Source organism: Pseudomonas koreensis (assembly GCF_036668835.1).
GTDB classification, from domain to species: Bacteria; Pseudomonadota; Gammaproteobacteria; order Pseudomonadales; family Pseudomonadaceae; genus Aquipseudomonas; species Aquipseudomonas koreensis_I.
In genome coordinates, this window is the sequence record NZ_JAZEVW010000006.1 from 230,686 (window position 1) to 287,574 (window position 56,889).

Annotated in this window: 52 protein-coding genes (2 of these 52 cut by a window edge); 29 read left to right on the plus strand and 23 right to left on the minus strand. The window is 61.3% G+C overall.

The window, feature by feature from the left end:
- The 5 genes from V6F91_RS19105 to V6F91_RS19125 all read left to right on the plus strand — a co-directional run.
- Positions 1-499 carry the end of a tetratricopeptide repeat protein gene (locus V6F91_RS19105; RefSeq protein WP_332767118.1) on the plus strand. It extends 1,241 nt beyond the left edge of the window, so 499 of the gene's 1,740 nt are visible here — the last part of the coding sequence; its start codon lies off the left edge, out of view; its stop codon occupies positions 497-499.
- Complete coding sequence (locus V6F91_RS19110; RefSeq protein WP_332767120.1) at positions 496-2,133, plus strand: BatD family protein; 1,638 nt, start codon at positions 496-498, stop codon at positions 2,131-2,133. The genes V6F91_RS19105 and V6F91_RS19110 overlap by 4 nt, the downstream gene beginning before the upstream one ends.
- 175 nt (positions 2,134-2,308) lie before the next feature.
- A complete protein-coding gene (locus V6F91_RS19115) occupies positions 2,309-3,553 on the plus strand; it encodes an exonuclease SbcCD subunit D C-terminal domain-containing protein (RefSeq protein WP_332767122.1) in 1,245 nt (414 codons plus the stop codon).
- Positions 3,550-7,191 carry an SbcC/MukB-like Walker B domain-containing protein gene (locus tag V6F91_RS19120; RefSeq protein ID WP_332767124.1) on the plus strand — a complete coding sequence of 1,214 codons (3,642 nt, stop codon included), beginning with the start codon at positions 3,550-3,552 and terminating at the stop codon, positions 7,189-7,191. Before V6F91_RS19115 ends, V6F91_RS19120 begins: the two co-directional genes overlap by 4 nt.
- The gene (locus tag V6F91_RS19125; protein WP_332767126.1) at positions 7,188-7,784 is read left to right on the plus strand and encodes a glutathione S-transferase; all 597 of its coding nucleotides are present in this window, start codon (positions 7,188-7,190) and stop codon (positions 7,782-7,784) included. The genes V6F91_RS19120 and V6F91_RS19125 overlap by 4 nt, the downstream gene beginning before the upstream one ends.
- Positions 7,785-7,855: 71 nt before the next feature.
- Here the strand turns inward: V6F91_RS19125 and V6F91_RS19130 are convergent, their stop codons facing one another.
- From V6F91_RS19130 to V6F91_RS19165, 8 genes are all read right to left on the minus strand, one after another.
- Positions 7,856-8,113 carry a hypothetical protein gene (locus V6F91_RS19130; RefSeq protein WP_332767128.1) on the minus strand — a complete coding sequence of 86 codons (258 nt, stop codon included), beginning with the start codon at positions 8,111-8,113 and terminating at the stop codon, positions 7,856-7,858.
- A complete protein-coding gene (locus tag V6F91_RS19135) occupies positions 8,110-8,322 on the minus strand; it encodes a hypothetical protein (protein WP_332767130.1) in 213 nt (70 codons plus the stop codon). The genes V6F91_RS19130 and V6F91_RS19135 overlap by 4 nt, the downstream gene beginning before the upstream one ends.
- Before the next feature lie 281 nt (positions 8,323-8,603).
- Positions 8,604-8,783 (minus strand): hypothetical protein, encoded by a 180-nt coding sequence (locus V6F91_RS19140; protein WP_090282941.1) that lies wholly within the window; start codon positions 8,781-8,783, stop codon positions 8,604-8,606.
- A gap of 155 nt (positions 8,784-8,938) precedes the next feature.
- Positions 8,939-10,114 (minus strand): lactonase family protein, encoded by a 1,176-nt coding sequence (locus V6F91_RS19145; protein WP_332767133.1) that lies wholly within the window; start codon positions 10,112-10,114, stop codon positions 8,939-8,941.
- Entirely contained in the window at positions 10,114-10,413 is a 300-nt protein-coding gene (locus V6F91_RS19150; RefSeq protein WP_332767135.1) for a DUF5629 family protein, read from the minus strand. Before V6F91_RS19150 ends, V6F91_RS19145 begins: the two co-directional genes overlap by 1 nt.
- Positions 10,414-10,574: 161 nt before the next feature.
- Positions 10,575-12,155 carry an aldehyde dehydrogenase (NADP(+)) gene (locus tag V6F91_RS19155; protein ID WP_332767137.1) on the minus strand — a complete coding sequence of 527 codons (1,581 nt, stop codon included), beginning with the start codon at positions 12,153-12,155 and terminating at the stop codon, positions 10,575-10,577.
- Between the two features lie 9 nt (positions 12,156-12,164).
- Positions 12,165-13,157, minus strand: a complete 993-nt coding sequence (araD1, locus tag V6F91_RS19160; protein ID WP_332767139.1) for an AraD1 family protein — start codon at positions 13,155-13,157, stop codon at positions 12,165-12,167.
- Positions 13,158-13,293: 136 nt separating this feature from the next.
- A complete protein-coding gene (locus V6F91_RS19165; RefSeq protein ID WP_332767140.1) occupies positions 13,294-14,616 on the minus strand; it encodes an MFS transporter in 1,323 nt (440 codons plus the stop codon).
- A gap of 194 nt (positions 14,617-14,810) precedes the next feature.
- Here V6F91_RS19165 and V6F91_RS19170 point away from each other — a divergent pair, with 194 nt between their 5' ends.
- Positions 14,811-16,547, plus strand: coding sequence for an IlvD/Edd family dehydratase (locus tag V6F91_RS19170; RefSeq protein WP_093102198.1), 1,737 nt, complete (start codon positions 14,811-14,813; stop codon positions 16,545-16,547).
- A 180-nt stretch (positions 16,548-16,727) separates the two neighbouring features.
- Positions 16,728-17,447, plus strand: coding sequence for a FadR/GntR family transcriptional regulator (locus tag V6F91_RS19175; RefSeq protein WP_042606776.1), 720 nt, complete (start codon positions 16,728-16,730; stop codon positions 17,445-17,447).
- Positions 17,448-17,717: 270 nt separating this feature from the next.
- Here the strand turns inward: V6F91_RS19175 and V6F91_RS19180 are convergent, their stop codons facing one another.
- Both V6F91_RS19180 and V6F91_RS19185 read right to left on the minus strand, forming a co-directional pair.
- Complete coding sequence (locus V6F91_RS19180) at positions 17,718-20,102, minus strand: efflux RND transporter permease subunit (RefSeq protein WP_090282934.1); 2,385 nt, start codon at positions 20,100-20,102, stop codon at positions 17,718-17,720.
- On the minus strand, positions 20,099-21,142 hold the full coding sequence (locus tag V6F91_RS19185; protein WP_332767146.1) for a WD40/YVTN/BNR-like repeat-containing protein: 1,044 nt from the start codon (positions 21,140-21,142) through the stop codon (positions 20,099-20,101). Before V6F91_RS19185 ends, V6F91_RS19180 begins: the two co-directional genes overlap by 4 nt.
- Positions 21,143-21,592: 450 nt before the next feature.
- Here V6F91_RS19185 and V6F91_RS19195 point away from each other — a divergent pair, with 450 nt between their 5' ends.
- The 7 genes from V6F91_RS19195 to V6F91_RS19225 all read left to right on the plus strand — a co-directional run bounded on the left by V6F91_RS19195 (position 21,593) and on the right by V6F91_RS19225 (position 26,924).
- Positions 21,593-22,183 (plus strand): amino acid synthesis family protein, encoded by a 591-nt coding sequence (locus tag V6F91_RS19195; RefSeq protein WP_007917992.1) that lies wholly within the window; start codon positions 21,593-21,595, stop codon positions 22,181-22,183.
- A 31-nt stretch (positions 22,184-22,214) separates the two neighbouring features.
- Positions 22,215-23,048, plus strand: coding sequence for an alpha/beta fold hydrolase (locus V6F91_RS19200; protein WP_332767149.1), 834 nt, complete (start codon positions 22,215-22,217; stop codon positions 23,046-23,048).
- Entirely contained in the window at positions 23,045-24,526 is a 1,482-nt protein-coding gene (locus V6F91_RS19205) for an aldehyde dehydrogenase (protein ID WP_332767151.1), read from the plus strand. The genes V6F91_RS19200 and V6F91_RS19205 overlap by 4 nt, the downstream gene beginning before the upstream one ends.
- A gap of 12 nt (positions 24,527-24,538) precedes the next feature.
- Positions 24,539-25,024 carry a flavin reductase family protein gene (locus V6F91_RS19210; RefSeq protein WP_101155079.1) on the plus strand — a complete coding sequence of 162 codons (486 nt, stop codon included), beginning with the start codon at positions 24,539-24,541 and terminating at the stop codon, positions 25,022-25,024.
- Between the two features lie 134 nt (positions 25,025-25,158).
- Entirely contained in the window at positions 25,159-25,548 is a 390-nt protein-coding gene (locus tag V6F91_RS19215; protein WP_332767156.1) for a carboxymuconolactone decarboxylase family protein, read from the plus strand.
- 58 nt (positions 25,549-25,606) lie between these two features.
- The gene (locus V6F91_RS19220) at positions 25,607-26,359 is read left to right on the plus strand and encodes a GntR family transcriptional regulator (RefSeq protein WP_090282928.1); all 753 of its coding nucleotides are present in this window, start codon (positions 25,607-25,609) and stop codon (positions 26,357-26,359) included.
- Position 26,360: 1 nt separating this feature from the next.
- Positions 26,361-26,924, plus strand: a complete 564-nt coding sequence (locus V6F91_RS19225; protein ID WP_332767159.1) for an NUDIX hydrolase — start codon at positions 26,361-26,363, stop codon at positions 26,922-26,924.
- Positions 26,925-27,052: 128 nt separating this feature from the next.
- On the opposite strand, the gene V6F91_RS19230 is transcribed toward V6F91_RS19225, so the two are convergent.
- Positions 27,053-27,349, minus strand: a complete 297-nt coding sequence (locus V6F91_RS19230; RefSeq protein ID WP_332767161.1) for a DUF1330 domain-containing protein — start codon at positions 27,347-27,349, stop codon at positions 27,053-27,055.
- A gap of 68 nt (positions 27,350-27,417) precedes the next feature.
- Here V6F91_RS19230 and ribBA point away from each other — a divergent pair, with 68 nt between their 5' ends.
- The 5 genes from ribBA (at position 27,418) to V6F91_RS19255 (ending at position 32,800) form a co-directional block, all read left to right on the plus strand.
- Positions 27,418-28,527, plus strand: a complete 1,110-nt coding sequence (gene ribBA / locus V6F91_RS19235) for a bifunctional 3,4-dihydroxy-2-butanone-4-phosphate synthase/GTP cyclohydrolase II (RefSeq protein WP_332767162.1) — start codon at positions 27,418-27,420, stop codon at positions 28,525-28,527.
- 315 nt (positions 28,528-28,842) lie between these two features.
- Positions 28,843-29,868 (plus strand): ABC transporter substrate-binding protein, encoded by a 1,026-nt coding sequence (locus V6F91_RS19240; RefSeq protein ID WP_332767164.1) that lies wholly within the window; start codon positions 28,843-28,845, stop codon positions 29,866-29,868.
- Positions 29,865-30,812 carry an ABC transporter permease gene (locus V6F91_RS19245; RefSeq protein WP_332767246.1) on the plus strand — a complete coding sequence of 316 codons (948 nt, stop codon included), beginning with the start codon at positions 29,865-29,867 and terminating at the stop codon, positions 30,810-30,812. Before V6F91_RS19240 ends, V6F91_RS19245 begins: the two co-directional genes overlap by 4 nt.
- A 6-nt stretch (positions 30,813-30,818) precedes the next feature.
- The gene (locus V6F91_RS19250) at positions 30,819-31,628 is read left to right on the plus strand and encodes an ABC transporter permease (protein ID WP_008088090.1); all 810 of its coding nucleotides are present in this window, start codon (positions 30,819-30,821) and stop codon (positions 31,626-31,628) included.
- A gap of 17 nt (positions 31,629-31,645) precedes the next feature.
- Positions 31,646-32,800 carry an ABC transporter ATP-binding protein gene (locus V6F91_RS19255; protein ID WP_332767169.1) on the plus strand — a complete coding sequence of 385 codons (1,155 nt, stop codon included), beginning with the start codon at positions 31,646-31,648 and terminating at the stop codon, positions 32,798-32,800.
- A gap of 200 nt (positions 32,801-33,000) precedes the next feature.
- Here V6F91_RS19255 and pepN read toward each other — a convergent pair whose 3' ends face one another.
- From pepN to V6F91_RS19285, 6 genes are read right to left on the minus strand one after another with little or no spacing between them, the layout of a single operon-like run.
- Positions 33,001-35,658, minus strand: coding sequence for an aminopeptidase N (gene pepN / locus V6F91_RS19260; RefSeq protein WP_332767171.1), 2,658 nt, complete (start codon positions 35,656-35,658; stop codon positions 33,001-33,003).
- Between the two features lie 10 nt (positions 35,659-35,668).
- Entirely contained in the window at positions 35,669-36,499 is an 831-nt protein-coding gene (locus V6F91_RS19265; RefSeq protein ID WP_332767173.1) for a DUF2797 domain-containing protein, read from the minus strand.
- Positions 36,496-36,756, minus strand: a complete 261-nt coding sequence (locus V6F91_RS19270) for a YeaC family protein (protein ID WP_042609561.1) — start codon at positions 36,754-36,756, stop codon at positions 36,496-36,498. The genes V6F91_RS19265 and V6F91_RS19270 overlap by 4 nt, the downstream gene beginning before the upstream one ends.
- A 34-nt stretch (positions 36,757-36,790) precedes the next feature.
- On the minus strand, positions 36,791-37,660 hold the full coding sequence (locus tag V6F91_RS19275) for a rhomboid family intramembrane serine protease (protein ID WP_332767180.1): 870 nt from the start codon (positions 37,658-37,660) through the stop codon (positions 36,791-36,793).
- The gene (locus tag V6F91_RS19280) at positions 37,657-38,631 is read right to left on the minus strand and encodes a metallophosphoesterase (RefSeq protein ID WP_332767248.1); all 975 of its coding nucleotides are present in this window, start codon (positions 38,629-38,631) and stop codon (positions 37,657-37,659) included. The genes V6F91_RS19275 and V6F91_RS19280 overlap by 4 nt, the downstream gene beginning before the upstream one ends.
- Positions 38,628-39,518, minus strand: a complete 891-nt coding sequence (locus tag V6F91_RS19285; RefSeq protein WP_011333623.1) for an NAD(+) kinase — start codon at positions 39,516-39,518, stop codon at positions 38,628-38,630. The genes V6F91_RS19280 and V6F91_RS19285 overlap by 4 nt, the downstream gene beginning before the upstream one ends.
- 112 nt (positions 39,519-39,630) lie before the next feature.
- Here V6F91_RS19285 and V6F91_RS19290 point away from each other — a divergent pair, with 112 nt between their 5' ends.
- Positions 39,631-40,581 (plus strand): DUF1853 family protein, encoded by a 951-nt coding sequence (locus V6F91_RS19290; RefSeq protein WP_332767183.1) that lies wholly within the window; start codon positions 39,631-39,633, stop codon positions 40,579-40,581.
- A 116-nt stretch (positions 40,582-40,697) separates the two neighbouring features.
- Here V6F91_RS19290 and V6F91_RS19295 read toward each other — a convergent pair whose 3' ends face one another.
- Entirely contained in the window at positions 40,698-41,981 is a 1,284-nt protein-coding gene (locus V6F91_RS19295; RefSeq protein ID WP_332767185.1) for an arsenic transporter, read from the minus strand.
- A 145-nt stretch (positions 41,982-42,126) separates the two neighbouring features.
- Complete coding sequence (locus V6F91_RS19300; protein ID WP_208940789.1) at positions 42,127-42,684, minus strand: NADPH-dependent FMN reductase; 558 nt, start codon at positions 42,682-42,684, stop codon at positions 42,127-42,129.
- A 183-nt stretch (positions 42,685-42,867) separates the two neighbouring features.
- Here V6F91_RS19300 and V6F91_RS19305 point away from each other — a divergent pair, with 183 nt between their 5' ends.
- Both V6F91_RS19305 and V6F91_RS19310 read left to right on the plus strand, forming a co-directional pair.
- On the plus strand, positions 42,868-43,104 hold the full coding sequence (locus V6F91_RS19305) for a hypothetical protein (RefSeq protein ID WP_203421736.1): 237 nt from the start codon (positions 42,868-42,870) through the stop codon (positions 43,102-43,104).
- 84 nt (positions 43,105-43,188) lie between these two features.
- Complete coding sequence (locus V6F91_RS19310) at positions 43,189-44,082, plus strand: LysR family transcriptional regulator (protein WP_332767188.1); 894 nt, start codon at positions 43,189-43,191, stop codon at positions 44,080-44,082.
- Here the strand turns inward: V6F91_RS19310 and V6F91_RS19315 are convergent.
- From V6F91_RS19315 to V6F91_RS19330, 4 genes are all read right to left on the minus strand, one after another.
- Positions 44,048-44,662 carry a GNAT family N-acetyltransferase gene (locus tag V6F91_RS19315; protein WP_203421734.1) on the minus strand — a complete coding sequence of 205 codons (615 nt, stop codon included), beginning with the start codon at positions 44,660-44,662 and terminating at the stop codon, positions 44,048-44,050. The genes V6F91_RS19310 and V6F91_RS19315 overlap by 35 nt on opposite strands.
- Positions 44,663-44,767: 105 nt before the next feature.
- Positions 44,768-45,526 (minus strand): DNA polymerase III subunit epsilon, encoded by a 759-nt coding sequence (dnaQ, locus tag V6F91_RS19320; protein WP_332767191.1) that lies wholly within the window; start codon positions 45,524-45,526, stop codon positions 44,768-44,770.
- A gap of 124 nt (positions 45,527-45,650) precedes the next feature.
- The gene (gene rnhA / locus V6F91_RS19325; protein ID WP_203421732.1) at positions 45,651-46,121 is read right to left on the minus strand and encodes a ribonuclease HI; all 471 of its coding nucleotides are present in this window, start codon (positions 46,119-46,121) and stop codon (positions 45,651-45,653) included.
- Positions 46,122-46,211: 90 nt separating this feature from the next.
- A complete protein-coding gene (locus V6F91_RS19330) occupies positions 46,212-46,970 on the minus strand; it encodes a class I SAM-dependent methyltransferase (protein ID WP_090282909.1) in 759 nt (252 codons plus the stop codon).
- Positions 46,971-47,035: 65 nt separating this feature from the next.
- Between V6F91_RS19330 and gloB the strand changes: the two genes are divergently transcribed.
- From gloB to V6F91_RS19365, 7 genes are all read left to right on the plus strand, one after another.
- A complete protein-coding gene (gloB, locus tag V6F91_RS19335) occupies positions 47,036-47,803 on the plus strand; it encodes a hydroxyacylglutathione hydrolase (RefSeq protein ID WP_332767195.1) in 768 nt (255 codons plus the stop codon).
- 99 nt (positions 47,804-47,902) lie between these two features.
- On the plus strand, positions 47,903-49,366 hold the full coding sequence (locus tag V6F91_RS19340) for a transglycosylase SLT domain-containing protein (protein WP_332767197.1): 1,464 nt from the start codon (positions 47,903-47,905) through the stop codon (positions 49,364-49,366).
- A 386-nt stretch (positions 49,367-49,752) separates the two neighbouring features.
- Positions 49,753-51,585: an extracellular solute-binding protein gene (locus V6F91_RS19345; RefSeq protein WP_332767199.1), complete on the plus strand. Its 1,833-nt coding sequence runs from the start codon at positions 49,753-49,755 to the stop codon at positions 51,583-51,585.
- Positions 51,582-53,423: an extracellular solute-binding protein gene (locus V6F91_RS19350; protein ID WP_332767202.1), complete on the plus strand. Its 1,842-nt coding sequence runs from the start codon at positions 51,582-51,584 to the stop codon at positions 53,421-53,423. Before V6F91_RS19345 ends, V6F91_RS19350 begins: the two co-directional genes overlap by 4 nt.
- A gap of 4 nt (positions 53,424-53,427) precedes the next feature.
- Positions 53,428-54,501, plus strand: coding sequence for a microcin C ABC transporter permease YejB (locus tag V6F91_RS19355; protein WP_332767204.1), 1,074 nt, complete (start codon positions 53,428-53,430; stop codon positions 54,499-54,501).
- A gap of 1 nt (position 54,502) precedes the next feature.
- Positions 54,503-55,522 (plus strand): ABC transporter permease, encoded by a 1,020-nt coding sequence (locus V6F91_RS19360; RefSeq protein ID WP_332767205.1) that lies wholly within the window; start codon positions 54,503-54,505, stop codon positions 55,520-55,522.
- Position 55,523: 1 nt separating this feature from the next.
- A protein-coding gene (locus V6F91_RS19365) for an ABC transporter ATP-binding protein (protein WP_332767206.1) crosses the window boundary here: on the plus strand, positions 55,524-56,889 show its 5' portion. It continues 245 nt past the right edge of the window; only the first 1,366 of its 1,611 coding nucleotides appear in the window; its start codon is at positions 55,524-55,526; the stop codon falls past the right edge of the window.

Below are 56,889 nucleotides of genomic sequence, written 5' to 3' on the forward strand. Positions count from 1 at the left end.
GAAAAGCGGTGAGCTGGAAGCGGCGATCGATGCCTATGAACAGGCGTTGGAACTGCAAGCGGATCTGCGTCCGGCGCAAACCAACAAGGCGCTGGTGGAAAATCTGCTCAAGCAGAAAAACACCCCACCGCCGGTTGAACCTGAGAACAAGCCGAGCGAACAGCCAAGCCTGCCCGGCGACGAATCTCCGCCCGCCAGCGCACCGCCGCCAGCGGTCAGCAGCGAAAGCCCGAGTGAAGCGCAAACGGCCGAGTTGCCCAGCGAGCCGCCGCCGACCACGCCGCCGCAGCCCGGCCCCAACGAAGTGCCGGGCAGTAACGAGGCCGAGGAAACGGACACCGTGCCAACCCTGCGCCCGAGCGAGAACAATCTCGAAGGTGAGCAGCGTCAGGCGCTGGAACAATGGCTGGGCAAGATCCCGGACGATCCGGGGGAATTGCTGCGGCGCAAATTCTGGTACGAACAGCAACAACATCAGGATCAGGAAAACACTCGATGACCCGCTTCACCGCTCTCTTGCTGCCCCTGCTGCTCTGCACGGCCACCGCCCAGGCGACCGAGCTGACCGCCAGTGTGGATCGCAGTCGCCTGAACTCCGGCGAGACGGTCGAGCTCACCCTCGAAACGGATGACGTCACGCAGTTCGGCAAACCCGACCTGACTGCGCTGGAACCGCTGTTCGAGGTGCGCGGCACACGCCAGGTCAACCAGTTGAATACCCTCAACGGTGCCAACCGCGCGACCACACGCTGGATCATTACCCTGCTGCCGAAAGAAAACGGCAGCGTGGTGATTCCGCCGCTGCAACTGGGCGAGGCGCAGAGCCAGCCGATCACTGTGCAAGTCATCGAAAGCGACACCCGCGAGAGCCAGAACAGCCTCGACCCGGTGTTCATCGAAGCCAGCCTCGATCAGTCCAGCGTCTATGTGCAGGCGCAGGCGATTCTGACGCTGCGCATCTATCATTCTGTGTCGCTGTACGACGACAGCAGCCTGACTCCGCTGCACATCGCCGATGCACGCATCGAGCCACTGGGCGACACGCGCACCTACGAAAAAGACCTCAACGGTGTGCGCCATGGCGTGATCGAGATGCGCTATGCGATTTATCCGCAGCACAGTGGCTTGCTGACCATCGCCCCGCAGACGTTCAGCGCCACGCTGGTCGACACGCAGCCGTCTCAGGACGCAAGTGCTCAGGGGCCGAAGCCGGGCAAACTGATGCGCGTCAGCTCCGCGGAAATTCCGCTGACGGTAAAACCCAAACCGTTGACCTACCCGGTCGACGCGCCCTGGCTGCCCGCGCGCAGCCTGAGCCTGAGCGAAAGCTGGAATCCCGAGCCCGAACACACCCAGGTCGGCGACTCACTGACGCGCAGCCTGACCCTGAAAGTCGAAGGCCTGGCCAGCTCGCAACTCCCCGCGCTGCCCGCCACCGATGTCGCCGGCCTGCGTCGCTACCCCGACCAACCGGTGCTCAGCAACCAGAGCAGCGAACGCGGCCTCATCGGCAGCCGCGAAGAGCGCGAAGCGCTGGTGCCCAATCGCAGCGGCGCGATCGACCTGCCAACCGTCGACGTGGTCTGGTGGAACACTTTCGAAGACCACCTGGAACACAGCAGCCTGCCCGCGCGCACCCTGCAAATAGCGAACAACCCGAGCCTGCAAATCGACACCCCGGCCGGCACCCTGCAACCGAGCAGCGTGGATAACGATGTGCTGTGGTGGTGGAAACTCAGCACCCTGATCCTCGCCTGCACCACCCTCCTCGGCTTCGGCCTGTGGTGGCGCGCCCGCTGGCAACCGGCAATCCACCGCGCCGCCCAGACCGGCCCAAGCCCGCGCACCCTGATGGACGACATCAAACGCGCCAGCCAGGCCAATGACCCGCAAGCCACGCGTCAGGCACTGGATGCCTGGGCGCGGCAGCAGCCGGAAACGCTGGCGGACATGGCCGCACGGTTTGTGCCGCTGTCGGATGCGCTGGATGGGTTGAATGGTGCGCTGTACAGCGAAACGGGGCAGCATTGGCAGGGTGAGGATTTGTGGCGGGCAATCCGCACGATACCGCCGGCGGAGCGGGTGCAAGACCCAGTGGGTGATAGTGGGTTGCCGCCGCTTTATCCGAAGTGACTGCGCTCGCTGTATGTCGTGGCGATGTGATGAGCCTGGAAGTATCCGCCCCGGACAATGGCTGCAGCGCTGATCGGCGCGACAAGCCCTGCCCCAAGAATTATCTGTAAACTCTCCCTTCTTTTGCCGCCGTCATTTTCCAGCGGCCTTTACCTGATTTTTAGCGGAGTCCACCTTGCGTCTGTTCCACACTTCCGACTGGCACCTTGGGCAAAACCTGCACGGCCAGGAGCGCGATTTCGAGCATGCGTGCTTTCTCGAATGGCTGCTGCGCCAATTGCAACTGGCGCAGCCGGATGTGCTGCTGATTGCCGGGGACATCTTCGACACGGTCAACCCGCCGGTCAAAGCCCAGGAACGCCTCTACGATTTCATCGTCAGCGCCCACGAGCAGCAGCCCTTGCTGACCATCGTGATGATCGCCGGCAACCACGATTCCGGCTCGAGGATCGAACTGCCCGCACCATTGATGCGGCGTTTGCGCACCCATGCGCTGGGTCGGGTGTTGTGGCTGGATGACGGGCAACTGGACGCCGAACGGCTGCTGCTGCCGTTGCCGGATAAAACCGGTGATATTGCTGCATGGTGCCTGGCGCTGCCGTTCCTGCGCCCGGCGGAAGTGACGGGCGCGCATTTGGGCGACAACTATTTGCGCGGTATCGGTCAGGTGCATGAATGGCTGATCGAGGCGGCCAACGCCAAGCGCCAGCCGGGTCAGGCGCTGATCGCCATCAGCCACGCGCACATGGCCGGCGGTTCGGTGTCGGAGGACTCCGAGCGCAGCCTGATCATCGGCAACGCCGAGGCCCTGCCCGCCAGCCTGTTCGGCGCGAGCATCAGCTACGTCGCCCTCGGCCATTTGCACAAACCGCAGAAGGTCAACGGCGAGGAGCGCATTCGCTACAGCGGCTCGCCGATTCCATTGTCGTTTTCGGAAATTGGTTATCAGCACCAGATTCTTGATGTCATTCTCGACGGTGAAACGTTGGTCAGTGTCGAGCCGAAACTGATCCCGCGCTCGGTCAATCTGCAGCGCATCGGCCCGGCACCGCTGGCCGAGATTCTGCTGCAACTGGCGGATCTGCCGAATATCGATCTGCTCGCCGAAACCCAGCGCCAGCCGTGGCTGGAAGTGCGCGTGCGCCTCGACGAGCCGCAGCCGGATCTGCGCCATCAAGTGGAAACCGCGCTGCAAGGCAAAGCCGTGCGGCTGGTGCGCATCGCCGCTGAATACGCCGGTAACCGAGGCGCTGACGGCGCCGAGGATGGCAGCGCGCTGATCGAGCTCGACCAGCTCACCCCGCAGGAATTGTTCAGCCGCGCCTGGCTCGACAACTATGGCAGCGAGGTCGACGAACAGACCCTCAAGGACTTTGCCGAACTGCTGCAAGACGTACAGATGGAGGGCGAGCAGCCATGAAGATTCTCGCCATTCGTTTGAAGAACCTGGCCTCGCTGGCCGGTCCGTTCGAAATCGATTTCACCGCCGAACCGCTGGCCAGCGCTGGCTTGTTTGCGATCACCGGCCCGACCGGCGCCGGCAAAAGCACGCTGCTCGATGCCTTGTGCCTGGCGCTGTTCGGAGCGGTGCCGCGACTCAACAATACTGGCCGCGACGCTAAAGTCCCTGACGCCGACGGTGAAATCGCCACCGGCGACCCACGGACCCTGTTACGTCGTGGCACCGGTGAAGGCTATGCCGAAGTGGATTTTGTCGGTGTCGACGGTCGACGTTATCGCGCGCGCTGGGAAGCCAACCGTGCTCGCGAAAAGGCCGGCGGCAAGTTGCAGGCCAGTCGGCAGAGCCTGCGCGACATCGATCAGGATCAGTTGCTCGCCAGCCAGAAGGGCGAATACAAAACCCAGCTCGAAGCCGCGCTGGGCCTGAACTTCGAGCAGTTCACCCGCGCCGTGTTGCTGGCGCAGAGTGAGTTCAGCGCGTTCCTCAAAGCCGACGACAACGATCGCAGCGAGCTGCTGGAAAAACTCACCGACACCGCGCTGTACACGCGCCTGGGTCGCCGCGCCTTTGACAAGACCAAAGAGGCCCGCGAAGCGCACAAGCTGTTGCAGGATCAGGCCAGCGGCGTCACCCCGCTCGCCCCCGAAGCCCGTGCCGAACTGGACGAGCGTTGCAGCGCTGCGCAGCAGCAGATGAAGCAGCAACAGGCGCAGCTCAAACAACTTGAGCAGCAGCATGGCTGGCTCAAGGATTTGCGCCTGCTGCAGGACTCGCAGCAAGCCGCCACCGAGCAATTGCACAGCGCGCAGCAGCAATGGCAAGCGCTGGCGGGTGAGCGGGTCAAGCTGAGCCAACTGGAGCAACTGGCCCCGCAACGGCACCAGTTCGCCCGCAAGACCGAACTCGATGCACTGCTCACACCGTTAGCCGCGCAGATCGCCGCGCACACCCAACAACACGCCGAACTGAGCGAGCGCCAGACGCAACTGGAGCAAACGCTTGAGGCCGCGAAAGGCGCCCTGAGCCAGGCGCAACAACGGCAAAGCGAGAACGCGCCACTGTTGCGTCAGGCCTTCGAAGAACACAGCACCCTCGCCCGCCTGGTCAAGGAAGTCGCACAGAGCACAGAGGCCAAACTCGCGGCGCAGCAGGCCAGCAGCGACGGCCAGCATGCCATTCAGGCCTTGCAGGAAAATCAGGCCGAGGCCACCGAACGCTTGCAGCGCATCGCCAGCGAGCTGGAACAAAGCGCCCATCTGGCGCCGCTGAGCGACGCCTGGAATGCCTACCGCGATCGCCTGCAACAATTGATGCTGATCGGCAATCGCTTGAACAAGGGCCAGACGGAACTGGCGAGCCTCGAAGACAACGCCGCCCGCAGCGCTGATGCCCTGACCGCACAAAAACAGCAACTGGAAGTGCTGTTCAAGGAGGCCGGCGCCGAGCCCGATGCCGTCGCCGAACAGATCGGCCTCCTCGGTACGTTGCTACAGGACAACCGCAAACAGTTGCGCGCCTTCGAAGATCTGGCGCGTCTGTGGGCCAGCCAACAGGACCTCGACCAGCGCGCCAACGAACTGCAACAACGCCTCCTCAGCGCCCAGCAGCAACGCGAGCAACTGACTCAGGACGGGGTGAAAAGCAAAGCCGAGCTGACCATCGCCGAGCAAACTCTCAACGTCACCCGAGAGTTGCTCGAGCGCCAGCGTCTGGCGCGCAGTGCCAGTGTCGAAGAGTTGCGCGCGCAGTTGCAGGACGATCAGCCCTGCCCGGTCTGCGGCAGCAACGAGCATCCGTATCACCAGCCTGAAGCACTGCTGCAAAGCCTCGGTCGTCACGACGAAAGCGAGCAGGCCAACGCCCAGCGGGTGGTCGATCAGCTCAAGGAAAAACTGATCGAGTTGCGCGCCGAAGTCGGCGGAGTTATCGCGCAACAGAAAGAACTGCTGCAACAGCAGGAACAACTGGCAGCGCAGCAACAGGCCTTGGCGCCAAGCCTCGAAGCGCATCCGCTGGCAGCGCAACTGCTTAATCAGGACGTGGCCAAGCGCGACGCCTGGCTGACCCGGCAAAACGAGCAACTGAACCAGAGCATCAGCCAGGACGAACAGCGCCAGAGCGCTCTGGTCACTCTGCAACAGGACGCCGCGCGCCTGACTCAGCAACTGCGTCAGGCAGAAACCGCGCATCAGCAAGCCGCGCAGCAATTGAGCAACCAGCAGCGCGAACTGAGCAGCGACCGTCAGCGTCTCGACGAAGAACTCGCGGCGTTCGCCAGCCTGCTACCCGCTGACACGCTCGAAGCCTTGCGCCAGGAGCCGGCCGCGACCTTCATGCTGCTCGACCGACAGATCGCTGAGCGTCTGGCTCAGCTCGATCAGCACAAGGAAGAACAGACCGAACAGCTGCAGCGCCAGCAGACGCTGGAGAAGGAACAGGACCGTCAGCAGACGCGCGCCCAGCAATTGCACAGCGTCGAGGCGCAACTCAACGGCTTGACCGAACAGCAGCAGACTTGCCAGCAGAAACTCGCGCAACTGCTCGGCGAACACGGCAGCGCCGAGCAATGGCAGCAGCAGCTCGAACACGCAGTCGAGCAGGCGCGCAACAGCGAAGCCAGTACCGCGCAGGAGTTGCAGAACGTGCGCACGCAACTTGTGCAGATCGCCGCTGAACTCAAGGCGCAGCAGGAACGCCTGCACGCGCTGGAAACTGAAGATAAGGCCTTGCGCGGCAAGCTTGGCGACTGGCGTGGCCGTCATCCGGAACTGGATGACCAAGGTCTCGAAGCACTGTTGCAGATCGATGACACGCAACTCAACGAACTGCGCCAGCGTTTGCAGCACAACGAGAAAGCCATCGAACAGGCGCAGGTGCTGTTGCAGGAGCGCGACCAGCGTCTGCTCGATCATCAGGCACAACACAACGGCAACCTTGATGCCGAACAATTGGCCAGCGCCCTCGCCGACCTGCAAAACCAGTTCGCCGTCAGTGAGCAGCAATGCGCCGAACTGCGCGCCGAGCAGGTTGAAGACCAGCGCCGGCAGAACGCCAATCAGGCACTGGCGCAGCAGATCGCCGGCGCTTACGCCGAATATCAGCGCTGGGCGCGGCTCAGCGCGCTGATCGGCTCGGCCACCGGCGACACTTTCCGCAAGATCGCCCAGGCCTACAACCTTGATTTGCTGGTGCATCACGCCAACGTGCAGTTGCGCCAACTGGTCAAACGCTATCGCCTCAAACGCGGCGGCAGCATGCTCGGCCTGCTGGTGCTGGACACGGAAATGGGCGATGAATTGCGCTCGGTGCATTCGCTGTCCGGTGGCGAAACCTTCCTGGTATCGCTGGCGCTGGCATTGGGGCTCGCGTCGATGGCCTCAAGCACGTTGAAAATCGAATCGCTGTTTATCGACGAAGGCTTTGGCAGCCTCGATCCGGAATCCCTGCAACTGGCGATGGACGCCCTCGACGGCTTGCAGGCGCAGGGCCGCAAGGTCGCGGTGATCTCCCATGTGCAGGAAATGCATGAGCGCATCCCGGTGCAGATTCAGGTACAGCGCCAAGGCAATGGTTTGAGCACACTGGAGGTGAAATGAACACGTTGTATTCCTTCCGCCGCTGCCCGTATGCGATGCGTGCGCGGATGGCCTTGCACTACTCAGGCGTGCCGGTGGAAATCGTTGAGGTCAGCCTCAAGGACAAACCGGCCGAGATGCTCGCGCTGTCGCCCAAAGGCACGGTGCCGGTGCTCAATGCCAATGGCCGGGTGATCGATGAAAGCCTGGCGATCATGCGCTGGGCCTTGAAGCAGCATGATCCGGATAACTGGCGCCTGAAGAACGATCCCGGCGCGGAGCTCGTCACCAATACGCTGATCGAGATTAACGACACGCAGTTCAAGACTTCGCTTAATCACTACAAGTACGCCGAGCGTTACCCGGAAAAACCGATGGAGGTCTATCGCATGGAATGCGAAATGATCGCCCACTCGCTGGATCTGATGCTGGCGGATCAGGACTACTTGCTGGGTGATCAGCTCAGCCTCGCCGACGTCGCCCTGCTGCCGTTCATTCGCCAGTTCGCCCACGTCGATCGCGAGTGGTTCGCACAGACGCCGTATGTGGCGTTGCAGGAATGGTTGCAGCGGTTGCTTGAGTCCGAGCTGTTCACTTCGATCATGAAGAAGTAGCTCGAGGTTAGATCGGACGCCGAGCTCCGGGGCTGCATTCCTTTGCTGCGCGTGGGAACGATCATCACCGATCAGGCCAGCACCTGGCACATGCCCAGCGCCATGCAATCGACTTCGAACGGCCCGAGGAAGTCCACTGCGACCTTGGCCGGAGGATTGCCAGCCATCAGCCCCAGCGTGTTGGCGCGTTCAATGTTGTGAGCGATGCTGTGATTGGCCTCGATGGCCCGGGCCAGCGCGCCGACCGAGCCTTGGCCGATACCCAATAACGAAGTGCCGTTGGTGAAGAACGCCAGACCGGCGATCACCCAGAGTCTGTAGCCTTTCATGCGCCGCCGACTCCTGCGAGTTCGGCCCGATCGACCATCACGCTCTGCGAGCGCACGTCGAACTGGACACCGGGATGGGCGACGTCAATAGGGGCGTCGAAGCTGTGCTCCATTTGCGAGGCGATGCTGACGAACAGCACCACGGCCAAGTACACACAAATGGCCAGGTAGGCGCCGCGTTTGGCGGAATGAAGAATTGCGCTGGCCATGGTGTTCTCCCGTAGGCAGGTTTCGATGCCCACAGAATCGATCAAAAAAGCCGTGGCAACCACTCAGGGTTTGCCATAGTAAACATCAGCTTCGTTGATTATTTAGCCGCTCTATTTGCCAGCAAGAGCAATGCTATGAGCGCAGAACGCCGAGTACCGATCGTTCCCACGCTCTGCTGGGAACGATCAGTGGTGTTGAGCGCGCAAAAAAGGGCCGTCGAAGGCTGCGATCTTTGACGTAGATCGCAGCCTTCGACAGCCCCTACAGGGTGACGGGAATTTCAGGCTTGGGTTTTGTGATCCAGCGCGGCGTAGAAGTTGGCGCTCTGTTGCAGGTATTTCTGGGTGTAGCTCTGGGTGTGGGATTTTTTCTCGGCGATCTCAACGTTGGCACCGGCAGGCAATACCACGGTGGCGGAGATGGCGGAAGCGGCGATAACGGAGAAAAGATTGAAGTTCATGGCGGTAACCCTCGTGTTCGTTTGCTTGGTTTGCCCGGTCGGGCTGTGAAACAAACCTAACGCTGCAGGGTTGCCGCTTGAAATCTTTTGTAGCATTAGCCGTTATCAGCGTAATTAATACAAAGATGCAGGCCCCGCAGAACGGGGCCTGTGGCTTATTGTCGCACTAGAAACTTGAGGTCGCTGGGCGCGTCAATTGGCAGTTTCTGCACGGTTTTGCCGAGCAGGCCGGTCTGGCCATCGCGCTCGACGACGACAATCTCATTGCTCTTCTGGTTGGCGATCAACACGAATTTACCGCTCGGATCGAGGGCGAATTCGCGCGGATGGTCGCCTTCCACCGAGCGCTTTTGCAGTTCTTTCAACTGACCGCTGGCCTGATCGATGGCAAACACCACCAGTTGATTGGCGGTGCCCCGGTTGCTGACATAGAGAAACTTGCCGTCCGCCGAGGCATGCAACGCAGCGCCGGCCTTGTCCGAGGTGGGCTGGCCGGCGGCCAGGTCGACCAATTGCGTCTGGGTCAGTACGCCATCCTTGTAGTCGAACACCGCGACCTGCGCGCTCATTTCCATGGTCAGCCAGGCGTGCTTGCCATCGGCGCTGAACAGCAGATGGCGCGGGCCGCTGCCGGCCGGCAACGCCACGGACGGCGTCTTGGCAGGCGTCAGCGGCAAGTGCGGATTGGCTTTCGGGTCGAATTGATAGATGAAGATCTTGTCCGCGCCCAGGTCGTTGGAGAACACGTAGCGGCCATCCGGCGAGGACACCGTCGAGTGCACGTGGTTGGACGCCTGACGCTCAGGATTGACCCCGCTGGCCGGGTGCGCGCTCATCTGCACTACCGGCTGGAGCTTGCCGTCGGCGCCGACCGGCAACACCGCCAGGGTGCCGCCCGGATCTTCCACCACCGAATAGTTGCTGACGAACAAATGGCTGGCGTCAGCGCTGAGGCTCGAATGGGTCGGCTCGTTGCCCAGGCTCTGTACCTGATTGATCAGGCTTAGGGCGTGGGTTTTCGGATCGATGGCGAAGCTGCTGACGCGGCCGACCGGGTCCTGCTGGCCCGGACCGTTTTCGTTGACCACGAACAAGCGTTTCTGGTCCTTGGACAGAGTCAACCACGACGGGTTTTCGGTCTTGACCACTTGCAGCGGCTTGGCGGCGATCTGGCCGGTGGCGCTGTCGAAGTTCATCCGATAAATGCCTTCGCTGCTGCCGGCGGTGTAGGAGCCGACCAGCAACTGGAAGTTTTCCGCGTAGGCGCTGGAAAAGCCCATCGCACCGACGCTGCCGGCCATCAGCAGCGGCCAGAAATTACGCATTTTCATTATTGTTCATCCTCATCGTCGCTGCTGCTGACTACATCGCCGAGGCAGACCAGGCGGTGTTCGCCCGTGGTTTTGGTGTGGCTGGCGTAACCGATGATCAGCCAGTTCTGACGCTCGTCATCGAAGGTTGCGGCCTCGACTTGTGCCGGGGTGAATTCCCAATGTTTGGCCGCTCGACCATCGATGCATTCGATGTGCAAGTTATTGTCTTCGTCGAGGGCGAATTCGAAGGCGTGCAGGCCCTCGATTTCGACCATGCCGCAGTGTTCGAGGGCGTTGAGAAGGGTTTGGGCAGTCATGGCAAACAGTCTTTCTTGGGGGGGAAAGGGCCAATGATAGCTTAATGTCGCGCCGAAACCCCTTGTAGGAGTGAGCCTGCTCGCGATTGCGGTGGTCAGGCCGTAAAAGGCTGTTGATCGTTCCCACGCTCTGCGTGGGAACGATCATTAGCTGGTGGGCTTTAGATCGCCTCACGCGATGGCTTGCCATCCACCAGACGCTGAATGCGCAGCGGGTTGGCGTTCTTCAGCGGCTCGGGCAGCAAGCTGTCCGGGTAGTTCTGGAAGCACACCGGGCGCAGGAAACGATCGATTGCCAATGTGCCCACCGAAGTGCCGCGCGCATCGGACGTCGCCGGATACGGCCCGCCGTGAACCATCGAATCACACACCTCGACACCGGTCGGGTAACCGTTGAGCAGGATGCGCCCGACTTTCTGTTCGAGCAGTGGCGTCAGTTCGGCGAACTGTTCGAAGTCGGCCGGCTCGCCGATGATCGTCGCGGTGAGCTGACCGTGCAGGCCGTGCAGCGCAGCGCTGAGTTGCGCCTGGTCGGCCACTTCAACGATCACCGTGGTCGGGCCGAACACTTCTTCCTGCAGCACTTCATCGCCGTTGATCAACAGGCTGACATCCGCTTTGAACAGCTGCGGTTGCGCTTGATTGCCCTGCTGCGAATTGCCGGCCAGATGCTCGATGCCGCTGTGCGCCAGGAGTTTTTCCAGGCCCTTGCCATAGCTGCCGAGGGTGCCGGCGTTGAGCATGGTTTGCGCCGGCTGATCGCCAATGGCTGCAGCGACCTGCTGCACAAACGCGCTGAACTGCGGCGAGCGGATGCCGATGACCAGACCCGGGTTGGTGCAGAACTGACCGCAGCCCTGGACCACCGAGGCAGTCAGATCGCGGGCGACGGTCTCCGAACGTGTCGCCAGCGCTTGCGGCAGCACGATCACCGGGTTGATGCTCGACATTTCGGCGAACACCGGAATCGGTTGCGCACGCGCCGCGGCCATGTCGCACAGCGCGCGGCCGCCCTTGAGCGAACCGGTGAAACCGACAGCCTGAATCGCCGGGTGCTTGACCAGCCACTCGCCGACGCCACCGCCGTAGATCATGTTGAACACGCCTACCGGCATGGCGGTTTTTTCCGCTGCGCGGATGATCGCGTCGGCGACCAGCTCAGCGGTGGCCATGTGGCCGCTGTGGGCCTTGAACACCACCGGGCAACCGGCGGCCAGCGCCGCTGCGGTGTCACCACCGGCAGTGGAGAATGCCAGCGGAAAGTTGCTCGCGCCAAACACGGCGACCGGGCCGAGGCCGATGCGATATTGACGCAGGTCCGGGCGTGGCAATGGCTGACGATCGGGCAACGCCTGATCGATGCGTGCGCCGTAAAAATCACCGCGACGCAGGACCTTGGCAAACAGACGCATCTGCCCGCTGGTGCGACCGCGTTCGCCCTGAATGCGCCCGGCCGGCAGTGCGGTTTCGCGGCAGACCACGGCGACGAAATCATCGCCGAGGGCGTCCAGCTCATCGGCAATCGCATCGAGAAACTGTGCGCGACGTTCAGCGCTGAGGCTCCGATAGGCCGGGTGTGCGGCGGCGGCTGCCTTGGCGGCGGCGTCGACTTCTTCAGCGGTGGCCTGGATGAAGTTGTGCGGCAGTGCTTCGCCGGTGCTGGCGTCGACCGATTGCAGTTTGACGCTGCCAGCGGCGCTGCGCTGACCGCCGATGTAGTTGTGACCGAGAATCTGAGTCATGGGATCTCCTTAAAGGGTGCCAATGCTGTCGGGGGCAAACACTGCGTCGATCGGCACGATACCATTGACCAGCGGTGCGCCGAACTCAGCCTGACTGATTTCAAATACGTCGCCCGGTTGGGTGCGAATGCCGTCGGCGAACGACAGCGTCGCGGTGCCGAAGAAATGAATGTGCACGTCGCCCGGACGCAGGAACTGCCGGTACTTGAAGTGGTGGTATTCGAGGTTCGCCAGGCTGTGGCACATGTTGGCCTCGCCGCTGAGGAATTCGTTCTGCCACAGCACTTCACCGTCACGCAGGATACGACTGGCGCCTGCAAGGTGTTGAGGCAATTCACCGGTGCGAAGTTCCGGACCATAGCTGCAGCTGCGCAATTTCGAATGCGCCAGGTACAGATAATTCTTGCGCTCCATGACGTGATCGGAGAACTCGTTACCCACCGCAAAGCCGAGGCGATACGGCTTGCCGTCGTGACCGATCACGTAGAGGCCGGCCATTTCCGGCTCCTCGCCGGCGTCTTCGGCGAACGGCGGCAACGGGAATGGTTGGCCCGGCCGCACGACGATACTGCCGTCACCTTTGTAGAACCACTCCGGTTGCACACCGGCCTGCCCTGCCGCTGGTTTGCCGCCCTCCAGACCCCATTTGAATATACGCATGGTGTCGGTCATCGCCGCTTCGTCGCCGGCCTGCTGGTGCATTTTGTCCCGCGCCGAGGCGCTGCCCAAATGAGTCAGACCGGTGCCGCTGACCAGCATGTGCGCCGGGTCCGGGTGATCGAGTGGCGGCAGGATGCGCAGCTCGGCGAGCAGCTCGGCGTAATCGTGATCGACACCGAAGCCGAGGGTTTGTACGTGCTGCTCCAGCGAATTGCCGGCCTCAATGGCGGCCAGCGCCAGATCGCGTACGCTGCGCGCGCCCTGCACTTCACGCACCCGCGCCGCGTCGACCACGCCGACGCGGCGCTCGCCATTGGTTAATTCGAATTGAACCAGATGCATGATTTATCTCCTTTATCAAAACCACCGCCGATCCCCTGTGGGAGCGAGCCTGCTCGCGAAAGCGGTGTATCAGTCACCAATGATGTTGAGTGTGATGGCCTCTTCGCCAGCAGGCTCGCTCCCACAGTGGCAAGCGTCAGGTACGGGTCGCACCGCGCGCACTGGCGGCGAACTGGTCAACCGGCAGCACATGCTTGCGCTCCAGCACGCGATAAACGATGCCGGTCAGAATCAGCCCGAACACCATCACGCCCGACAGGAAGTACAGCCCCGAAGCCAGATTGCCGGTGTATTCCTTCAACGCACCGATCACGAACGGGCCGATGTACCCGCCCAGATTGCCCACCGAGTTGATCAGCGCGATCCCCGCCGCCGCGCTCGCGCCGGCAAAGAACCGCCCCGGCAGGGTCCAGAACACTGCGGTGCACGAGAACAACGCAAAAGCGACCAGACACAGCGCCGCCAGTTGTGCCACTGGCATCGATAACCACGCACTCATGAACAAGCCAATAGCGCCCAGCACATACAAAACAGCAAGGTGCCCGTAGCGATCGTTCAAGCGGTCGGAGCTGCGCGGAATGATCAGCAGTCCGATGATGCCGAAGAGGTACGGCACCGAGGACACGAAACCGGTGACCAGGTCGCTGCCGCCAAATTGTTTGATCAGCGTCGGCAGCCACAGGCCGAGGCCGTAAATACTCAGGGTCACTGGCAGGTAGAACAGCGCCAGCAGCAACACGCGTTTGTCTTTCAGCGCGTGCAACGGATTGCCGTGACGGGTCTGGCCGTATTCCTGCAGATCCTTTTTCAGTTCGCCGGTGAGCCAGTCTTTTTCCGCCTGATCCATCCACTTCACTTGCTGCGGGCCGTCCGGCAGCCAGCGCAGCACCGGCCAGGTCAGCAGGATCGCCGGGGTGCCGATGACGATGAACAGCCACTGCCAGCCGTGCAGGCCGAGCACGCCGTCCATGCCGAGCAAGCCGCCGGACACGGGACCGGTGATCATCATCGCGATCGGTTGCGAGAGGATGAACAGCCCGAGGATCTTGCCGCGATGACGCACCGGGAACCATTGGGTGATGTAGTACAGCACGCCCGGAAAGAAGCCCGCCTCGGCCGCGCCGAGCAGAAAGCGCATCACATAGAAGCTGTGCGGCCCCTGAACGAAAGCCATGCCGATGGTGATTGCGCCCCAGGTGATCATGATTCGCGCAAACCAGCGCCGCGCGCCAAAGCGTTCGAGCATCAGGTTGCTGGGGATTTCGAGCAGGAAGTAACCAATGAAGAACAGCCCGGCGCCCAGGCCATAGGCCGCGTCGCCAATACCGATGTCGGCGCCCATGTGCAGCTTGGCGAAGCCGACGGCGGAGCGATCCACATAGGCGATCAGGTATAGCAGGATCAGGAAGGGAATCAGTTTCAGTGTGATGCGCCGGATAAGCCGCAATTCCTGGCTCATGAGATCGGTCTCCGATTGTTGTTTTTATAGAACCTCGGGGGACGCCTCTCGCTGCACAGCGGCCAGGGCCATCCCTCCGTCGAAAACGACTATATAGTAATACTAATTACGCAACAACACTTCCAAAGCGGCGAATTTGCGCTTATGTTAGGCCATCGCTGGAACACTATAGTCATACAATAAGAGAATCGATCATGGCTGATAAGAAACCCACCCTGCGCTCCGCCCAATGGTTTGGCACGGCCGACAAGAACGGCTTCATGTACCGCAGCTGGATGAAGAATCAGGGCATCGCCGACCATCAGTTTCACGGCAAGCCAATCATTGGCATCTGCAATACCTGGTCGGAGCTGACGCCGTGCAACGCGCACTTTCGCCAAATTGCCGAGCACGTCAAACGCGGCGTGATCGAAGCCGGTGGTTTTCCAGTGGAATTTCCAGTGTTCTCCAACGGCGAATCGAACCTGCGCCCGACCGCCATGCTCACCCGCAACCTGGCGAGCATGGACGTTGAAGAAGCGATTCGTGGCAATCCGATCGACGGCGTGGTGCTGCTGACCGGTTGTGACAAAACCACCCCGGCGCTGCTGATGGGCGCGGCCAGTTGCGACGTGCCGGCGATCGTTGTCACCGGTGGGCCGATGCTCAACGGCAAGCACAAGGGCAAGGACATCGGCTCGGGTACTGTGGTCTGGCAGCTCAGCGAACAGGTCAAGGCCGGCACCATTACCATCGACGATTTCCTCGCGGCCGAAGGCGGCATGTCGCGCTCGGCGGGCACCTGCAACACCATGGGCACCGCGTCGACCATGGCCTGCATGGCCGAAGCACTGGGCACTTCCCTGCCCCATAACGCAGCGATCCCGGCGGTGGATGCGCGCCGTTATGTGCTGGCGCACATGTCCGGCATGCGTGCCGTGGAAATGGTGCGCGAAGACCTGAAACTGTCGAAGATTCTCACCAAGGAAGCCTTCGAAAACGCCATCCGCGTCAACGCCGCCATCGGTGGCTCGACCAACGCTGTGATCCACTTGAAAGCCATCGCCGGGCGTATCGGCGTCGAACTTGATCTGGACGACTGGACGCGCATCGGTCGCGGCATGCCGACCATCGTCGACCTGCAGCCGTCCGGGCGCTTCCTGATGGAAGAGTTCTATTACGCCGGTGGCTTGCCAGCGGTGCTGCGTCGTCTCGGCGAAGCCAATCTGATCCCCAATCCGCACGCGCTGACCGTCAACGGCAAGTCGATCGGCGAGAACACCAAAGACGCGCCGATTTATGGCGAAGACGAAGTGATCCGCACGCTGGACAATCCGATCCGCGCCGACGGCGGTATCTGCGTACTGCGCGGCAACCTCGCGCCACTCGGCGCGGTGCTCAAGCCGTCCGCCGCCACCGCTGAACTGATGCAGCATCGCGGCCGCGCCGTGGTGTTCGAGAACTTCGACATGTACAAGGCGCGGATCAACGATCCGGAGCTGGACGTCGACAAGGATTCGATTCTGGTCATGAAGAACTGCGGGCCGAAGGGTTATCCGGGCATGGCCGAAGTCGGCAACATGGGCTTGCCGGCCAAACTGCTGGCGCAAGGTGTGACCGACATGGTGCGCATTTCTGATGCGCGGATGAGCGGCACCGCCTACGGCACCGTGGTCTTGCACGTCGCGCCGGAAGCGGCAGCCGGCGGGCCTTTGGCGACGGTGAAGGAAGGCGACTGGATCGAACTCGACTGCGCCAGCGGGCGTCTGCATCTGGACATTTCCGATGCCGAACTGGCGGCGCGCATGGCCGACCTGCAGCCACCGCAGCAATTGCTGGTGGGCGGTTATCGTCAGCTGTACATCGACCATGTGCTGCAAGCGGATCAGGGTTGCGACTTCGACTTCCTGGTCGGCTGCCGTGGTGCCGAGGTCCCGCGCCACTCTCACTGATCACACAAATCCCTGTGGGAGCGAGCTTGCTCGCGAAAGCGGCGTGTCAGCCATACATATGGCACTGACAGTCCGTCTTCGCGAGCAAGCTCGCTCCCACAGTTCTATACCCGACTCAAGATCGTGCCGTGCCTGCTATGATGCGCGGCATCTCCATCGCTCAGGATCGCGCCACTCCCCATGGATTACCGCAAACCCTCCGACCGTAAAAGCATGCACTCGCGCATCGTCCAGGAACTGGGCATGCAGATCGTCTCCGGACGCTTTTTGCCCGACGACAAACTGCCCGCCGAAGCCCTGCTCTGCGAGGAGTACGCGGTCAGCCGACCGGTGTTGCGCGAAGCCACGCGGGTGCTGGTAGCCAAGGGGCTGGTGTACTCCAGGCCGCGGGTCGGCACGGTGGTCAAGGCGCGCCGCGAATGGCACATGCTCGACCCGGACGTGCTGCACTGGCTGATGCAAAGCAGCCCGCAAAATGAATTCTTCAATGTGCTGACCAGCGTGCGCAGCATCATCGAACCCGCCGCTGCCGCCCTCGCCGCCCAGCACGCGACGGATGCGGACATCGCCGCCATCAATGAAGCGTATCAACGCATGGAAGCGGCGCCGACGCCGGAAGCCTTGTTGCAGCCAGACCTCGACTTCCACAGCCGGATTGCCGATGCGACGCACAATGATTTGCTGGCGAATCTGTGCAACATGTTGGCGGTGGCGATTGCCGAGGCGTTGAAGCATTCCAATCAACGGCCGAATCTGCATGAATTGGCGTTGCCTCGTCACAAGGCGATTCTGACTGCCATTGAAAACCGCGATGCACTGGGTGCAAGGCATGCGACGCTGGTGCAGCTGGATGATGCGCGCAGTGCGCTGAGTGTTGTGCTTGGCGCTGAGCTTTCTTAAGGCTTCAGACCGCTTGCCCTCACCCTAGCCCTCTCCCAGAGGTAGAGGGGACCGACCGAGTTGTGCTTCGTCATACGTCGACCTGAATAACCCGGTCGATTATGGATTCACAGCAAAACGTTCAAGTCGCTGTAAATCTCCAATATCCCCCAATCAGTCCCCTCTCCCTCCGGGAGAGGGTTAGGGTGAGGGGCTGTTGATCTTGATCCTGATCCACAAAAAAAGCCGCAACCCCCAAAGGTTGCGGCTTTGTCATTTCAGCCACTCAGATCAGTGAGCAAACAACGAATTGCCCTTCTGCCCCGCCAGTTTCTCCGGCTTGATCAGGAACTTCGCCAGCGCCGGCAACAGCCACAGCGCGCCGAACATGTTCCACAGCAGCATGAACGTCAGCATCAGCCCCATGTCAGCCTGGAACTTGATCGCCGAGAAGATCCAGGTGCAGACGCCGATCGCCAGGCACAGGCCGGTGAACAGCACCGCTTTACCGGTGGATTTCAGCGTCTGGTAATAGGCTTCCTGCAATGGCAGGCCGGCACGCAGGAAACTTTCCAGACGGCTGTAGATGTAGATGCCGTAGTCGACACCGATCCCCACGCCCAGCGCCACCACCGGCAACGTCGCAACTTTCACGCCGATGCCCATGAATGCCATCAGCGCGTTGCCGAGTACCGAGGTCAGCACCAGCGGCAGAACGATGCACAGGGTCGCCGCCCACGAGCGGAAGGTGATCATGCACATCACCGCGACGCAGATGTACACCAGAATCAGGATGGTCAGTTCAGCCTGTTTGATGACTTCGTTGGTCGCCGCTTCGATCCCGGCGTTACCGGCGGCGAGGATGAATTCCAGGCCGTCCTTGTTGTTCTCCCTGGCAAATTCCTGCACCGCATTCACCGCACGATCAAGGGTTTCAGCCTTGTGATCGTTAAGGAACACCAGCACCGGCGCCAGCGAGCAACTGTTGTTGTACAGACCGTCAGCGCGGGCGATCGAGTTGTTCAGCACGTCCGGGTTGCGCGACAGGGTTTCCCACTTCAGGTTACCCTCGTTCATGCCCTTGATCATCTGCTTGGACACGGTCACCAGCGAGATCGCCGATTGCACGCCCTCGGTGTTCTGCATTTTCCACATCAACTGATCGATCGGCGCCATGGCTTCGTAGCGCGAGCAGCCTTCAGCCTTGGTCTTGACCATCACCACCAGCACGTCGGAGCTGGTCGAGTAGTTGCTGATGATGAAGTTGTTGTCCTTGTTGTAGCGCGAGTCCGGACGCAGTTCCGGCGCACCCTGGTCGAGGTCGCCGATTTTCAGGTTCTGGCTGTACCAGAGGCCGCCGCCAAAGGCGATCAGCGCCAGCACCACCGAGATGCGTGCGACTTTCGGATTGGCGAAGTTCGACAGCAGGCGCCAGAACGGATGTTCGCGGTTCGCGTCTTTCTTGCTCTTGGCGATCGCACGCTTGCTGATGCCGACATAGGAAATCGCCACCGGCAGCAGGATCAGGTTGGTGAAGACAATCACTGCCACGCCGATGGATGCACCGATCGCCAGTTCACGGATCACGCCAATGTCGATGATCAGCAAGGTGATGAAACCCACCGCGTCCGCGAGAATCGCGATCATCCCCGGCAAAAACAACTGCCGGAACGTACGGCGCGCGGCAGTTAGCGCGTTATCGGCTTCGCTGGATTGCAGGGCGATACCGTTGATCTTCTGTACGCCGTGGGAAATACCGATGGCGAAGATCAGGAACGGCACCAGCATCGAATACGGATCAAGGCCGAAACCGAAGAAGTGCATCAAGCCGAGCTGCCAGACCACCGCCACCAGCGTCGTACTCAGCACGGCAATGGTGCTGCGCACGCAGTTGGTGAACCACAGCAGCAGGATCAGAGTGATGACGAAGGCGACGCCGAAGAACAGCACCACCATCACCAGACCGTCGATCAGGTCGCCGACCTTCTTGGCGAAACCGACGATATGGATCTTGACGTTGGGGTTCTGTGCTTCGAACTTGTTGCGGATCTTGTCTTCGAGTTCATGGGAGAACTGGCGGTAGTCCAGCGCCAGCAACTTGCCCTGGTCCTGCGGGTCGGGATATGACTCGAGCAGCGGGATGTCGACGATACTCGACTTGAAGTCGTTGGCCACCAGACGCCCGACCTGACCGGACTTGAGCACGTTGTTGCGCAGCAGATCGAGGCTGTCCTGCGAGCCGTTGTAGCTCTGCGGGATCACTTCACCGCCGGCGAAGCCCTCTTCGGTCACTTCGGTCCAGCGCACGCTCGGGCTCCACAGCGACTTCAACCCGGAGCGGTCGACGCCGGAGATGTAGAACACCTCGTCGTTGATCTGCCGCAGGGTCTCCATGTACTCCTTGGAGAAGATGTCGCCGTCAGTGGCTTCCACCGAGATACGCACGGTGTTGCCAAGGTTCGCCAGATCGTTGCGGTGCTCCATCATCTTCTCGATGAAGGGATGCTGCAGCGGGATCATCTTTTCGAAACTGGTCGACGGCCGGATCAGCGTGGCCTGCCAGAACAGAAAGACGCTCACCACCAGACAGATCAGAATCACGGCCGGTCGGTTGTTGAAAATCAGGCGCTCGAGGAACGTCGCCTTTTCCTGCTGAGGAGTGATCAAGGAAGTCATAGGCCCGCCTTCTTGTTATTGGTCTCGGCACCGTTTGGCTGGGTGAGGTGTACACCGCCCTGCCCGCTCAGAATCAGATTGCCGTCGCCGGCAGCAGTGACCGACGACAGCGAAATGCGATCCGGGCGGTTGAACACGCTGAAGGTTTCGCCGTTATCGCTGCTGCTGATCACCGAACCGCCGTTGCCAACGATGACGATCGAGCCGTCTTCAAGCAGCGTGCCGCCGGACAGACCGAACTCCAGCGCACCGCGCGCGGCTTTCAGCTCGACCTGCTCCCAGTTGCTGCCGAAATCGGTGGAGCGGTAGAGGTTGCCGCGCAAACCGTAGGCCAGCAGGGTCTGCGCTTGCGCCGTGCCGATCACGCCGAACAGCGAACCTTCGTATGGGCCTTCGAGTTTTTCCCAGGTCTGACCGTCATCAGCCGAGCGAAACATGCTGCCCGACTCGCCGACGATAAACAGCCCGGCGTCTTTTACGGCGGCGATGGCGTTGAGGTGGAACTGGTCTTCGTTGTCGAGGCGGTCGCTGACGTCTTGCCAGTCCTTGCCGCCGTCGGTGGTTTCCAGCAGCGTGCCGTAGGCGCCCACGGCGAAGCCGCTGTTGGCGTCCTTGAACCAGACGTCGAGCAGCGGCGATTCACGTTTGAGGTCTTCGAATTGCTTGGTCCAGGTCAGACCGCCGTCTGCGCTGGCGAGGATTTGCGCGTCATGGCCGACCGCCCAGCCGTGCTTGTCGTCGACGAAATACACTGCGGTGAGCAGTTGCCGGGTCGGCACTTTGGCCTGGGTCCAGGTTTTGCCCTGGTCATCGGAATAGAGAATGTGCCCACGGTCGCCCACCGCGACCAGGCGCGTGCCGGCATGGACCACATCGAGAATCAGGCTTTTCGCGGCCTTCGCCGATTCGGTGGCATACACCACGTCGGCAGGTGCCTCGGCGGCAATCACTGGCGCCGACAGTGTGGCAAAACCCAGCAGAGAGAGTGCTGTGACCAGCAACGCGGTGTTGCGCAACGCCGGCGGGCGGCAACGACTCATAGACCTTCCCCTATTTATTATTGTTGGGCCATCAGGCCTTCAAGGGCGCCGCAAGGGTGCTGCGATGATGGCTGATCAGAAGCATAGTCCTGAAACCCGCCATCCAGAGCCCCTTCGGAAGCTGGCTCATCCTATCGGGCTTTCGAAACGTCTGACAATCGGCGCCACGTTATCTTTTGTTAACCAAAAGCGGCCCTCTGTAACGAAGAAATTCCCCTGTGGGAGCGAGCTTGCTCGCGAAAGCGCCGGATCAGTCAACATTTGAGTTGAATGACACACCGCCTTCGCGAGCAAGCTCGCTCCCACAGGGGTTGGTGGTGAGTGCGGGATTTGAATACATGACCATTCGCCGGGGTGATGCGGCAAAAGTGCGCGAGGGGACTTGCGCGATTGGTATTATGGTATACCATCAGACGCACAGACACTCTCAATCCCCCTACGGAGCAGCTCATGAGTTTCGAAATCCGCAAGATCGTCAGCTATGTCGAAGAAACCTTTATTGAAGGCGGCAAAGCCACCGACAAGCCTGTGACCATGGTTGGCCTCGCCGTGGTGATGAAGAACCCTTGGGTCGGCAACGGTTTTGTCGAAGACCTCAAGCCGCAGATCCGCGCCAACTGCTCCGACCTCGGCGCGCTGATGGTCGAACGTCTGGTGGGCATCATTGGCGGCGCGGAAAAGATCGAAGCCTACGGCAAAGCCGCGGTGGTCGGCGCTGACGGCGAGATCGAACACGCCTCCGCAGTGATCCACACCCTGCGCTTCGGCAACCACTACCGCGAAGCGGTCAACGCCAAAAGCTACCTGAGCTTCACCAACAAGCGCGGCGGCCCGGGCACTTCGATCCAGATCCCGATGATGCACAAGGACGACGAAGGTCAGCGTTCGCACTACATCACCCTGGAAATGCAGATCGAAGACGCCCCGCGTGCCGATGAAATCGTTGTGGTGCTGGGTTGCGCCGACGGTGGTCGTCTGCACCCGCGCATCGGCAACCGCTACATCGATCTGGAAGAACTGGCCGCCGAAAAAGCCCAGTAATCACAATAAAAAGGCATTGCAGGAGCGCTCCATGATTCGGCTCACCGCTGAACTCACCCCGGCTGGCACCAGTTACCTGGCGACCGGCCAAGGCCAGCCCGTGGTATTGATCCACGGCGTGGGCCTGAACAAAGAAATGTGGGGCGGCCAGATCGTCGGCCTGTCCAGCGACTATCAGGTGATCGCCTACGACATGCTCGGCCACGGCGCCAGTCCGCGGCCGGCCAGCGGCACCGACCTGCTCGGTTACGCCGATCAGCTACTCGAGTTGCTCGATCACCTGAAACTGCCGCAGGCCGCGGTGATCGGTTTCTCCATGGGTGGCCTGGTCGCGCGGGCGTTTGCCCTGCACTATCCGCAGCGCCTGCAAAGCCTGGTGGTGCTCAACAGCGTGTTCAACCGCAGCGAAGAACAGCGTGCCGGCGTTATTGCGCGCACCGCACAGGCCGCTGAACACGGTCCGGACGCCAACGCCGAAGCGGCGCTGTCACGCTGGTTCAGCCGTGAATATCAGGCGGCCAACCCGGCGCAGATCGCCGCGCTGCGCCAGACCCTGGCCAACAACGATCCGCAGGGCTACCTGACCACCTACGAACTGTTCGCCACTCAGGACATGTACCGCGCCGACGACCTCGGCACGATCACCGCACCGACCCTGATCGCCACAGGCGAGCTCGACCCCGGTTCGACCCCGGAAATGGCCGAGCAACTGGCCCGGCGCATCCCCGGTGCGAAGGTTGTCGTGCTGCCCGAGCAACGGCATATGATGCCGGTAGAGTCGCCGCGCCTGGTCAACCAGACATTGCTGCAGTTTCTCCAATTCGCACACTCCCGACAAAACCATATAAAGGGGATCGTTGCATGACACTCGCACGCTTCCAGATGTGCATCGGCGGAGACTGGGTCGACGCCCTCTCCGGCAAGACCTTCGAAAGCCTCAACCCGGCCTCGGCGCAAGCCTGGGCCGAACTGCCCGATGCCGATGAAGCGGACGTCGAACGCGCCGTGCAAGCCGCGCAAACCGCGTTCGACAGCCCGGCCTGGCGCGGCCTGACCGCCACCGCACGCGGCAAGCTGTTGCGCCGTCTCGGTGACCTGATCGCCGAAAACAAAGAGCAACTGGCGCAGCTGGAAAGCCGCGACAACGGCAAGCTGATCCGCGAAACCCGCGGTCAGGTCGGTTATCTGCCGGAGTTCTTCCACTACACCGCAGGCCTGGCCGACAAGCTTGAAGGCGGCACGCTGCCTTTGGACAAGCCCGACCTGTTCGCCTACACCGTGCACGAAGCGATGGGTGTGGTCGCGGCGATCATTCCGTGGAACAGCCCGCTTTATCTGACCGCAATCAAACTGGCCCCGGCGCTCGCCGCCGGCAACACCATTGTGATCAAGCCGTCCGAGCATGCCTCGGCAACGATTCTGGAACTGGCGCGCCTGGCCCTCGAAGCGGGGATTCCTCCGGGCGTGGTCAACGTGGTCACCGGTTACGGCCCGAGCACCGGCGCCGCCCTCACCCGCCACCCGCTGATCCGCAAGATCGCCTTCACCGGCGGCGCGGCGACGGCACGGCATGTGGTGCGCAGCAGCGCCGAGAACTTCGCCAAACTGTCGCTGGAACTGGGCGGCAAGTCGCCAAACATCATCTTCGCCGACGCCGATCTGGACAGCGCGATCAACGGCGCGATTGCCGGGATCTACGCCGCGTCCGGGCAGAGTTGCGTGTCCGGTTCGCGCTTGCTGGTGCAGGACGAAATCTACGACGAGTTTGTCAATCGTCTGGTCGAACGTGCCCAGCGCATTCGCATCGGCAACCCGCAGGAAGACCACAGCGAGATGGGCCCGATGGCCACCGCGCAGCAATTGGCCGTGGTCGAAGGCCTGGTCGCCGATGCCATCGCTGAAGGCGCGCGCCTGCGCACTGGCGGCAAGCGTCCGAGCGATGTCGGCGAAGGCTGGTTCTACGAGCCGACGCTGTTCGAGTGCGACCGCAACTCGATGAAGATCATGCAGGAAGAAGTCTTCGGTCCGGTGGCCTCGGTGATCCGCTTCAAGGATGAAGCCGAAGCGCTGGCGATCGCCAACGACTCGCAGTTCGGCCTTGCCGCCGGCATCTGGACCCGCGATCTGGGCCGCGCCCATCGGCTGGCGCGCGACGTGCGCTCAGGGATCATCTGGGTCAACACCTACCGCGCGGTGTCGGCGATGGCGCCGATCGGCGGCTTCAAGAACAGTGGCTATGGACGCGAAAGCGGCATCGATTCGGTGCTGGCCTACACCGAACTGAAAACGGTGTGGATCAACCTCTCCCAGGCTCCGATGCCTGATCCGTTTGTGATGCGCTAGGAGTCCTGCGAAATGATCGAACCCGGCATTTACAAAGACGTCATGAGCTCGTTCCCGTCCGGCGTGACGGTGGTGACGACGCTGGACCCGGACGGCGGCATCGTCGGCATCACCGCCAGCGCCTTCAGCGCGCTGTCGATCGACCCGGCGCTGGTGCTGTTCTGCCCCAACTACGCCTCCGACACCTACCCGGTGCTGCGCGACAGCAAGAAGTTCGCCATTCATTTGCTCTCCGCCGAGCAGACTGCCGAAGCCTATGCGTTCGCCGGCAAGGGCAAGGACAAAGCCAAAGACATCGAGTGGCACCTGAGCGATCTGGGCAACCCGATCCTCGCCAAGGCCACGGCGATCATCGAGTGCGAGTTGTGGCGTGAATACGATGGCGGCGACCACGCGATCATTGTTGGCGCAGTGAAGCACCTGATCCTGCCCGAGCAACCGGTGACGCCGATGATTTACCACAAGGGCAAGCTGGGCGCGTTGCCGCCCCTGACCTGACGGAGTCACACAAATCCCCTGTAGGAGCGAGCTTGCTCGCGAATGCGCAATGTCAGTCGACATCAATGCTGAATGTAATGACGCTTTCGCGAGCAAGCTCGCTCCCACAGGGGATAGTGGTGTGAGGAGGAATGATGAGTAACGAAAAGTACCAAAAAGGCCTGCAGATCCGCACTCAGGTACTCGGCGAAGCCTACGTGCAGCGCTCGATCGACAACGCCGATGACTTCACCCGACCGCTGCAGGAAATGGTCACCGAGTACTGCTGGGGCCATGTCTGGGGACGTGAAGGTCTGTCGCTCAAGGAGCGCAGCATGATCAACCTGGCGATGATCTCGGCGCTCAACCGCCCGCACGAACTCAAGCTGCATGTGCGTGGCGCCTTGCGTAACGGCCTGAGTCGTGAGCAAATACGCGAAATTCTGCTTCAGGTCGGCATTTATTGCGGCGTTCCGGCGGCCCTGGACAGTTTCCGGCTGGCCCGTGAAGCCTTTGCAGAAGCCGACGCCGAGGCCTCAAGTTAACCCCTCGGCTGTTTTGATGCCCGTCTGGCATGGACAGCCAAGCTCAAGAGCCGAACCCATGAAACGCCAGCCACTCGACGACAGCTTCAAGGTCAATCGCAACCCCGTTACCCTGCGCGAAATCGTGCTGGACAAACTGCGTAGCGCGATCATGAATTTCCAGCTCATGCCAGGCGATCGTCTGGTCGAACGCGACCTGTGTGATCGTCTCGGCGTCAGCCGCACTTCGGTGCGCGAAGCCTTGCGTCATCTTGAATCCGAAGGTCTGGTCGAATTCGCCGACGCCAAAGGCCCGCGCGTGGCGATCATCACCCTCGCCGATGCCGTCGATATCTACGAACTGCGTTGCGTGCTCGAAGGTCTGATCGTTCAGCTGTTTACCCTGCGCGCCAAGGCCAAGGACATCAAAGCCCTGGAAAAAGCCCTCGACGACAACCGCAAGGCGTTGAAGGACGGCGAGCTGCAGCAGGTGATCGACTCGGTACAGGGCTTCTACGACGTGCTGCTCGAAGGTTCGGGCAACCATGTCGCCGCCACTCAGCTGCGTCAGTTGCAGGCGCGCATCAGCTATTTGCGCGCAACCTCGGTGTCGCAGGAAAACCGTCGCGGCGCGAGTAACCACGAGATGGAAAAAATGGTCGCGGCGATCAAAAGCGGCGATCCGCTGGCGGCGCATCAGGCGTGCGTCGACCACGTTCGCGCGGCGGCTGCCGTGGCCCTCGACTACCTCAAGCGCAAGCAGGAAGAGACTGGCGCGACGCCGGCGATCACCCTGCCCATCGCGCTGAAAGAACCGCGTATAGGTCACTGATATGTTCAGCCCGAGCTATTGCCCGAAATGCGGTGGCCCTGACCTCGGTCAGCAGATACCGGTGGGCGATACGCACGAGCGCCTGATGTGCCGCGGCTGCGGCTACATCCATTACGTCAATCCGAAGATTATCGCCGGCTGCATCATCGAGCAGGATGGCAAATACCTGCTGTGCCAACGGGCGATCCCGCCGCGCCCGGGCACCTGGACGCTGCCGGCCGGTTTCATGGAAAGCGGCGAGACCACCGAGCAGGCGGCGTTGCGCGAAGTCTGGGAAGAAAGCGGCGTGCGCGCCGAGATCGTCTCGCCGTATTCGATTTTCAGCGTGCCGAAGATCAGCGAGGTGTACATCATCTTCCGCGCCATCGCCCTGGAGATTACTGGGCAGTACGGGCCTGAGACACTGGACTACAAGTTCTTCGCCCCTGAAGACATTCCGTGGGAACAGATCTATTACCCGGCGATCCGGCAGATTCTCGAGCGTTACATCGAAGAACGCCAGGCGGGGGTCTACGGGATATACATGGGCAATGACGACAGCGGCAAAATCCACTTCATGCGCTGACATTGGCTATACACAGAACCTGTGGGAGCGAGCCTGCTCGCGAAGGCGTCGGGTCAGTCGATACAAATGTTGAATGAACGACCGCTTTCGCGAGCAGGCTCGCTCCCACAGGGGTTTTGTGGTGCTGCTTAATTTGGGGCAAAGGCCTCGACGATGATGATCTCCGCCCTCGCCCACTCCTCGCGGTAACTCTTCGCCTCCTGATACGCCGCCGAGCGGTAGCACGCCACGGCTTTCTCGTAACTCTCAAACTCAATGATCACCGTGCGTTGCGGCGTTTCACGCCCTTCCATCGCTTCGCTGCGTCCGCCTCTGGCGAGAAATACGCCGCCGAACGCGGCAATCGCCTGCGGCGTGCGCTGGGTGTATTGGCTGTAGTGTTCGGCATCGGCTATATCCACATGAGCAATCCAGTACGCCTTCATAGTGACCTCTTTGTTGATTTTGTATTATGGTATACCAATATATTTCCAACGAACCCTGAGAGTCCAGCATGGCCTTCAACAGCATCGAAGAAATCATCGACGATTATCGCCTCGGCAAAATGGTTTTGCTGGTCGATGACGAAGACCGCGAGAACGAAGGCGACCTGTTGCTGGCCGCCGACCGCTGCACGCCCGAGGCGATCAGCTTCATGGCCCGCGAAGCGCGCGGGCTGATCTGCCTGACCCTGACCGACGAACATTGCCAGCGTTTGGGCCTGGAACAAATGGTCCCGAGCAATGGCAGCGTGTTCAGCACTGCGTTTACCGTGTCGATTGAAGCAGCCGTCGGCGTCACTACCGGGATTTCGGCGGCCGATCGCGCCTGCACTGTCGCCGCCGCCGTCGCAGCGAATGCCCGCGCCGAAGACCTGGTGCAGCCCGGCCACATCTTCCCGCTGCGCGCCAAGGAAGGTGGCGTGCTGACCCGCGCCGGCCACACCGAAGCCGGTTGCGACCTGGCGCGGCTGGCCGGTTTTACCCCGGCCTCGGTGATCGTCGAAGTGATGAACGACGACGGCACCATGGCCCGACGTCCGGATCTGGAACTGTTTGCACGCAAGCACGGGATCAAGATCGGCACCATCGCCGACCTGATTCACTATCGCCTGAGCACCGAGCACACCATCGAACGCATCGGTGAACGTGAATTACCGACGGTGCATGGCACGTTCCGTTTGATCACTTTTGAGGACCGTATCGAGGGTGGCGTGCACATGGCGATGGTCATGGGCGATCTGCGCCGTGACGAGCCGACACTGGTGCGCGTGCATGTGATCGATCCGCTGCGCGATCTGGTCGGCGCCGAGTACAGCGGGCCGAAGAACTGGACGCTGTGGGCGGCGCTGCAACGGGTCGCTGCCGAAGGTCACGGGGTGGTCGTGGTGCTGGCCAATCATGAGTCGTCACAGGCGCTGCTGGAGCGGGTGCCGCAACTGACCCAGCCACCGCGACAGTTCAGCCGCTCGCAGTCGCGGATTTATTCGGAGGTCGGCACCGGGGCGCAGATTCTGCAAAACCTCGGGGTGGGCAAGCTGCGGCATCTGGGGCCGCCGCTGAAGTATGCAGGGTTGACCGGGTATGACCTCGAGGTGGTTGAGAGCATCCCGTTCACCGAATAACCCACAGCAACCCCATTTCCCTGTGGGAGCGAGCTTGCTCGCGAAGGCGTCCTGTCAGTCGACATCAATGTTGCATGAACCGGCACTTTCGCGAGCAAGCTCGCTCCCACAGGGTTTGTGGTTCACACGCGATTTCCTGAGGCACAAAAACGGCTTCGCCAGATAACCGGTAAGGCAAAGTGCTTGCACAAAGTTTGGAATACCATAATATGATATTCCATAGACCGGACACTCCAACGGACGTCCAGCTACTGCTCCCGTCAGGCGGGCAACAACGCAAGCCCGCTCAATAAACACAACAATGAGGGCGTAAAAATGGTGTTGAACAAAGCTGCAACCGCAATTCTTCTTGCGGGACTGCTCAGCGTCACCGGCCAGGCTGCAATGGCTGCCGAAAGCGTCAACTTCGTCAGCTGGGGCGGTAGCACCCAGGATGCGCAGAAACAGGCCTGGGCCGATCCGTTCAGCAAGGCCAGCGGCATCACCGTCGTCCAGGACGGGCCGACCGACTACGGCAAACTCAAAGCCATGGTCGAAAGCGGCAACGTGCAGTGGGACGTGGTCGATGTCGAAGCCGATTTCGCCCTGCGCGCCGCGGCTGAAGGCCTGCTCGAACCCCTCGATTTCAAAGTGATCCAGCGCGACAAGATCGACCCGCGCTTCGTCAACGATCACGGCGTCGGCTCGTTCTTCTTCTCCTTTGTCCTCGGCTACAACGAAGGCAAGCTCGGCGCCAACAAGCCGCAGGACTGGAGCGCGCTGTTCGACACCAAGACTTACCCTGGCAAACGCGCCCTGTACAAATGGCCAAGCCCCGGCGTGCTTGAACTGGCGCTGCTGGCCGATGGCGTTGCCGCCGACAAGCTCTATCCGCTCGATCTGGATCGCGCTTTCAAGAAACTCGACACCATCAAGAAAGACATCGTCTGGTGGGGCGGCGGCGCGCAGTCGCAGCAACTGCTGGCCTCCGGTGAAGCGAGCATGGGCCAGTTCTGGAACGGTCGTGTGCATGCCCTCCAGGAAGACGGCGCGCCGGTCGGCGTGAGCTGGAAGCAAAACCTGGTCATGGCCGACATTCTGGTCATTCCGAAAGGCGCGAAAAACAAGGACGCGGCGATGAAGTTCCTCGCCAACGCCAGCAGTGCCAAGGGCCAGGCCGACTTCTCCAACCTGACCGCCTACGCGCCGGTCAACCTCGACAGTGTGGAGCGTCTGGATTCGACGCTGGCCCCCAACCTGCCGACTGCCTACGCCAAGGATCAGATCACTCTTGATTTCGCGTACTGGGCCAAAAACGGTCCGGCGATCGCGACACGGTGGAACGAATGGCTGGTCAAATGAAAATGGCGGCCACCGCGCCCCGTCCTGCCACTGCCACCGGGGGCGCCCACGGCGCTGCCGGCCCGGCCCACGGAACCCAGGCGGTTGCGATGCAGCAAGCCCCGTCCCTCAGACAACGCTGGCGCGGCGCCGGCAACCTCGCCCCGGCGCTGTTGTTCCTCGGTCTGTTCTTTCTCGCGCCGTTGATTGGCCTGTTGTTGCGTGGTGTGCTCGAACCAACGCCAGGCCTTGGCAACTATGAACAATTGTTCGCCAACTCGGCGTATGCCCGGGTGCTGCTCAACACCTTCTCGGTAGCCGGGCTGGTGACCCTGTTCAGCCTGCTGCTGGGCTTTCCGCTGGCCTGGGCGATCACCCTGGTGCCGCGCGGCTGGGGGCGCTGGATCCTCAACATCGTGCTGCTGTCGATGTGGACCAGCCTGCTCGCCCGCACCTATTCGTGGCTGGTGTTGCTGCAAGCCTCGGGCGTGATCAACAAGGCGCTGATGGCCATGGGCATCATCGATCAGCCGCTGGAGATGGTGCACAACCTCACCGGCGTGGTGATCGGCATGAGCTACATCATGATCCCGTTCATCGTGCTGCCGTTGCAGGCGACCATGCAGGCCATCGACCCGATGATCCTGCAGGCCGGCTCGATCTGCGGCGCGAGCCCGTGGACCAACTTCTTCCGGGTGTTCCTGCCGCTGTGCCGGCCGGGTCTGGCCTCCGGGGGCTTGATGGTGTTCGTGATGTCGCTCGGTTACTACGTGACCCCGGCGCTGCTCGGCGGTGCGCAGAACATGATGTTGCCGGAGTTCATCATTCAGCAGGTGCAATCGTTCCTCAACTGGGGCCTGGCCAGTGCCGGCGCTGCGTTGCTGATCGCGATCACCCTGGTGTTGTTCTACTTCTACCTGAAGCTTCAACCGGAATCCCCGGTTGGCGCCAGCAACGCGAGGTAAGCCGACATGCTCCTGACCCCCAATGCCATGAGCCGGCGCATGCGTTTCGGCTTGTACGCCACTACCGGGCTGATCGGTCTGTTCCTGCTGTTGCCGATCGTGTTTATCGTGCTGCTGTCGTTCGGCTCGTCGCAGTGGTTGGTGTTTCCGCCACCGGGCTGGACGCTGAAATGGTACGGCCAGTTCTTCTCCAATCCGGACTGGATGAGCGCCGCTGCGGCCAGCCTCAAGGTCGCCGTGCTGACGACGATCTGCGCCGTGGCCCTCGGCTTGCCGACTGCGTTCGCCTTGGTGCGCGGTCGCTTTCCCGGTCGCGAGATGCTTTACGGCCTGTTCACCCTGCCGATGATCGTGCCGCTGGTGATCATCGCCGTGGCGGTGTACGCGCTGTTTCTCAAGCTCGGCTACACCGGGACGATGTTCGCTTTCGTCGTCAGCCATGTGATCGTCGCGCTGCCGTTCACCATCATCTCGATCATCAACTCACTGAAGCTGTTCGATCAGTCGATTGAAGACGCGGCGGTGATCTGCGGCGCCTCGCGCCTGCAAGCGGTGTTCAAGGTGACGTTTCCGGCGATTCGTCCGGGCATGGTCGCCGGCGCCCTCTTCGCCTTTCTGGTTTCGTGGGACGAAGTGGTGCTCAGCGTGATGATGGCAAGCCCCACCCTGCAAACCCTTCCCGTGAAAATGTGGACCACCCTGCGCCAGGACCTGACCCCGGTGATCGCCGTCGCTTCGACGCTGCTGATCGGCCTGTCGGTGCTGGTCATGGTGATCGCCGCCGCCCTGCGCCGGCGCAACGAAATCAGCGCCTGAGCGCCGAGGAGTACGACATGAGTGCCGTGATCAAAGACGCCTCCCAGCAGAACGACAAGCCCCTGGTCAGCCTGCGCAACCTGAACAAGCACTACGGCGACTTTGCCGCCGTCGACAACATCTCGCTGGACATCAAGGACGGTGAATTCCTGACCTTCCTCGGCTCCAGCGGCTCGGGCAAAAGTACGACGCTGTCGATGCTCGCCGGGTTCGAAACACCGAGCAGCGGCGAGATCCTCGTCAACGGTCAATCGCTGGTCAACGTGCCGCCGCACAAGCGCGACATCGGCATGGTCTTCCAGCGTTATTCGCTGTTCCCGCATCTGTCGGTGCGCGACAACATCGCCTTCCCCCTGGCGATTCGCAAACTGGCGGCGGCCGAGCGCGACAAGCGTGTCGACGCCATGCTGAAACTGGTGCAACTGGAACAGTTCGCCCATCGCCGCCCTTCGCAGCTGTCCGGCGGCCAGCAGCAGCGTGTGGCCATCGCACGCGCGCTGGTTTACGAACCACGCATTCTGCTGATGGACGAACCGCTCGGTGCGCTGGACAAAAAACTGCGCGAGGATTTGCAGGACGAACTGCGCCAACTGCACCGGCGCTTGGGCATCACCATCGTCTACGTGACCCACGATCAGGAAGAAGCCATGCGCTTGTCGCAGCGCATCGCGATTTTCAGCCACGGCAAGATTGTCGGCCTGGGCAGCGGTTATGACCTTTATCAGAATCCACCGAATGCCTTTGTCGCTTCATTCCTTGGCAACTCAAATTTCCTCAAGCTCAAGGCGCAGGGCAATGCCGCGGCGAGTTTCGAGGGGCAGCCGTTGTCAATCCGGCTGACGGCCGGGTTGCAGACTGATCAGGATGTGTTGCTGATGGTGCGGCCAGAAAAGGCCTTGGCGTTGAGCGTGCAGCAGGCAGCCCGCGAACCGCTGCCATCGGGCTGGAACGAAGTGTCAGCGACCGTGGTGGAAGTGCTGTTTCTCGGTGAAAGCCAGACCTGCAGCGTGGTCACCGCGGGCGGAACCTCGATGAAAGTGAAAGCCTTGTCAGCCGCCGGCATGCCGCTCAAGGCCGGCGACCCGGTGCATGTGCGCTGGGCTACCACGGATGCCTGCGTGTACACCGAATGGACCGAAAGCGACCTCAACAAAGCTGCCGGCTCGCACTGATTCTCCTGACTCACACAATCCCCTGTAGGAGTGAGCCTGCTCGCGATGGCGGTGCATCAATCAAAGATGTATCCGCTGACACACCGCCATCGCGAGCAGGCTCACTCCTACAATTGGACCGCATTCACCCTCGGGTCACCCCAGCGTCGGGCTGTGGTGACCTTTTTTTCAAGCACGCAAAAACTGACTCGAGTTTGCCCTCAAGCCAGACTCTTGCTCACCACCTCATACACATCACTGGACAACGCCCCCGACGCGAGAATCCGCTCCAGCTCGGCTTTCATCAACGCCTGACGCGCAGCATCGTATTTGCGCCAGCGGGTCAGCGGTGCCAGTTGACGCGAGGCGATTTGCGGGTTGAAGCCGTTCAGTTCGATCACCAGATCGGCGAGGAAGCGATAACCGCTACCGTCCGCCGCGTGGAAATTGATCAGGTTCTGCCCGGCAAACGCACCGATCAGCGCGCGGACCTTGTTCGGGTTCTTGATGTTGAAGGCCGGGTGCTGCATCAACGCTTTGACCCGCTCCAGCCCGCCCGGCAAGGTGCTGCCGGCCTGCACGCTGAACCACTGATCCATGACCAGTGGATTGTCCTTGAAGTGCTCGGCGAAACTCGCCAGGGCCAGGGCTTTCTGCTCTTCGAACGGCGAATTGACCAGCACGGCCAGCGCGGTCAGGCGCTCGGTCATGTTGTCGGCGTTTTCGAACTGCTCCAGCGCCGCCGCCAATACTTCCGGCTTGCCGCTGAGCATCAGGTACGACAGCGCGATGTTCTGCAAGGCGCGACGAGCGAAATGCTCGGCTTCGGCCACGTACGGCGTTTGCTTCGACAGGTCGCGGTTGGCCTGATAACGCAGCCACAGCGCTTCGAACAAACCTTCGGCAAGTTGCTTGCGGGTGAATTCGCGGGCGTTGTGGATCGCCTCGACGTCGGCCACTTCGCTGATTTCGGTGAGGTAGGCCTCACCCGGCAGCGAAAGCATTTCGGCGACCATCGCCTGATCCAGCGACTCGTCGGACAGCACCGTGCGCAGCGCCGAGGTCAGGCGCGGGTCGAGAACCATGGCCTCGCCCTTCTGCTGCTGGCCGATCAGCTCCTGCAGCACCTGCACGGCCAATTGCTGACCGGCATCCCAGCGGTTGAAACCATCGCTGTCGTGCTGCATGAGGAACATCAGTTGATCACGGTTGTACGGGAAGCTCAGCTTCACCGGCGCCGAGAAGCCGCGCAGCAGCGATGGCAGCGGTTGTTCGGCGATGTCGACAAAGATGAAGGTCTGCTCGGCCTCGGTCACCGAGATCACTCGTGTGGTGCCTTGCGCCGACGCTTCACCGGCCAGACGCAGCGCCAGTTCGTTGCCCTGGCTGTCGAGCAGACCGAGTTCGACCGGAATCACGAACGGCAGTTTTTCTACTTTATCCGGGGTTTCTGGGCAGCTCTGGCGGAAGGTCAGGCTGTAGGTTTTCGCTGCCGCATCGTACGACTCGCTGACCGCCAGGCGCGGGGTGCCGGCCTGACTGTACCAGCGCTTGAACTGCGTCAGATCGACGCCATTGGCGTCTTCCATGGCCTTGACGAAGTCATCGCAGGTCACCGCTTGCCCGTCGTGACGCTCGAAGTACAGATCGCTGCCCTTGCGGAAGCCTTCAGCGCCCAGCAGGGTGTGGAGCATGCCGACCACTTCCGAGCCCTTTTCGTACACGGTCAGGGTGTAGAAGTTGGAGATCTCGATGAAGCTGTCCGGGCGCACGGCGTGGGCCATCGGGCCGGCATCTTCGGCGAACTGGTGGGTGCGCAGGTAGGCCACGTCCTGAATGCGCTTGACCGTGGCCGAGTTCATGTCCGAGGAGAAACCGGCGTCGCGGAACACGGTGAAGCCTTCCTTGAGCGACAGCTGGAACCAGTCGCGGCAGGTCACGCGGTTGCCCGACCAGTTGTGGAAATATTCGTGGGCGACGATTGCCTCGACCCGCTGGTGCGCAGCGTCGGTCGCAGTTTCGGCGCGGGCCAGCACGGCGCTGGAGTTGAAGATGTTGAGGCCCTTGTTCTCCATCGCGCCCATGTTGAAATCGTTGACGGCGACGATCATGAAGATGTCCAGATCGTACTCGCGACCGTAGACCTCTTCGTCCCAGCGCATGGATTTCTTCAGGCTGTTCATCGCGTGCTGGCATTTGTCGATGTTTTCCGGCTCGACATAGATGCGCAGCGCGACGTTGCGCTGGCTCATGGTGGTGAAGGTGTCTTCGACGCACCACAAGTCACCGGCGACCAGCGCGAACAGGTAGGCCGGTTTCTTGAACGGATCTTCCCAGGTCGCCCAGTGACGGCCGTCTTCACCCGGGCCCGAAGCGATCGGGTTGCCGTTGGAGAGCAACACAGGGTAGCTGTGCTGCTCGGCGACCACGGTGGTGGTGAACTTGCTCATCACGTCCGGGCGGTCGAGGTAGTAGGTGATCTTGCGAAAGCCCTCGGCCTCGCATTGGGTGCAGAACATCGTGCCGGACTTGTACAGGCCTTCCAGCGCGGCGTTGGTTTCCGGGTGAATCCTGACGCTGGTGTCGACCGTGAAGCTCGCGCTGGTCGGCTGCAGGGTCAGGTGGCTGTCGGAGACTTGATAGTCCGCGGCGCTCAGCTCTTTGTCGGCCAGGGTCACCGAGAGCAGTTCCAGCTGCTGGCCGTCCAGCACCAGCGGCGGCAGGCCCGGGCCACGCTCGGGGTTGCGGCGCATCACCAGTTGCGCGTGGACCAGACTGTGGTCCTCGAACAACTCGAAGGTCAGGTGCGTTTCGTCGATCAGGTATTCGGGCGCCTGATAGTCCTTGAGGTAAATCATCTTCGGTTGTTCGGTGCGCATGCTGGAATCCTTATTGATGCACGGCGAGCTGGTACGCCGTGTACTTACGAATGTTGATCACGCCGGTGTCGAAGATCAGGTATTGGCCCTTGATCCCCAGCAGCGTGCCTTCGGCAATCGGGTTCTTGTCCAGGTTGAAGCTGACGATTTTCGCCGGGTATTGCTCGACGGGATAGCGGATTTCCAGCGGTTCGACATCGGCAATAGTCTGAATTGCCTGTAGGCCGAATCGCTGCTGCAAGCCTTGCAGGCCTTCAGCGCAACTTTCGAACAACTGATCACGCACCTGCGCCAGATCCACCGCCGCCGCGTCGCCCTTGAGCAGCGCGCGCCAATTGGTTTTATCAGCCACCTGGCTGCGGAACAGATCTTCGACGAACCCCGACTGCTGCCGTGTGGAGACGCGCATGATCGGCAACGCCTGACTGGCGCCCTGATCGAGCCAGCGGGTCGGCAGTTGCGTCGCCCGGGTGATACCGACCTTGATGCCGGAAGAATTGGCCAGGTACACCACATGGTCGGTCATGCAGAACTGCTCGCCCCAGGCCGGATCGCGACAGGTGCCTGCGTCATAGTGGCAGCGCTCCGGACTCATGATGCACAGGTCGCATTGCGCCAGTTTGGTCATGCACGGGTAGCAATAACCTTGACTGAAACTGGTTTTGGTCTTGCGCCCGCAATGGGTGCAGTGGATCGCCCCAAGATATTCCAGACGCACCGTGGTGCCGATCAACGGATTGACCGGCACCTCGACGTCATCCAGACGAAACGCGTACTGCACGTTCGGCCCGTCCAGGCGCGCCGACATTTTGCTGATTGCACCGCGGCCAATCTCGATCAATGGATGGCATCCGACTTGAACAGGATGTTCGGCACTTCGATCGATTTCGACGCACACTCCTGCGGGCCCATGTAACCGGTGCGCTGGTCTTCGGGCAGGTTCTGGATTTCCCAGGCAATCATCGCCTGCAACGACAGCTCGCGCTGTTCGGCGGTGAGTTTGTTACCGTCGGACCACTTGCCGATCTCCACGGCCAGTTTCAGGCTCTCGTAGATGTCCGGGGTGATGTTGCTGATCATGTCGTTAAAAGAGGACATCAGGGGTCTCCGTGCTCTTCAATTCGCTAAAAATTCAGACGGCCAGTTTACGGCGGTTATACAAACCACCCAACAAACCGGTAAAGCATCCGATGAGTAACCCGCTCAGGTGCGCGGCGTTGGCGATCTGCCCGAAACCGATCAACGAGATCAGCCCGGACATGCACACCACCAGCCAGATCAGCATCATCGCCAGCACGCCACGCGGCAAACGATAGGCGGGATTCGGCGCCAGCAACTGGAAAATCCAGCAGTGCCCGAGCAAACCGTAAAGCACGCCGGACAGGCCGCCGAACAAAGTCGGGCCGCTCCAGACAAACTGCGCGTAATTGGACACCAGACTGAACAGCAGCGTCAGGCCGATCAGGTTGATGCTGCCCTGACGCGATTCGATGCGCCGGCCCAGCTCCCAATACCACATGCCGTTCATGGCCAGATGCAGAATGCCGAAGTGGATCAGCATCGGCGTGATCAGCCGCCACCACTGCCCTGCCGCCAGACTGTCGGCCAACGGCGTGAAATGGATGTACTCGCCGATCACCCGGAAGTCGAGAAAGGTCAGCCAGCGCAACGTTTCGAGGTTTTCGCCGAGAAACGTCAGACCGCCGACAATCAGGCTCAACAGCAGGATCAACCCGGTGGCCTTTGCGTGTTTCAGTTGTTCGGCGAAGCTCGGGCGCTTGAAGGTCTGGCCCGCTGGAATATCCAGTTGCTGGTCGGGATCGCCGGCCGGGAAGCGTTCATACAGCGAGCGCACGTCGTCGCTGATTTCTGCCGGCGCCCACAACACCTGCTCGCCCGCCTCTTCGCTGACCCGATGCGGCACCTGCATGCGTTGCAGCAGTTTGACGAAACCGCTCAGGTCCACCGCCAACGGCAGGCGCAATACCGCCACCGCACTCATTGCAGCACCTCCGGCCGCTCGACATCGACCCAGACGAATTTTTGCGGATCGAGGCGTGTTTCCTGATCCAGACGATAGGCAACCAGTTTGCCGTAGAGCACTGCGCTGTAATCCAGACACGCGAGGTTCGGGCGGATCGGCGCCGGTTTGCCGCTGCGCCAGTAATGGCCGACGAACAGCAACGGCTCGTCGACGCCATAGCGCAGCAGAGAACTCTTTTCCGTGGAGCTCAGCGGCGTCTGCGCCACCGGCTCCGGCAAGGCGTCGGGCTGGAACACGACGTCGCCGTAGGTTTTCGGGTCGTCTTCCCAGAATTTGGTGCGGAAGAACGAACGCACCAGACCATCGCCACTGGTCATGGTCAGGCCGCCCGGCAGACGCATGTCGGTGCCGCGCAGCAAACGATCAAACACCGTGCAGGCGAAGCTTCCGGGCACCGCCGAGGCCTGCAGGAAGTGCTCATCGATGCAGCCATCGGGGAACAAGCCGCGCAGCGGTTCAATCAATCCGGCATCCCAGCAGGCGTGAACCACCCGAAAGCGCCCGGCATCGACGAACAGTGGTAACTGGTAGAACCATTGCTGGAAGTCATGCCAGTCGCCCGGATGGCCTTCGAACTGGGTAAGGGTTTCATGCAGCAAGCGGGCGTGGCGCGGCGTGTGTTCGCGGACGAACTGCTTGCCGCTGCCCGGTGGCGCCGGGGTGCTCCAGCCGAGCGCATTGAATTCGTGGTTGCCCATGATGCACAAGGCCTGGCCAGCCTCGACCATGTCATGGACGATGTGCAGCGCTTCGCGAATCCGCGGGCCACGGTCGATGATGTCGCCGACGAACACCGCCATGCGCGACGGATGCCGCCAGACCCCGCCCTGCTTGTGATAACCGAGACGGTCAAGCAAGTGTTCCAGGGTCAAGGCGCATCCGTGCACGTCACCGATCAGGTCGTAACTGCGCGCGGGATCGAGCATCAGTCGCCTCCACCGCCCAGCTTGCTGCCCCAGCCGAGCTTGGTGCGGCAGACTTCGTAGTAGTTGTGATCGAGCGGGTGGATCAACCGCAGTTTCTGCGCTTTCTTGCTGACGGTGATGGTGTCACCCGGCGCGCAGGTGAAATGGTTCTGGCCGTCGCAGGAGACTTGCGGGTAGATCTGCATATCTTTGGACACGACGATTTTCAGCTCACTGTTGCCATCGACCACGATCGGCCGTCCCGACAAGGTATGGGGGTACATCGGCACAATCACAATAGCGTCGAGCTTGGGATGCATGATCGGCCCGCCGGCGGACAAGGCGTAAGCGGTCGAGCCGGTCGGCGTCGCGACGATCAGGCCGTCGGCCTTCTGGCTGCAGACGAACTGGCCGTCGATGTACAGCTCGAACTCGATCATCCGCGTCGATTTGCCCGGGTGCAGCACCACGTCGTTGAGCGCGTCGCCCTGGCCGATGGCCTCGGCGTGGCGACGGACTTCAGCTTGCAACAGGAAGCGGTTTTCCACCAGATAGTGGCCGTCGAGCACTTCGGCGACCTTGATTTCCAGCTCGTCCGGGCGAATATCGGTGAGGAAACCGAGGCTGCCGCGGTTGATCCCCAGCACCGGAATATTGTGCTTGGCCAGCGCCCGCGCGGCGCCGAGCAGGCTGCCGTCGCCGCCGACGACGATAACCATGTCACAGACTTCGCCGAGCATCTTGCGCGACGACGTTTGCAGGCCGTGACCGGGCAAAACTTCGGCGATGGTGTCTTCGAGGATCACATGCAGGTGCCGATCGAGCAGAAAGCGTTTCAGTCGGCGGACGGTATCCAGCACCTGGGAACTGCCCAGGCGACCGATGATGCCGATATTACGAAATTGCTCCATGGGACCTCTGCGGACAATCGAAAACGCGAAAACCCGATTATGGGCGAAAGCCGGCGATAGACAAAATCCTTTCAGCCTCAAGGGCGCTCATGATTCAGGCTATGCTCGCAAGATGATCCTGTTTCCCGATTTGCTCCAGTTACCTCACCAGTTGCGCCATCCCGAAGTGCGGGATCTGGCGTGGGTGATCCTCGCCCCGCCGATGCTCGCCGTCACGCCGTGGCCGCAGCGCCATCCGCTGGCAGGCAGCGACTGGGTGCGGGACCCGCAGCGCCTCGAAGACTGGCTGCGTCAGCTCGACCGTGACAGTTACGGCTTGCTGCAGTGGCTGTCGCAGGCGCGGACCCGGCGGCTGGGCCTGTATTACGAGCGGTTGTGGCAGTTTGCGGTGGAGCATGCGCCGGGCATCGACCTGATCGCCGCCAACCTGCCGATCCGCCGCGAAGGCCACACGCTTGGCGAGCTGGACATGCTGCTGCGTGACCGCGACGGCGTGCATCACCTTGAGCTGGCGATCAAGCTTTATCTCGGCCCGCAAAACGGCGATGGCGGCGACCCGGCGCAGTGGCTGGGCCCCGGCTGCCATGATCGGCTGGATCGCAAACTGGCGCATCTGGCCGAGCACCAATTGCCGATCTCGGCGCGCCCGGAAAGCCGCGAAGTGCTGGCGGCGCTAGATATCGAAACCTTCGACGCGCATTTATGGCTGGGCGGTTATCTGCTCTATCCATGGCCCGGTGAGGCTGCATCGCCGCATGGCGCGCACCCGCAGCATTTGCGCGGCACCTGGCTGCATCAGAAGGATTGGCCGGCGTTCGTCGCGCAGCGCCCGGCCGGTCGCTGGCAACCCCTGCCCCGCCATGCCTGGCTGGCACCGGCGCATTACCCGACGGATCAGGTCTGGACTGAAGAGGCTTTGCGCCTGTGGCTGTTGGAACTGCCGCCACTGGCGCCGGCGCAGTTGATGGTGCGCCTGAGTGAAAACGCCCAGGGTGAATGGGAAGAGGCGGAGCGGTTGTTTCTGGTGTCCGACCTTTGGCCGAATGTGCCGGGGCAAGCCTGAGATTTGCGGTGCCTGAGCCAATTCGCGAGCAGGCTCGCTCCCACAGGGGACCGCATTCCAGCTTTGAAACGCATTCTCTGTGGGAGCGAGCCTGCTCGCGAAAAGGCCGACGCGGTTCAAATGGATAAACGCACCGCCAAAGCCGCCAACGTCACCAGCAACACCGGCACCGTCAACACGATCCCGACCCGGAAGTAATAGCCCCAGCCAATGTGAATGCCCTTGCGCTCCAGCACATGCAGCCACAGCAGTGTCGCCAGGCTGCCGATCGGGGTGATCTTCGGCCCCAGGTCGCTGCCGATCACGTTGGCGTAGATCATCGCTTCCTTGATTACCCCGCTGGCCTGGCTGGCATCGATCGACAGCAAGCCGATCAACACCGTCGGCAGGTTATTCATGATCGACGACAGCAACGCCGTCAACACGCCGGTACCGAGCGCCGCGCCCCACACGCCATGGGCGGCGAACGCGTCGAGCCAGCCGGCCAGATAACCGGTCAGCCCGGCATTGCGCAGGCCGTACACCACCAGATACATGCCCAGCGAGAAAATCACGATCTGCCACGGCGCTTCTTTCAAAACCTTGCGCGTGGAAATCCTGTGCCCGCGAGCAGCAATGCCGAGCAACAGCGCGGCGCACACCGCCGAAATCGTGCTGATCGGAATCCCCAGCGGCTCCAGCGCAAAACAGCCGATCAAGAGAATCGCCAACACCGCCCAGCCTGCGTAAAACGTGGCTTTATCGTGAATAGCGGTCGCCGGGTCTTCGAGCTGCGCCGGGTCGTAAGCGGCCGGGATGTCACGACGGAAAAACCACAGCAACATGCCCAGCGTCGCCGCCACGCTGACGAAATTGACGGGCACCATCACCGCCGCATAGCGGTTGAAGCTGATGTGAAAGAAGTCCGCCGAGACAATATTGACCAGATTCGACACCACCAGCGGCAGGCTCGCGGTGTCGGCGATAAACCCGGCGCCCATGACGAAGGCCAGCGTCGCCGCCGGCGAGAAGCGCAGCGCCAGCAACATCGAAATCACAATGGGCGTGAGGATCAGCGCCGCGCCGTCGTTGGCGAACAACGCTGAAACCAGCGCGCCGAGCAGCACCATAAAGGCAAACAGCTTGCGCCCGCTGCCCCGTCCCCAGCGCGCCACATGCAGCGCGGCCCAGGCGAAAAACCCGGCCTCGTCGAGCAGCAGACTGATGATAATCAACGCGACGAAGGTGCCGGTGGCATTCCAGATGATTTGCCAGACCAGCGGAATGTCGCTCAGGTGGACTACACCGAAAATCAACGCCAGCACCGCGCCGAAGGTTGCACTCCAGCCGACGCCGAGGCCTTTGGGTTGCCAGATCACGAGGGTAATGGTCAGGAGGAAAATCAGTGACGCAGCGAGCATTCGCAAAAGCCTTAATGGAAAGTCAGACAGATAAAAACTGTAGGAGTGAGCCTGCTCGCGATAGCGGTCTGTCAGTTAACAATAATGCTGACTGATACACCGCTATCGCGAGCAGGCTCACTCCTACAAGGGACCGCGTACGGATTTACTTTTTGTGTTGCTCTACGAACTGGCCGTAAGCATCAATGAATTTCTGCAGGAACGGCTTGACCGTTTCACTCAACTTGCCCGCCTCGTCAAACGCATTACCCGCGCCGCCCAGGTAGGCTTCCGGCTGTTGCAGGCAATGGATATCGAGAAACACGAAGGTCTGGCGCAGGTGTTGATTGGCGCCGAAACCGCCGATCGCGCCCGGCGAAACACTCATGACCGCACCCGGCTTGCCGCTCCAGCAGCTCTTGCCATATGGACGCGAACCGACGTCGATGGCGTTCTTCATTGGCGCCGGGATCGAACGGTTGTATTCAGGCGTGACAAACAGCACCGCGTCGGATGACGCCACTTTCTGACGGAAAGTGCTGTAGGCTGCGGGCGGTGAATCGCCATCGATGTCTTCGTTGTAGAGAGGCAGATCGCCGATTTCGACAATTTCCAGTTTCAGGTTCGCCGGGGCCAGTTCAGCCAGTGCCAGTGCGATCTTGCGATTGATCGAAGCTTTGCGCAGGCTACCGACCACTACGGCGACGTTGTAGACATTGCTCATGGAAGACTCTCGATGGTCTGTGGGAAGAGTCGCTAGTTATAGATGATCTGTTGGCGATTTCACCAGCGATCATTGGTTTTTCCTGCGCGAGGAATATTTTTTCGCTGTAGGAAAACTTACCAAGCTTGATGACGGTCTACCAAGCCGCAAATCAAGCGTTTTATCTCCAGAGGTTTTAAGCAGATGGCAGCAGTACTCGTCGGTCAGTTTCATGCAAGAGATGCGGAAGGCCGCGTTTATTCCGTGCATGAATTCCAGGAATCGAACCCGTCTGCAGACGGCTTCACCGGCTCGGAGCCCGTCACCACCTACAAATTGGCCATTGGTGACCGCATCAACAAGGTCAGCGACAACGAATACCTGCTGGTGCAATCGGGTATCACGCTGATTCGCGAGCCTGAGCCGATCGCTGCGCAATAAGCCAGCGTGATGAGCAGCAGTCATGTGCGCAGAGTTGGGGTAGGATTCAGCACCGCCCTCACCTGCTGAACATGGACTTCACGCATGCGTTTACGCCACATCGAAGTGATTCAGGCGCTCTTGCAGACCGGTCACCTGGGCACCGCCGCCGAATGGTTGCAGTTGCCGGTGACCGAGGTCGAAGAGCGTTTGCGCGAAGCCGAAAGTCAGCTGGGGTTCATGCTGTTCGCCAGTGTTCGCGGGCGCCTGCAACCGACCGCCGAAGCACGGGCGTTGCAGGTCGAGATCGCCCACGTCTATGCCGCGCTGGAACCGGTACAACGCCTGGCCGGCAGCCTCAAGCAATACCTCGCCCCGCCCTTGCGCATCATCGGCACGCCGCCGCTGGCGCAACAGTTATTGCCACAAAGCCTCGCAGCCCTGCGTCGACGCCTGCCGGAGGCACCCTGCAGCCTGCTCAGCGCTTCGACTCGCGACATCGTCCGCAGCCTGTTACTGCGTGAAAGCGATCTCGGTCTGAGCCTGCACGATCCTGAACATGCCGATATCGATTGCCAGCCACTGGCCCAGGGCAAATTGCAGTTGCTTGCCCCGCACGGCTGGCTGCAACCGAAGCAGAAATACATCTCTCTGCAGGATCTGGCCGGGCAGGCGATGATCGGCCTCGAAGGTCAGGACCCGCTCAGCCCGGCACTGGAAAACAAGCTGCAAGCCCTGCGCCCGGCGCCGAGCATCCAGACCCGCGTACAAACCCAGCAGATGATGCGCTGCATGGTCGAGGCCGGCGAAGGTCTGGCCATCGTCGACCCCTTCACTGCAGTGGATGCCCGCGCAGGCGGACTTGACGTTTGCCCACTGTCACCCGCGGTGCCGATCAGCCTGTATGCGCTGACGTTCAAGCACGCCGCGCCGTCCTCAGCGATTCAAACCTTGCTGACGATCATCACGGAACAAGCCGAGGCGATGTTGTCGAGCTGAGCGGGTTTTCCAATGGGTTATCGAACAATCGATACCAGAACAGCGCAACTTCAGCGGTGTTCGGGTCAATGCCGCGATAGCGCAACTGATCGATACCGCCAATCACGTAACCGCAACGCTCGTACAGCCGACAGGCGCCGAGGTTGTTGTTCTGGGTTTCGAGCATGATCCCCGGGAGTTTTTTCTTGCGGCTCCAGAACTGCGCCACGTCGAGCAACGCCTTGGCCACGCCATGACGCCGGGCCGGTGCATGCACCGCCAGTTCGTCGATGTGGGCAAAACCGTTCCAGTTGGTGCTGATCACCAGATGGCCGACCGGCTCGTCATCCAGATGAGCCATGAAAATCGCGCTGTCAGGCGCGTTGTGAAAAGCGCTGAACTCCTCGGGATCGATGCCGTAGCACTTGCGATACGGCACGATCGGCGTCACCTGCCATTGCTCGACAGGCTTGCCGATCACCGCAGCGCCATACGCCGCGACTTCAAAGCTGAAATCGCTACCCCAGATATACGGCGCAAAGCCGTCGTCGGCGACACGCACCGACAGCCCTGGGTATTTCGGATTCATGACCGGACGCATACTGGGAAAAGTCCTCATTCCTTGATTTTCATCTGCCAATGCACTCAGGGTAGAGGGTTACAGCGGATGTGGCGACGGTGGCCACTTGTCAGTACTGACAGCACCTTACGCCTGTGCGTCGGCTTCAGCGATCTGCGTCCACAACGCCGGAGCGCCGGCCGACTTGGCGATGATTTCCAGTCGTGCCAGGTGCGCCGCCAGTTCTTCCTCGGTCGCGCGGATAATGCGCGCCGGTTGACGATCGGCTGGCAGGCGACGGATTTCCGTGGCGGAGTTGTCGGCGCCCTCACCCGTGCCATTGCCATCGGAGGCATTGCCGGCCAGCGACAGGCTGGTCTGGCCACCGGTCATGGTCAGGTAGACGTCGGCGAGAATTTCCGAGTCGAGCAAAGCGCCGTGCAATTCGCGGCCGGAGTTGTCGACACCGTAACGTTTGCACAATGCATCGAGGCTGTTGCGCTGACCCGGATGACGTTCCCGGGCCATCATCAGGGTGTCGAGGATCGAGCAGTGCCGGGTGATGTCGGCGCGGTCGTGCTGACCCATCAGGGCGAATTCGTTGTTGATGAAGCCAACGTCGAACGCCGCGTTATGGATGATCAGCTGCGCGCCTTTGATGAACTCGAAGAATTCGTCGGCGACTTCGGCAAAACGCGGCTTGCCGACGAGGAATTCGTTGGTGATGCCGTGAACGCCGATGGCGCCCTCGTCACTTTCACGATCCGGTTGCAGGTAAACGTGAAAATGCCGGCCCGTCAGGCGCCGACCGATCAGTTCGACACAGCCGATTTCGATGATCCGGTGACCATCGGTCACCGGCATTCCGGTGGTTTCGGTATCGAGTACAACGGATCTGGTGGCCATCAGTGTTCAGCTCTCAACGGGTCAATCGTGCAAAGGCGCGGATGTTAACACGCCCGGCGGGGTGTTTCAGGTGGACCGTGGCGCGGCCTGCTCGCGAAGGCCGCGCCACGGTGTAACGACAAATTCAGCTCTGCTTGTAGCCGCGCACCTCGTCGACCCCACGATTGGCCAGTTGGTCGGCCCGCTCGTTTCCGTGATGGCCGATGTGCCCGCGCACCCATTTCCATTTGACGTTGTGGCGGTTGACCTGCTCATCCAGCTCCTTCCACAGGTCGGCGTTTTTCACCGGCTCTTTGGCCGCGGTTTTCCAGCCGCGCTTTTTCCAGTTGGCCATCCACTCGTTGATGCCTTTCATCACGTATTGCGAGTCGGTCACCAGCAGCACTTCACACGGGCGCTTGAGCGCTTCGAGGCCACGGATCGCACCGAGCAGTTCCATACGGTTGTTGGTGGTGTTGGCTTCGCCGCCCCATAGCTCCTTTTCCACGCCCTTGCACACCAGCAACGCGCCCCAGCCGCCCGGGCCGGGATTGCCTTTGCAGGCGCCGTCGGTGAACAGTTCTACGGTGTCGACGCTTTCAACGCTTTCGCTCATGCCAGTCTTTCCAAAAAAATGCCTGTCTTGCCAATCACGGATCGACAATGACCGAGGCCGGGAAAACCCGGCCACGAATAGAAGAAGAATTTACGGTTCGATGCGGCGCCGATTGACCTTGGCCATCGGCAGCGGGATCAGCTTGCCCATCGGCTCGCGGCGTTCCTGACGCAATGGCCGCAGGCCGACCACGATCTTGCGCGCGACCAGTAAATAGAAGCCGCCGCCAGACAGTTGCCAGTCGCCGGCCTTGCGTTCCCAGCCGGCCAGTCGGGCCTGCCACTTGGGCGACGCGAGCGGCGGACGATAGCACCCGAAGCGGCGTTTCTCCAGCGCAAAGCCGAGCAGATTGAGCCAGTCGCCGAGCCGCGATGGCGAGATGCAGCGCGCCTGGCGCAAGGCATCATGGGCGAACACATGACGCAGCCCCCAGGTGCTCCAGGGATTGATACCGATGATCAGCAGGTGCCCGCCTGGCCGCACAGCACTCGCCGCTTCGCGCAGCAAACCGTGGGGCGACAGGCAGAAATCCAGACCGTGCTGCATCACCACGACGTCGGCGGCATGTTCGCTCAACGGCCAGGCCTGCTCTTCGCAGACAATTTCGACGCCGGGCAGCGGCGCGCCAAGGCGCACATTGCGCTGCACTTGCGGCGCCGCCGGCGGGGTCTCGGCCGATGGCCCGTAATGCACCAGATAACCGCCGAAGAACCGCCCCAGTTCGTCTTCGAGCATGCGCCGCTCTTCATCGAGCAACAATTGCCCGAGCGGGCCGGACAGCCATTCACGGGCTGCGCCGATCAGGGCCAGCCAGTCGGGATCAGCCTGTGCGAACGCTTTATCACTCATCGCATTCTCCAAAGCGCCAGGAACTACTAAGATGCGCCAATGTTTTCCGCTTGGCGATTCCGACGATGATACAGATCAGTGCCCTGCCCGCGTTCACCGACAACTACATCTGGTTGTTACAGGATCACCGCTCCCAGCGTTGCGCGGTGGTCGATCCGGGCGATGCCGCCCCCGTGCAGGCCTGGCTAGACGGCCATCCAGGCTGGGTGCTCAGCGACATTCTGATCACCCATCATCACCATGACCACGTCGGCGGCGTCGAGCGCCTCAAAGCCACGACCGGCGCAAAAGTCTACGGGCCCGCCAGCGAAAGCATTCCCGGGCGCGACGTGGCACTCAAGGACAACGACAGCGTCAGCGTGCTCGGCTGGGACTTCGCCGTCTACGCGGTGCCCGGTCACACGTTGGGACACATCGCCTATTATCACCACGGCCTGCTGTTCTGCGGCGACACCCTGTTCGCCGCCGGTTGCGGACGCCTGTTCGAAGGCACGCCGGAGCAAATGCATCTGTCGCTCAGCCGTCTCGCTGCCTTGCCTGAAGATACGCTGGTTTACTGCACCCATGAATACACCTTGAGCAACCTCAAGTTTGCCGCCGCCGTTGAACCGGGCAACGCGGACATTGCCGCCCGTCTGGAAAAAGTCACCCAGCAACGGCAAAACGGCGTCATGACGCTGCCGTCGACGCTGGCCCTGGAAAAACTCACCAACCCGTTTTTGCGCACTTCTGAAACATTGGTTACACAAAAAGTGGACGAACGGGCAGGCGCTCAAAACCGGGCGCCGAGCGAGGTATTTGCGGCTTTGCGGGCGTGGAAAGATACGTTCTAAGTCACTCGCTCGTTGGCACAAATATTCTGAATGGTTGACCGCGGGGGGTGCGCTTTCTAGAATCGCCCGACATTTTTGCCCGGAACTTACTTCCAGCCAATGTCGTCATCCATACGTAAGTCCGTCAATTCAGACGCATTGACCCGCCTGGCGCAGGCCATCGCGGTGGCGGTGTCCGCCACGCTGGCGGGCTGTTCCAGCCATGCTCCGCAGACTGAAGCGACCCATACGCCGAACATTGCTGCGCGAGCCAAGCAGAAGCCGATCTGGCTGACCGAAAAGCCCAGCCCGCAGGTGCCCCAGGACATCTGGGAACGCATGCGCGCAGGCTTCCAGTTGCAGGAAGGCCTGGGCGTCAACCCGCGCATCGAGCAACAGCGCCTGTGGTTCGCCAGCAATCCCTCTTTCCTCGAGAACGCCGGCGAACGCGGCAGCCTCTATATTCACTACATCGTCGAACGCCTCGAAGAGCGCAACATGCCGCTGGAACTGGCCCTGCTGCCAGTGATCGAGAGCGCCTACAACCCGATGGCCTATTCCCGCGCTGACGCGGTGGGCCTGTGGCAGTTCATTCCGTCGACCGGGCGTTACTTCAACCTGCGTCAGACCCGCTTCTATGATGGCCGCCGCGATATCACCGCCTCGACCACCGCAGCGATGGATTACCTGACCCGCCTGCACGACATGTTCAACGGCGACTGGCTGCTCGCGCTGGCGGCTTACAACGCCGGTGAAGGCACGGTCAGCCGCGCCATCGAGCGCAACGAAAAGCTCGGCCTGCCGACCGACTACTGGAATCTGCCGCTGCCGGCGGAAACCCAGGCGTATGTGCCGAAGCTGCTGGCGCTGTCGCAAGTGGTACTGGCGCCGGAAGCCTACGGCGTCAACCTCAACCCGATCGCCAACGAACCGTATTTCCAGGTCGTCGAAATCAACCAGCGCATGGACCTGTCCAAGGTCGCCGCGGTGGCCAACATCGATGAAGACGAGCTGTTCCAGCTCAACCCGGCGTTCAAGCAGCGCACAACGATCGACGGTCCACAGCATCTACTGGTGCCGACGTCCAAGGCGCAATTGCTGACGGCCAGTCTGCAGACCATGCGCCCCGACGAGCTGATCAGCCCGCGCTCGCTGAAACCGGTGTTCGAAGGTGCCGACCCGTCGGAAGTGGCGCAGCTCAAACGCGCTTACCGGGTCAAGCGTGGCGACAATCTCGGTTCCATTGCCAAGGCCAACAAGGTCGAAGTCAAGGACCTGCAGCGCTGGAACAAGCTGACCGGCAAGAATCTCAAGGTCGGTCAGACTCTGGTGATGCAGGACACCAGCAAGCGCGCGCCTGCTCGCAAGTCTGGCCGGGTCAACACGGTGGTGGCGGCCAACAGCAAGTCCAAAGGCAAGGACGACAGCCAGCAGCAGACCCAGTACAAGGTCAAGCGTGGCGACACCTTGTATGTGGTGGCCAAGCGCTTCAACGTGCAGATGCAGCATCTCAAACGCTGGAATCCAGGGGCCGGGAAGGCCTTGAAGCCTGGGCAGATGCTCACGGTTTATCAGCCGCATTGATTGCAAGAGCCCCTGAGTTTTCGGGGGCTTTTTTTTGTATCGGATTTTGTGTGTGCTTTTGAGATCCATCCCCCTCACCCCAGCCCTCTCCCCCACGGGGGGCGAGGGGGAAAGGGAGCCGATCTCCATGCTTTTCAAAACTTGAGTTCGACTCGTTATCTCAACTAAGCGCAACTCTCCCAAACAACTCGATCAGTCCCCTCTCCCTCCGGGAGAGGGTTAGGGTGAGGGGCTTTTGATTTTCCCGGGGCCCAGCCACTCCAAAGGCCACGGTGAGCGCTCTTCGCTCCAGCGATTAACCGCGCATTAACCCATGATCTTTTTCCTGTCCAGACAAGCTGTTACTGTACGGCCCACAAAGCCCAAGCCGCTGGATCGGATCTGACTTGAAGCGTGCCCTCCCCCTGCTCCTGATCAGCCTGGCCTTGAGCTCAACCGCAAGCGCGACGATTACCGAAAGTCACGGTTATGCGCAGTTCGGCACGCTCAAGTACCCGGCCAGATTTACCCATTTCGATTGGGTCAACCCGCAAGCGCCCAAGGGCGGTACGTTGCGGGTGATGGCGTTCGGCACGTTCGATACGGTCAATCCGTACACCTTCAAGGGCACCAGCCCGGTCACTACCGCGAATTTCCTCCAGTACGGCATCAATGAGCTGAACGAGCCGTTGATGGTCGGCACCGGGCAGTATTCGCCATCCGGTGACGAGCCAGCGTCGAGCTATGGCTTGATCGCGCAATCGGTGGAGTACAGCGAAGATCGCAGCTGGGTGGTGTTCAATCTGCGGCCTGAGGCGCGGTTTCACGATGGCGCGCCGATCACCGCGTATGACGTGGCGTTCTCCTATCGCCTGTTATTGAAGGAAGGCCATCCGCTGTACCGCACGGCCCTGCAAGAGGTGCTGCGCGTCGACATTCTGAACAAGCAGCGCATCCGTTTCGTGCTCAAGCGTTCGGGCAATCCGCTGTTGATCCTGCGCCTCGGCGAGTTGCCGGTGCTGCCACAGCATTACTGGAAGGACCGCGACTTCAAAGCCACCACTTTCGAACCGCCGCTGGGCAGCGGCCCGTATCGCATCACCTCGGTGACGCCGGGGCGGCAGCTGATTTTCGAGCGGGTCAAGAATTACTGGGGCCAGGACCTGGCGGTCAATCGTGGCAAGTACAATTTCGATCGCATGGAAGTCGAGTTCTACCGCGACAGCGATGTGGCGTTCGAAGCGTTCAAGGCGGGTGAATTCGACATCTACATCGAGCATCAGGCGAAGAACTGGGTCAACGGCTACAACTTCCCGGCCATACGCCGAGGCGATGTGATCAAGGCGCAGATCCCGCACCAGATCCCGACCCAGAGTCAGGGGCTGTTCATGAACACCCGCCGCGCGACGTTTGCCGATGTGAAGACCCGTGAAGCGCTGGGCCTGATGTTCGACTTCGAATGGACCAATCGCACACTGTTCAGCGACGCCTACCAGCGCACCAACAGTTATTACCCCAACAGCGAATTCACCGCCAGTGGCCTGCCGGTCGGGCATGAATGGCTGATGCTCAAGCCGTACAAGGATCAGTTGCCGGCCAGGCTGTTTACCGAGCCGTTCAGCCTGCCGACCACCGACGGTCGCGGCATTCCGCGCGAAACCATGCGCAAAGCCCTCGCCCTGCTCGCCGAGGCCGGCTGGAAACTTCATGGCCAGCGTCTGCAAAACGCCGCCGGCCAGCCGCTGCGCTTTGAATTGCTGCTGGTCAATCCGAGTCTGGAGCGTCTTTACCAGCCGTACATCGTCAATCTCAACAGCATCGGCATCGACGCACACTTGCGCACCGTCGATCGCGCCCAGTACAAACAGCGCCTCGATCAGTTCGATTTCGACATGATCTCGATGACGCTGGGTCAGACTCTGAGCCCTGGCCTTGAACAGTGGCAGTACTTCCACTCCAGCCAAGTGAACGTCAAGGGCAGCAAGAACTACGCGGGTATCGCCAATCCAGTGGTCGATCACCTGCTTGAACAATTGCTCGCCGCGCGCACTCGCGATGAGCAGGTCGCCGCCGGCAAGGCGCTCGACCGCGTGCTGCTGTGGCAGCACTACAGCATTCCCAACTGGTACCTCAATTATCACCGTCTGGCCTACCGCAACCGGTTGGCCTTTGTCACTACGCCGCCCTATACCCTGGGCCTGAGCGCGTGGTGGCTGAAGCCCTCGGAGAAAGATCGATGAACGCTGTTCGCGCCCTGCTCGTGCAGGCCAGCGGCTTGCTGTTCGCCGGGCTGGCCTGCGCCGCCCCGCAACACGCCGTGACCCTGTACAACGAGCCGCCGAAATACCCGGCCGATTTCAAGCATTTCGATTACGTGAACCCCGATGCGCCCAAGGGCGGCGTGTTCCGCCAGGCCGGCTTTGGCGGCTTCGACAGCCTCAACCCGTTCATCAGCAAAGGTGTGCCCGCCGATGACATCGGGCAGATCTACGACACCCTGACCCGGCACAGCCTCGACGAGCCGTTCACCGAATACGGCCTGATCGCTGGCAAAATCGAAAAAGCCCCGGACAACAGCTGGGTGCGCTTCTACCTGCGCCCGGAAGCGCGTTTTCATGACGGTCATCCGGTGCGCGCCGACGACGTGGTGTTCAGCTTCAATACGCTGACCAAGGAAGGCTCGCCGATGTTTCGCGGCTATTACAGCGACGTCGCCGAAGTGGTCGCCGAAGACCCGCTGAAAGTGCTGTTCAAGTTCAAGCACAGCAACAACCGCGAACTGCCGCTGATCCTCGGCCAGTTACCGGTACTGCCGAAACACTGGTGGGCCGAGCGCGACTTCAACAAGGGCAATCTGGAGATTCCGCTGGGCAGCGGCCCGTACAAGGTCACCGAGGTCAAGGCCGGTCGCTCGGTGCGCTACGAGCGGGTCAAGGATTACTGGGGCAAGGACCTGCCGGTCAATCGCGGTTTCTACAACTTCGACACGATGACCACCGATTACTATCGCGACAACACCGTTGCTCTCGAAGCCTTGAAGGCCGGGCAGTTCGATTACTGGCTGGAAATGACCGCGAAGAACTGGGCCAATGCCTATAACGTTCCGGCAGTCACCGAGGGCCGTCTGATCAAGGAACTGATCGCCAACAGCAACCCGACCGGCATGCAGGGTTTCGTCTTCAACCTGCGCCGCCCGATGTTTCAGGATGTGCGCGTGCGTCAGGCGCTCGGCCTGCTGTTCGATTTTGAATGGACCAACAAGCAATTGTTCAACGGCGCCTACGTGCGCACCCGCAGCTATTTCGAGAACTCGGAAATGGCCGCCACCGGCCTGCCCGACGCCGAGCAACGGGCGATCCTCGAACCGTTCCGCAACAAGCTGCCGGCGCAGGTATTCAGCGAGGCCTATGAAAACCCCAAGACCGACGCCAGCGGCATGATCCGCAGCCAGCAACGCGAGGCTTATCAACTGCTGCAAGAGGCCGGCTGGAAGATTGTCGACGACAAAATGGTCGACGCCACGGGCAAACCGGTGGTGATCGAGTTCCTGCTCGCGCAAACCGAATTCGAACGCGTGCTGCTGCCGTTCAAGCGCAACCTCAGCGATCTGGGCATCGACCTGGTGATCCGCCGCGTCGACGTCTCGCAGTACATCAACCGCGTGCGCTCGCGGGATTTCGACATGATGGTCGGCAGCTTCCCGCAATCCAACTCGCCGGGCAACGAACAGCGCGAATACTGGATGAGCGCCGCCGCCGACAAGCCGAGCAGCCGCAACAGCATGGGCCTGAAGGATCCGATCGTCGATCAACTGGTGGAAAGCCTGATCAACGCCGATTCGCGCAACAGCCTGGTGGCCCATGCGCGAGCCCTCGACCGCGTGCTGCAATGGGGCTATTACGTGGTGCCGAACTGGCACATCAAGAGCTGGCGCGTGGCGTACTGGAACCACATCGGCCACCCGAAAACCTCGCCCAAGTACGACATCGGCATCAATACCTGGTGGGTCAAGCCTGACGCCAAACCTGCGGTAGAAGTCCAAACCCAACTGCAAGCCGACCCTGCGGGCACGGAGTAATCAGATGCTGGCGTATATCTTTCGGCGACTGTTGCTGATCATTCCGACCCTGTTCGGCATTCTGCTGATCAACTTCGTCATCATTCAGGCCGCGCCCGGCGGGCCGGTGGAACAGATGATCGCCAAGCTCGAAGGCTTCGAAGGCGCCACCAGCCGCATTGCCGGCGGTGGTGCCGAAGTGGCGGTGGCCGGCTCGTCGTATCGCGGCGCGCAAGGTCTGGACCCGGCGCTGATCAAGGAAATCGAGCACATGTACGGGTTCGACAAGTCGGCCCCGGAACGCTTGTGGATCATGGTCAAGAACTACGCGCAGCTGGATTTCGGCGACAGTTTCTTCCGCGACGCCAAGGTCATCGACCTGATCAAGGAAAAGATGCCGGTGTCGATTTCGCTGGGGCTGTGGAGCACGCTGATCATGTACCTGGTGTCGATCCCGCTGGGGATCGCCAAGGCTACGCGGCACGGCAGCCATTTCGATGTGTGGACCAGTTCGGCAATCATCGTTGGCTATGCGATCCCGGCGTTCCTGTTTGCGATCCTGCTGATCGTGGTGTTTGCTGGCGGCAGCTATCTGGACTGGTTTCCGTTGCGCGGGCTGACCTCGAACAACTTCGATGAACTCAGCCTGAGCGGCAAGATTCTCGACTACTTCTGGCACCTGGCGCTACCGGTCACGGCGCTGGTGATCGGCAACTTCGCGACCATGACCCTGTTGACCAAAAACAGCTTCCTCGACGAGATCAACAAGCAGTACGTGGTTACCGCCAAAGCCAAAGGCCTGACGCGCAATCGCGTGCTCTACGGACACGTGTTCCGCAACGCGATGCTGCTGGTGATTGCCGGGTTCCCGTCGGCCTTCATCGGGATCTTCTTCACCGGCTCGTTGCTGGTGGAAGTGATCTTCTCCCTCGACGGCCTCGGCCTGATGAGTTTCGAAGCAGCGATCAACCGCGATTACCCGGTGGTGTTCGGCACGCTGTTCATCTTCACCCTGCTCGGGCTGGTGGTGAAACTGATCGGCGACCTCACTTACACCTTCGTCGATCCGCGCATCGACTTCGAAAGCCGGGAGCATTGAGATGAACCTGTCCCCTCTCAACCGCCGCCGCTTCGAACTGTTCAAGGCCAACAAGCGTGGCTGGTGGTCGCTGTGGCTGTTTCTGATCCTGTTCGGGCTGAGCCTCGGTGCCGAGCTGATCGCCAACGACAAGCCGCTCGTGGTGCATTACGACAACCACTGGTATTTCCCGGCGATCAAGCGCTACCCGGAAACCACCTTCGGCGGCGAATTCCCGCTGGAAGCCAACTACAAGAGCCCGTACATCCGCGAACTGCTCAAGGCCAAGGATGCCTGGGTGTTGTGGGCGCCGATTCCCTACAGCTACCAGAGCATCAACTACGACCTGAAAGTCCCGGCCCCGGCCCCACCCTCGGCGGATAACCTGCTGGGCACCGACGACCAAGGCCGCGATGTGCTGGCCCGGGTTATTTACGGCTTTCGCATTTCGGTGTTGTTTGCGCTGACATTGACCGTGCTGAGTTCGGTCATCGGCGTGATTGCCGGTGCCCTTCAGGGGTTTTATGGCGGCTGGGTCGATCTGGCCGGGCAGCGTTTTCTGGAGATCTGGTCGGGGTTGCCAGTGCTGTATCTGCTGATCATTCTGGCCAGTTTCGTCCAGCCGAATTTCTGGTGGCTGCTGGGGATCATGCTGCTGTTTTCGTGGATGAGCCTGGTCGACGTGGTGCGCGCCGAGTTTCTGCGCGGGCGCAACCTTGAATACGTGCGCGCCGCCCGAGCGCTGGGCATGCAGAACGGCGCAATCATGTTCCGCCATATCCTGCCCAACGCGATGGTGTCGACCATGACCTTCATGCCGTTCATCCTCACCGGCGCCATCGGCACCCTCACCGCGCTGGACTTCCTCGGCTTCGGCTTGCCGGCCGGCAGTCCGTCGCTGGGTGAACTGGTCGCGCAGGGCAAGTCCAACCTGCAGGCGCCGTGGCTGGGCATGAGTGCGTTTGCCGTACTGGCGCTGATGTTGAGCCTGCTGGTGTTTATCGGCGAGTCCGCTCGCGATGCCTTCGACCCGAGGAAGTGAAATGAATCAGGACAATCTGATCGAAGTGCGCGACCTCGCCGTCGAGTTCGGTTTCGGCGAGCGCATCCACCGCGTGGTCGAGGGCGTGAGTTTCGACATCAAGCGCGGCGAAACCCTGGCGCTGGTCGGTGAATCCGGCTCGGGCAAATCGGTGACTGCGCACTCGATCCTGCGCTTGCTGCCCTACCCCATGGCGCGCCATCCTGCCGGCAGCATCAATTACGCCGGGCAAAACCTGCTGGGCCTGAGCGAAAAGACCATCCGCCACATTCGCGGCAACCGCATCGCGATGATCTTCCAGGAGCCGATGACGTCGCTCAATCCACTGCACTCGATCGAGAAGCAGATCAACGAAGTGCTCGGCATCCACAAGGGCTTGTCCGGTAAAGTCGCGACCAAACGCACGCTGGAACTGTTGGATATGGTCGGCATTCCCGAGCCGCACAAGCGCCTCAAGGCCCTGCCCCACGAACTCTCCGGTGGTCAGCGCCAGCGCGTGATGATCGCCATGGCTTTGGCCAACGAGCCGGAACTGCTGATTGCCGACGAGCCGACCACCGCACTGGACGTGACCGTTCAGCTGAAAATCCTCGATTTGCTCAAGGAACTTCAGGCGCGCCTGGGCATGTCGCTGTTACTGATCAGTCACGATTTGAACCTGGTGCGAAGAATTGCGCATCGCGTATGTGTCATGCAGCGCGGTTGCATCGTCGAACAGGCATCGTGCGCAGAGCTGTTCCGTTCGCCGCAGCATCCGTACACTCGGGAATTGCTCGGCGCGGAGCCCAGCGGCGGCCCGGCGAGCAATAAAGTCGGCGCGCCGCTGCTCGAAGTCGCGGACCTGAAAGTCTGGTTCCCGATCAAGAAAGGCCTGCTCAAGCGCACGGTGGATTACGTCAAGGCAGTGGACGGCATCAATTTCAGCCTGCCTCAGGGTCAGACTCTGGGGATCGTGGGGGAAAGCGGTTCCGGCAAATCCACGCTCGGTCTGGCGATTTTGCGCCTGATCGGCAGCCAGGGCGGCATCCGTTTTGAAGGCAAGCAGCTAGACTGCCTGACGCAGAACGAGGTTCGCCCGTTGCGGCGGGAAATGCAGGTGGTGTTTCAGGACCCGTTCGGCAGCCTGAGCCCGCGCATGTGCGTCAATGACATCGTGGGCGAAGGCCTGCGGATTCACAAGATGGGCACCGCAGCCGAGCAGGAAGCGGCGATCATTGCGGCATTGAAGGAGGTAGGTCTGGATCCGGAAACCCGGCACCGCTACCCCCATGAATTTTCCGGCGGGCAGCGGCAGCGAATCGCCATTGCCCGGGCTTTGGTGCTCAAACCGGCGCTGATCCTGCTGGACGAGCCGACTTCGGCGCTCG

Coding starts and splice junctions, on each gene's coding strand:
- V6F91_RS19110 (WP_332767120.1), top strand. CDS start 496: ATGACCCGCTTCACCGCTCTCTTGCTGCCCCTGCTGCTCTGCACGGCC.
- V6F91_RS19120 (WP_332767124.1), top strand. CDS start 3,550: ATGAAGATTCTCGCCATTCGTTTGAAGAACCTGGCCTCGCTGGCCGGT.
- V6F91_RS19125 (WP_332767126.1), top strand. CDS start 7,188: ATGAACACGTTGTATTCCTTCCGCCGCTGCCCGTATGCGATGCGTGCG.
- V6F91_RS19130 (WP_332767128.1), bottom strand. CDS start 8,113: ATGAAAGGCTACAGACTCTGGGTGATCGCCGGTCTGGCGTTCTTCACC.
- V6F91_RS19135 (WP_332767130.1), bottom strand. CDS start 8,322: ATGGCCAGCGCAATTCTTCATTCCGCCAAACGCGGCGCCTACCTGGCC.
- V6F91_RS19140 (WP_090282941.1), bottom strand. CDS start 8,783: ATGAACTTCAATCTTTTCTCCGTTATCGCCGCTTCCGCCATCTCCGCC.
- V6F91_RS19145 (WP_332767133.1), bottom strand. CDS start 10,114: ATGAAAATGCGTAATTTCTGGCCGCTGCTGATGGCCGGCAGCGTCGGT.
- V6F91_RS19150 (WP_332767135.1), bottom strand. CDS start 10,413: ATGACTGCCCAAACCCTTCTCAACGCCCTCGAACACTGCGGCATGGTC.
- V6F91_RS19155 (WP_332767137.1), bottom strand. CDS start 12,155: ATGACTCAGATTCTCGGTCACAACTACATCGGCGGTCAGCGCAGCGCC.
- araD1 (WP_332767139.1), bottom strand. CDS start 13,157: ATGCATCTGGTTCAATTCGAATTAACCAATGGCGAGCGCCGCGTCGGC.
- V6F91_RS19165 (WP_332767140.1), bottom strand. CDS start 14,616: ATGAGCCAGGAATTGCGGCTTATCCGGCGCATCACACTGAAACTGATT.
- V6F91_RS19170 (WP_093102198.1), top strand. CDS start 14,811: ATGGCTGATAAGAAACCCACCCTGCGCTCCGCCCAATGGTTTGGCACG.
- V6F91_RS19175 (WP_042606776.1), top strand. CDS start 16,728: ATGGATTACCGCAAACCCTCCGACCGTAAAAGCATGCACTCGCGCATC.
- V6F91_RS19180 (WP_090282934.1), bottom strand. CDS start 20,102: ATGACTTCCTTGATCACTCCTCAGCAGGAAAAGGCGACGTTCCTCGAG.
- V6F91_RS19185 (WP_332767146.1), bottom strand. CDS start 21,142: ATGAGTCGTTGCCGCCCGCCGGCGTTGCGCAACACCGCGTTGCTGGTC.
- V6F91_RS19195 (WP_007917992.1), top strand. CDS start 21,593: ATGAGTTTCGAAATCCGCAAGATCGTCAGCTATGTCGAAGAAACCTTT.
- V6F91_RS19200 (WP_332767149.1), top strand. CDS start 22,215: ATGATTCGGCTCACCGCTGAACTCACCCCGGCTGGCACCAGTTACCTG.
- V6F91_RS19205 (WP_332767151.1), top strand. CDS start 23,045: ATGACACTCGCACGCTTCCAGATGTGCATCGGCGGAGACTGGGTCGAC.
- V6F91_RS19210 (WP_101155079.1), top strand. CDS start 24,539: ATGATCGAACCCGGCATTTACAAAGACGTCATGAGCTCGTTCCCGTCC.
- V6F91_RS19215 (WP_332767156.1), top strand. CDS start 25,159: ATGAGTAACGAAAAGTACCAAAAAGGCCTGCAGATCCGCACTCAGGTA.
- V6F91_RS19220 (WP_090282928.1), top strand. CDS start 25,607: ATGAAACGCCAGCCACTCGACGACAGCTTCAAGGTCAATCGCAACCCC.
- V6F91_RS19225 (WP_332767159.1), top strand. CDS start 26,361: ATGTTCAGCCCGAGCTATTGCCCGAAATGCGGTGGCCCTGACCTCGGT.
- V6F91_RS19230 (WP_332767161.1), bottom strand. CDS start 27,349: ATGAAGGCGTACTGGATTGCTCATGTGGATATAGCCGATGCCGAACAC.
- ribBA (WP_332767162.1), top strand. CDS start 27,418: ATGGCCTTCAACAGCATCGAAGAAATCATCGACGATTATCGCCTCGGC.
- V6F91_RS19240 (WP_332767164.1), top strand. CDS start 28,843: ATGGTGTTGAACAAAGCTGCAACCGCAATTCTTCTTGCGGGACTGCTC.
- V6F91_RS19245 (WP_332767246.1), top strand. CDS start 29,865: ATGAAAATGGCGGCCACCGCGCCCCGTCCTGCCACTGCCACCGGGGGC.
- V6F91_RS19250 (WP_008088090.1), top strand. CDS start 30,819: ATGCTCCTGACCCCCAATGCCATGAGCCGGCGCATGCGTTTCGGCTTG.
- V6F91_RS19255 (WP_332767169.1), top strand. CDS start 31,646: ATGAGTGCCGTGATCAAAGACGCCTCCCAGCAGAACGACAAGCCCCTG.
- pepN (WP_332767171.1), bottom strand. CDS start 35,658: ATGCGCACCGAACAACCGAAGATGATTTACCTCAAGGACTATCAGGCG.
- V6F91_RS19270 (WP_042609561.1), bottom strand. CDS start 36,756: ATGTCCTCTTTTAACGACATGATCAGCAACATCACCCCGGACATCTAC.
- V6F91_RS19275 (WP_332767180.1), bottom strand. CDS start 37,660: ATGAGTGCGGTGGCGGTATTGCGCCTGCCGTTGGCGGTGGACCTGAGC.
- V6F91_RS19285 (WP_011333623.1), bottom strand. CDS start 39,518: ATGGAGCAATTTCGTAATATCGGCATCATCGGTCGCCTGGGCAGTTCC.
- V6F91_RS19290 (WP_332767183.1), top strand. CDS start 39,631: ATGATCCTGTTTCCCGATTTGCTCCAGTTACCTCACCAGTTGCGCCAT.
- V6F91_RS19295 (WP_332767185.1), bottom strand. CDS start 41,981: ATGCTCGCTGCGTCACTGATTTTCCTCCTGACCATTACCCTCGTGATC.
- V6F91_RS19300 (WP_208940789.1), bottom strand. CDS start 42,684: ATGAGCAATGTCTACAACGTCGCCGTAGTGGTCGGTAGCCTGCGCAAA.
- V6F91_RS19305 (WP_203421736.1), top strand. CDS start 42,868: ATGGCAGCAGTACTCGTCGGTCAGTTTCATGCAAGAGATGCGGAAGGC.
- V6F91_RS19310 (WP_332767188.1), top strand. CDS start 43,189: ATGCGTTTACGCCACATCGAAGTGATTCAGGCGCTCTTGCAGACCGGT.
- V6F91_RS19315 (WP_203421734.1), bottom strand. CDS start 44,662: ATGCGTCCGGTCATGAATCCGAAATACCCAGGGCTGTCGGTGCGTGTC.
- dnaQ (WP_332767191.1), bottom strand. CDS start 45,526: ATGGCCACCAGATCCGTTGTACTCGATACCGAAACCACCGGAATGCCG.
- rnhA (WP_203421732.1), bottom strand. CDS start 46,121: ATGAGCGAAAGCGTTGAAAGCGTCGACACCGTAGAACTGTTCACCGAC.
- V6F91_RS19330 (WP_090282909.1), bottom strand. CDS start 46,970: ATGAGTGATAAAGCGTTCGCACAGGCTGATCCCGACTGGCTGGCCCTG.
- gloB (WP_332767195.1), top strand. CDS start 47,036: ATGATACAGATCAGTGCCCTGCCCGCGTTCACCGACAACTACATCTGG.
- V6F91_RS19340 (WP_332767197.1), top strand. CDS start 47,903: ATGTCGTCATCCATACGTAAGTCCGTCAATTCAGACGCATTGACCCGC.
- V6F91_RS19350 (WP_332767202.1), top strand. CDS start 51,582: ATGAACGCTGTTCGCGCCCTGCTCGTGCAGGCCAGCGGCTTGCTGTTC.
- V6F91_RS19355 (WP_332767204.1), top strand. CDS start 53,428: ATGCTGGCGTATATCTTTCGGCGACTGTTGCTGATCATTCCGACCCTG.
- V6F91_RS19360 (WP_332767205.1), top strand. CDS start 54,503: ATGAACCTGTCCCCTCTCAACCGCCGCCGCTTCGAACTGTTCAAGGCC.